The organism is Bdellovibrio sp. (assembly GCF_036384735.1).
GTDB lineage: Bacteria > Bdellovibrionota > Bdellovibrionia > Bdellovibrionales > Bdellovibrionaceae > Bdellovibrio.
On sequence record NZ_DASVLT010000024.1, the window covers coordinates 1 to 57,671 of the forward strand.

At 45.0% G+C, this 57,671-nt stretch carries 55 protein-coding genes (1 of these 55 running past the window's edge); 30 read left to right on the forward strand and 25 right to left on the reverse strand.

The annotated features are described in order from the left end of the window. The 3 genes from VF412_RS07010 to VF412_RS07020 form a co-directional block, all read left to right on the forward strand. A partial coding sequence (locus VF412_RS07010) for a response regulator (RefSeq protein WP_331338508.1) occupies positions 1-769 on the forward strand: 769 nt, incomplete at its 5' end. Between the two features lie 177 nt (positions 770-946). Continuing rightward, positions 947-4,066: a S8 family serine peptidase gene (locus VF412_RS07015; RefSeq protein ID WP_331338509.1), complete on the forward strand. Its 3,120-nt coding sequence runs from the start codon at positions 947-949 to the stop codon at positions 4,064-4,066. 15 nt (positions 4,067-4,081) lie between these two features. After that, entirely contained in the window at positions 4,082-4,615 is a 534-nt protein-coding gene (locus VF412_RS07020) for a hypothetical protein (protein WP_331338510.1), read from the forward strand. Position 4,616: 1 nt separating this feature from the next. Here the strand turns inward: VF412_RS07020 and VF412_RS07025 are convergent, their stop codons facing one another. Further along, positions 4,617-4,937 carry a GNAT family N-acetyltransferase gene (locus tag VF412_RS07025; RefSeq protein ID WP_331338511.1) on the reverse strand — a complete coding sequence of 107 codons (321 nt, stop codon included), beginning with the start codon at positions 4,935-4,937 and terminating at the stop codon, positions 4,617-4,619. 164 nt (positions 4,938-5,101) lie between these two features. On the opposite strand from VF412_RS07025, the gene VF412_RS07030 reads away from it, so the two are divergent. The 3 genes from VF412_RS07030 to VF412_RS07040 all read left to right on the forward strand — a co-directional run bounded on the left by VF412_RS07030 (position 5,102) and on the right by VF412_RS07040 (position 7,198). Continuing rightward, on the forward strand, positions 5,102-5,473 hold the full coding sequence (locus tag VF412_RS07030; RefSeq protein WP_331338512.1) for a CoA-binding protein: 372 nt from the start codon (positions 5,102-5,104) through the stop codon (positions 5,471-5,473). Between the two features lie 58 nt (positions 5,474-5,531). Next, positions 5,532-6,596 carry a branched-chain amino acid aminotransferase gene (locus tag VF412_RS07035; RefSeq protein ID WP_331338513.1) on the forward strand — a complete coding sequence of 355 codons (1,065 nt, stop codon included), beginning with the start codon at positions 5,532-5,534 and terminating at the stop codon, positions 6,594-6,596. Positions 6,597-6,715: 119 nt separating this feature from the next. After that, on the forward strand, positions 6,716-7,198 hold the full coding sequence (locus VF412_RS07040) for an OsmC family protein (protein ID WP_331338514.1): 483 nt from the start codon (positions 6,716-6,718) through the stop codon (positions 7,196-7,198). 7 nt (positions 7,199-7,205) lie between these two features. On the opposite strand, the gene VF412_RS07045 is transcribed toward VF412_RS07040, so the two are convergent. After that, positions 7,206-8,096 (reverse strand): NAD(P)-dependent oxidoreductase, encoded by an 891-nt coding sequence (locus VF412_RS07045; protein WP_331338515.1) that lies wholly within the window; start codon positions 8,094-8,096, stop codon positions 7,206-7,208. Positions 8,097-8,146: 50 nt separating this feature from the next. Between VF412_RS07045 and VF412_RS07050 the strand changes: the two genes are divergently transcribed. Further along, positions 8,147-8,698 carry a hypothetical protein gene (locus VF412_RS07050; RefSeq protein ID WP_331338516.1) on the forward strand — a complete coding sequence of 184 codons (552 nt, stop codon included), beginning with the start codon at positions 8,147-8,149 and terminating at the stop codon, positions 8,696-8,698. 28 nt (positions 8,699-8,726) lie between these two features. Continuing rightward, positions 8,727-9,551, forward strand: coding sequence for a PPK2 family polyphosphate kinase (locus VF412_RS07055; protein ID WP_331338517.1), 825 nt, complete (start codon positions 8,727-8,729; stop codon positions 9,549-9,551). A gap of 30 nt (positions 9,552-9,581) precedes the next feature. Here the strand turns inward: VF412_RS07055 and VF412_RS07060 are convergent, their stop codons facing one another. Together VF412_RS07060 and VF412_RS07065 are read right to left on the reverse strand one after the other, a co-directional pair. Then, positions 9,582-11,123 carry a C1 family peptidase gene (locus VF412_RS07060; protein ID WP_331338518.1) on the reverse strand — a complete coding sequence of 514 codons (1,542 nt, stop codon included), beginning with the start codon at positions 11,121-11,123 and terminating at the stop codon, positions 9,582-9,584. A gap of 84 nt (positions 11,124-11,207) precedes the next feature. Next, positions 11,208-12,812 carry an FAD-dependent oxidoreductase gene (locus VF412_RS07065; RefSeq protein ID WP_331338519.1) on the reverse strand — a complete coding sequence of 535 codons (1,605 nt, stop codon included), beginning with the start codon at positions 12,810-12,812 and terminating at the stop codon, positions 11,208-11,210. A gap of 215 nt (positions 12,813-13,027) precedes the next feature. On the opposite strand from VF412_RS07065, the gene VF412_RS07070 reads away from it, so the two are divergent. The 5 genes from VF412_RS07070 (at position 13,028) to VF412_RS07090 (ending at position 17,064) form a co-directional block, all read left to right on the forward strand. Continuing rightward, positions 13,028-14,143, forward strand: coding sequence for a GGDEF domain-containing protein (locus tag VF412_RS07070; RefSeq protein WP_331338520.1), 1,116 nt, complete (start codon positions 13,028-13,030; stop codon positions 14,141-14,143). 168 nt (positions 14,144-14,311) lie between these two features. Next, on the forward strand, positions 14,312-15,229 hold the full coding sequence (locus VF412_RS07075; RefSeq protein WP_331338521.1) for a S8 family peptidase: 918 nt from the start codon (positions 14,312-14,314) through the stop codon (positions 15,227-15,229). A 7-nt stretch (positions 15,230-15,236) separates the two neighbouring features. Continuing rightward, positions 15,237-15,926 (forward strand): methyltransferase, encoded by a 690-nt coding sequence (locus VF412_RS07080; RefSeq protein ID WP_331338522.1) that lies wholly within the window; start codon positions 15,237-15,239, stop codon positions 15,924-15,926. A 70-nt stretch (positions 15,927-15,996) separates the two neighbouring features. Beyond that, complete coding sequence (locus VF412_RS07085) at positions 15,997-16,398, forward strand: VOC family protein (protein WP_331338523.1); 402 nt, start codon at positions 15,997-15,999, stop codon at positions 16,396-16,398. A gap of 6 nt (positions 16,399-16,404) precedes the next feature. Then, complete coding sequence (locus tag VF412_RS07090) at positions 16,405-17,064, forward strand: HD domain-containing protein (protein ID WP_331338524.1); 660 nt, start codon at positions 16,405-16,407, stop codon at positions 17,062-17,064. On the opposite strand, the gene VF412_RS07095 is transcribed toward VF412_RS07090, so the two are convergent. From VF412_RS07095 to VF412_RS07105, 3 genes are all read right to left on the reverse strand, one after another. Beyond that, complete coding sequence (locus tag VF412_RS07095; RefSeq protein ID WP_331338525.1) at positions 17,061-17,555, reverse strand: MarR family winged helix-turn-helix transcriptional regulator; 495 nt, start codon at positions 17,553-17,555, stop codon at positions 17,061-17,063. The genes VF412_RS07090 and VF412_RS07095 overlap by 4 nt on opposite strands. Positions 17,556-17,680: 125 nt before the next feature. Beyond that, complete coding sequence (locus tag VF412_RS07100) at positions 17,681-18,364, reverse strand: RNA pseudouridine synthase (protein ID WP_331338526.1); 684 nt, start codon at positions 18,362-18,364, stop codon at positions 17,681-17,683. Next, complete coding sequence (locus tag VF412_RS07105; RefSeq protein WP_331338527.1) at positions 18,361-18,951, reverse strand: RlmE family RNA methyltransferase; 591 nt, start codon at positions 18,949-18,951, stop codon at positions 18,361-18,363. Before VF412_RS07105 ends, VF412_RS07100 begins: the two co-directional genes overlap by 4 nt. Positions 18,952-19,053: 102 nt before the next feature. Between VF412_RS07105 and VF412_RS07110 the strand changes: the two genes are divergently transcribed. After that, entirely contained in the window at positions 19,054-19,236 is a 183-nt protein-coding gene (locus VF412_RS07110; RefSeq protein WP_331338528.1) for a hypothetical protein, read from the forward strand. A gap of 27 nt (positions 19,237-19,263) precedes the next feature. Here VF412_RS07110 and VF412_RS07115 read toward each other — a convergent pair whose 3' ends face one another. Genes VF412_RS07115 through VF412_RS07130 form a run of 4 tightly spaced genes read right to left on the reverse strand, consistent with a single transcriptional unit; the run spans position 19,264 to position 23,056 of the window. Continuing rightward, complete coding sequence (locus VF412_RS07115; protein ID WP_331338529.1) at positions 19,264-20,523, reverse strand: MFS transporter; 1,260 nt, start codon at positions 20,521-20,523, stop codon at positions 19,264-19,266. Then, positions 20,495-21,340: an ABC transporter permease gene (locus VF412_RS07120; protein ID WP_331338530.1), complete on the reverse strand. Its 846-nt coding sequence runs from the start codon at positions 21,338-21,340 to the stop codon at positions 20,495-20,497. The genes VF412_RS07115 and VF412_RS07120 overlap by 29 nt, the downstream gene beginning before the upstream one ends. Further along, positions 21,330-22,157: an ABC transporter permease gene (locus tag VF412_RS07125; RefSeq protein ID WP_331338531.1), complete on the reverse strand. Its 828-nt coding sequence runs from the start codon at positions 22,155-22,157 to the stop codon at positions 21,330-21,332. The genes VF412_RS07120 and VF412_RS07125 overlap by 11 nt, the downstream gene beginning before the upstream one ends. Beyond that, on the reverse strand, positions 22,154-23,056 hold the full coding sequence (locus VF412_RS07130) for an ABC transporter ATP-binding protein (protein ID WP_331338532.1): 903 nt from the start codon (positions 23,054-23,056) through the stop codon (positions 22,154-22,156). The genes VF412_RS07125 and VF412_RS07130 overlap by 4 nt, the downstream gene beginning before the upstream one ends. Before the next feature lie 28 nt (positions 23,057-23,084). On the opposite strand from VF412_RS07130, the gene VF412_RS07135 reads away from it, so the two are divergent. Next, positions 23,085-24,119, forward strand: coding sequence for a spermidine/putrescine ABC transporter substrate-binding protein (locus VF412_RS07135; protein ID WP_331338533.1), 1,035 nt, complete (start codon positions 23,085-23,087; stop codon positions 24,117-24,119). On the opposite strand, the gene VF412_RS07140 is transcribed toward VF412_RS07135, so the two are convergent. The 3 genes from VF412_RS07140 to VF412_RS07150 form a co-directional block, all read right to left on the reverse strand. Further along, the gene (locus VF412_RS07140; RefSeq protein WP_331338534.1) at positions 24,116-24,382 is read right to left on the reverse strand and encodes a hypothetical protein; all 267 of its coding nucleotides are present in this window, start codon (positions 24,380-24,382) and stop codon (positions 24,116-24,118) included. The two genes, VF412_RS07135 and VF412_RS07140, sit on opposite strands and share 4 nt — an antisense overlap. 98 nt (positions 24,383-24,480) lie before the next feature. Then, positions 24,481-25,275 carry an alpha/beta hydrolase gene (locus VF412_RS07145; RefSeq protein ID WP_331338535.1) on the reverse strand — a complete coding sequence of 265 codons (795 nt, stop codon included), beginning with the start codon at positions 25,273-25,275 and terminating at the stop codon, positions 24,481-24,483. Continuing rightward, entirely contained in the window at positions 25,275-26,906 is a 1,632-nt protein-coding gene (locus VF412_RS07150) for an ABC-F family ATP-binding cassette domain-containing protein (protein ID WP_331338536.1), read from the reverse strand. The genes VF412_RS07145 and VF412_RS07150 overlap by 1 nt, the downstream gene beginning before the upstream one ends. 333 nt (positions 26,907-27,239) lie before the next feature. On the opposite strand from VF412_RS07150, the gene VF412_RS07155 reads away from it, so the two are divergent. Next, on the forward strand, positions 27,240-29,132 hold the full coding sequence (locus VF412_RS07155) for a DEAD/DEAH box helicase (protein ID WP_331338537.1): 1,893 nt from the start codon (positions 27,240-27,242) through the stop codon (positions 29,130-29,132). 141 nt (positions 29,133-29,273) lie between these two features. Beyond that, positions 29,274-30,029, forward strand: coding sequence for a hypothetical protein (locus VF412_RS07160; protein WP_331338538.1), 756 nt, complete (start codon positions 29,274-29,276; stop codon positions 30,027-30,029). A gap of 4 nt (positions 30,030-30,033) precedes the next feature. Here the strand turns inward: VF412_RS07160 and VF412_RS07165 are convergent, their stop codons facing one another. Continuing rightward, the gene (locus VF412_RS07165) at positions 30,034-30,405 is read right to left on the reverse strand and encodes an STAS domain-containing protein (RefSeq protein WP_331338539.1); all 372 of its coding nucleotides are present in this window, start codon (positions 30,403-30,405) and stop codon (positions 30,034-30,036) included. Positions 30,406-30,632: 227 nt separating this feature from the next. On the opposite strand from VF412_RS07165, the gene VF412_RS07170 reads away from it, so the two are divergent. Further along, complete coding sequence (locus VF412_RS07170) at positions 30,633-32,015, forward strand: TolC family protein (protein ID WP_331338540.1); 1,383 nt, start codon at positions 30,633-30,635, stop codon at positions 32,013-32,015. Between the two features lie 57 nt (positions 32,016-32,072). Here the strand turns inward: VF412_RS07170 and VF412_RS07175 are convergent, their stop codons facing one another. Both VF412_RS07175 and VF412_RS07180 read right to left on the reverse strand, forming a co-directional pair. Next, positions 32,073-33,074, reverse strand: coding sequence for a zinc-binding alcohol dehydrogenase family protein (locus VF412_RS07175; RefSeq protein WP_331338541.1), 1,002 nt, complete (start codon positions 33,072-33,074; stop codon positions 32,073-32,075). Positions 33,075-33,202: 128 nt separating this feature from the next. Beyond that, entirely contained in the window at positions 33,203-34,036 is an 834-nt protein-coding gene (locus tag VF412_RS07180) for a flagellin (protein WP_331338542.1), read from the reverse strand. A gap of 331 nt (positions 34,037-34,367) precedes the next feature. Here VF412_RS07180 and VF412_RS07185 point away from each other — a divergent pair, with 331 nt between their 5' ends. Then, entirely contained in the window at positions 34,368-34,778 is a 411-nt protein-coding gene (locus tag VF412_RS07185; protein ID WP_331338543.1) for a choice-of-anchor D domain-containing protein, read from the forward strand. Here VF412_RS07185 and VF412_RS07190 read toward each other — a convergent pair. Beyond that, complete coding sequence (locus VF412_RS07190; protein WP_331338544.1) at positions 34,775-35,824, reverse strand: hypothetical protein; 1,050 nt, start codon at positions 35,822-35,824, stop codon at positions 34,775-34,777. The genes VF412_RS07185 and VF412_RS07190 overlap by 4 nt on opposite strands. A 33-nt stretch (positions 35,825-35,857) precedes the next feature. Here VF412_RS07190 and VF412_RS07195 point away from each other — a divergent pair, with 33 nt between their 5' ends. The 4 genes from VF412_RS07195 to VF412_RS07210 all read left to right on the forward strand — a co-directional run bounded on the left by VF412_RS07195 (position 35,858) and on the right by VF412_RS07210 (position 39,744). Further along, positions 35,858-36,313 carry an OsmC family protein gene (locus VF412_RS07195; RefSeq protein ID WP_331338545.1) on the forward strand — a complete coding sequence of 152 codons (456 nt, stop codon included), beginning with the start codon at positions 35,858-35,860 and terminating at the stop codon, positions 36,311-36,313. Between the two features lie 135 nt (positions 36,314-36,448). Further along, positions 36,449-37,039: a YceI family protein gene (locus VF412_RS07200; RefSeq protein WP_331338546.1), complete on the forward strand. Its 591-nt coding sequence runs from the start codon at positions 36,449-36,451 to the stop codon at positions 37,037-37,039. A gap of 232 nt (positions 37,040-37,271) precedes the next feature. Beyond that, on the forward strand, positions 37,272-38,867 hold the full coding sequence (locus VF412_RS07205; protein WP_331338547.1) for an ABC-F family ATP-binding cassette domain-containing protein: 1,596 nt from the start codon (positions 37,272-37,274) through the stop codon (positions 38,865-38,867). Between the two features lie 28 nt (positions 38,868-38,895). Next, positions 38,896-39,744, forward strand: coding sequence for an AraC family transcriptional regulator (locus VF412_RS07210; protein WP_331338548.1), 849 nt, complete (start codon positions 38,896-38,898; stop codon positions 39,742-39,744). On the opposite strand, the gene VF412_RS07215 is transcribed toward VF412_RS07210, so the two are convergent. Continuing rightward, complete coding sequence (locus tag VF412_RS07215; protein WP_331338549.1) at positions 39,741-39,926, reverse strand: hypothetical protein; 186 nt, start codon at positions 39,924-39,926, stop codon at positions 39,741-39,743. The genes VF412_RS07210 and VF412_RS07215 overlap by 4 nt on opposite strands. Before the next feature lie 192 nt (positions 39,927-40,118). Here VF412_RS07215 and dbpA point away from each other — a divergent pair, with 192 nt between their 5' ends. Then, complete coding sequence (gene dbpA / locus VF412_RS07220; RefSeq protein ID WP_331338550.1) at positions 40,119-41,516, forward strand: ATP-dependent RNA helicase DbpA; 1,398 nt, start codon at positions 40,119-40,121, stop codon at positions 41,514-41,516. A 35-nt stretch (positions 41,517-41,551) separates the two neighbouring features. Here dbpA and VF412_RS07225 read toward each other — a convergent pair whose 3' ends face one another. After that, positions 41,552-45,541, reverse strand: a complete 3,990-nt coding sequence (locus VF412_RS07225) for a DEAD/DEAH box helicase (RefSeq protein ID WP_331338551.1) — start codon at positions 45,539-45,541, stop codon at positions 41,552-41,554. Positions 45,542-45,887: 346 nt separating this feature from the next. Here VF412_RS07225 and VF412_RS07230 point away from each other — a divergent pair, with 346 nt between their 5' ends. Next, the gene (locus tag VF412_RS07230; protein WP_331338552.1) at positions 45,888-46,979 is read left to right on the forward strand and encodes a hypothetical protein; all 1,092 of its coding nucleotides are present in this window, start codon (positions 45,888-45,890) and stop codon (positions 46,977-46,979) included. A gap of 54 nt (positions 46,980-47,033) precedes the next feature. Here the strand turns inward: VF412_RS07230 and VF412_RS07235 are convergent, their stop codons facing one another. Further along, on the reverse strand, positions 47,034-47,744 hold the full coding sequence (locus VF412_RS07235) for a hypothetical protein (protein WP_331338553.1): 711 nt from the start codon (positions 47,742-47,744) through the stop codon (positions 47,034-47,036). A 119-nt stretch (positions 47,745-47,863) separates the two neighbouring features. After that, entirely contained in the window at positions 47,864-48,781 is a 918-nt protein-coding gene (locus VF412_RS07240) for a DUF72 domain-containing protein (RefSeq protein ID WP_331338554.1), read from the reverse strand. A gap of 144 nt (positions 48,782-48,925) precedes the next feature. Here VF412_RS07240 and VF412_RS07245 point away from each other — a divergent pair, with 144 nt between their 5' ends. From VF412_RS07245 to VF412_RS07265, 5 genes are all read left to right on the forward strand, one after another. After that, positions 48,926-50,383, forward strand: coding sequence for a DNA-3-methyladenine glycosylase 2 family protein (locus VF412_RS07245; protein WP_331338555.1), 1,458 nt, complete (start codon positions 48,926-48,928; stop codon positions 50,381-50,383). Next, positions 50,380-50,877: a methylated-DNA--[protein]-cysteine S-methyltransferase gene (locus VF412_RS07250; protein WP_331338556.1), complete on the forward strand. Its 498-nt coding sequence runs from the start codon at positions 50,380-50,382 to the stop codon at positions 50,875-50,877. The genes VF412_RS07245 and VF412_RS07250 overlap by 4 nt, the downstream gene beginning before the upstream one ends. Before the next feature lie 99 nt (positions 50,878-50,976). Continuing rightward, entirely contained in the window at positions 50,977-51,828 is an 852-nt protein-coding gene (locus VF412_RS07255; RefSeq protein WP_331338557.1) for a hypothetical protein, read from the forward strand. A gap of 90 nt (positions 51,829-51,918) precedes the next feature. After that, complete coding sequence (gene tpx, locus VF412_RS07260) at positions 51,919-52,416, forward strand: thiol peroxidase (RefSeq protein WP_331338558.1); 498 nt, start codon at positions 51,919-51,921, stop codon at positions 52,414-52,416. A 197-nt stretch (positions 52,417-52,613) separates the two neighbouring features. Then, on the forward strand, positions 52,614-52,994 hold the full coding sequence (locus VF412_RS07265; RefSeq protein ID WP_331338559.1) for a response regulator: 381 nt from the start codon (positions 52,614-52,616) through the stop codon (positions 52,992-52,994). Here VF412_RS07265 and VF412_RS07270 read toward each other — a convergent pair. The 3 genes from VF412_RS07270 to VF412_RS07280 form a co-directional block, all read right to left on the reverse strand. Beyond that, positions 52,991-54,361, reverse strand: a complete 1,371-nt coding sequence (locus tag VF412_RS07270; protein ID WP_331338560.1) for a sensor histidine kinase — start codon at positions 54,359-54,361, stop codon at positions 52,991-52,993. The genes VF412_RS07265 and VF412_RS07270 overlap by 4 nt on opposite strands. A gap of 170 nt (positions 54,362-54,531) precedes the next feature. Next, a complete protein-coding gene (gene cfa / locus VF412_RS07275; protein WP_331338561.1) occupies positions 54,532-55,665 on the reverse strand; it encodes a cyclopropane fatty acyl phospholipid synthase in 1,134 nt (377 codons plus the stop codon). A 126-nt stretch (positions 55,666-55,791) separates the two neighbouring features. Continuing rightward, a protein-coding gene (locus VF412_RS07280; RefSeq protein WP_331338562.1) for a hypothetical protein crosses the window boundary here: on the reverse strand, positions 55,792-57,671 show its 3' portion. It continues 127 nt past the right edge of the window; only the last 1,880 of its 2,007 coding nucleotides appear in the window; its start codon lies beyond the right edge, outside the window — the gene reads right to left on this strand; it ends in the stop codon at positions 55,792-55,794.

Genomic DNA, 57,671 nt, shown 5'->3' on the forward strand with positions numbered 1-57,671 from the left:
CGCGGAAGACAACCGCGTGAACCAAAAAGTTGTTGTAGAAATGGTAAAGCTTCTTGGCTGTCGCACCAAAGTTGTCGAAAACGGTGAACAGGCTTTGGAAGCTCTACGACGCGAGGATTTCAATTTGGTTTTAATGGATGGACAGATGCCTCTTATGGATGGCTACGAAGCCACCCGCCAAATTCGTGCCGGGAAGGCCGGAGTTCACAATCGCCTCATCCCGATTCTTGCGACGACCGCCAACGCGATCAAAGGCGATATCGAACGCTGCCTTGATGCCGGAATGAATGATTATATTAGCAAACCCATTTCCTATTCGGATCTGGCACTTAAAATTGAAAAATGGCTGAACCAGGGAAAAAATGTTGTGGACGAAGAAGCTCTACAGCGAACGATTCAATTGGGCAAAAAAATTGGAAGACCTTTGCTTAAAGAGCTGGTGGATCTTTTTGCTCAAGATTCTCTTCCCGCCATTTCCAAGATGCGTACTTATTTAAGCGATAGAAACTTCGAAGGCCTTTCATCTGTCGCTCACTCACTGAAGTCATCAGCGGCAAATCTGGGAGCCCTGCGATTGAATGAACTTGCGGACCGAATCGAGCGAACTAAAAATGAAGCCTCGCAGGAACAAATGTTATTACTGATTAACTCCTTAGAAAAAGAGCTGCGCCTTGTGCTTGAGGAGCTTGCCCAACGAAGTGAATCTTCGGCATGCGAAAAATCTACAGAAAGACCCTCCGAGAAACCCATGGACTCGAGCAGCCTTTAATTTTCAGCTGAGCTGTCAAATCCCTGTGCAACAGATACGAATTTACATCGATCCTTTCTGACCCTATGAAATCAGGCATGTTTCTTGGAATATGCCCGCTGTGGCTGAAGTTTGGCCTGAGTTTGGTGGCAATTCGACACTAAATTCTTTGCGGAAAGGGTCCTTATGCACAACAAGATGAAGTTTTTAGTTTTGCTTTCCATGGCAATCGCAGCCTGCAGCCCTTCGGCAAAGTCCCCAATGAGTGGCAGTGCCAATTCTGAATTCCTCGATGGTTTATTTACGACTCGCCCAACTGTGGATGATCCTGTTATTGCGATCTTAAAACTTCAAACACCTGCTTTACTTGAAACATCGGCTCGTAAAGACGGCAAACTGACTGTCGATCAAGACCAATTGAAAGCCATCGAAGCAGAACAAGCCGCCACGATTGATGCACTTCAAAAAATCTCTCCGGATATTCGTGTTTTGATTCGCTATAAAATGGTTCTGAACGGTATGGCCGTTTGGACGCCAGCGAATCTAACGGATAAAATTAAATCCATTCCAAATGTGACGATGTCAGAAAAGACATCGTCATTCGCCCGTCCAAAGCCAATGGATGATGACAATGATGGGACCACAACCGTAGGCGCTGAAACGTCGGTGAAGTTCATTGGTGCCGATGCCGCTTATCAACAGAACATCCATGGTGAGGGCGTTCGCGTAGGAATCATCGATACGGGCATCGATTACACCCACAAAATGCTGGGGGGCGAAGGCACTGTTGAAGCTTACAAAAATAACGATCCTTCCAAAGCCAACGCGGCCTTTCCAAATAAAAAAGTCGTCGGTGGCATCGACTTAGTCGGCACGGACTACAACTCGGCTTCTCCTGATTTTAAAAAACGCATTCCGCTTCCAGATTCCAATCCTTTGGACGAAGCTGGTCACGGGACTCACGTGGCGGGAACTGTTGCGGGTGTCGGTGATGGAGTGAACACTTACAGTGGCGTTGCTCCTGCCGCAGATCTTTATGCAATCAAAGTTTTCGGCGCACAAGGTTCGACAAGTGATGAGGTTGTTATCGCCGCCCTCGAATATGCAGTAAATCCGTCGGGTGATATGCAGTTCAATGACCAATTGGACGTCGTGAATCTTTCTTTGGGTTCGGCTTATGGCGGTCCTCATATCATGTACAACACCGCAATCAAAAACTTGGTTCATGGCGGTACTGTTGTCGTGGCTTCTGCCGGTAACGAGGGAGATCAGAAATTTATCGTAGGCGCACCGAGTGTATCTGATGATGCGATCTCTGTGGCTTCAAGTGTCGATGATCAAAATCAAAATATTGAATTCCCTTCCGCTTTGTTCACATTTGGCTCTGAGTCTTTGACGGCGCAAGCTATTGAAGGCTCTATCACTAAAAAACTTTCGACATTTGATTCCATGAAAGGCGAGTTGATTGCCCTTGGAAATGCAGCGACTGATTTCGATCAAGCTACCAAAGACCAAACGAAAGGAAAAATTGCGTTCATCGATCGCGGAGTTGTTTCGTTTGCCGATAAAATCAAACGTGCGCAAGATGCCGGGGCTATAGCAATCATCGTTGCTGACAATCAAGATGAAGATCCAATTGTGATGGGCGGTGATGGCAAATTCGACATTCCAAGTGTGATGATTTCAAAAAAAGATGCGGATGTTTTGAAATCAAAACTTCAAGCCGGTCCTGTCACAGTGGATTTAAAGCCAGCAACGAAAGTCGAAAAGCCTTGGTTGGCAGACACGATTTCACCATTCTCTTCCCGTGGCCCTCGCTCAGAAGATGGTTTGATCAAACCAGAAATTGCAGCTCCAGGTTCTAATATTATCTCTGCCGGTCGCGGTCAGGGTGATAAAGGTGTGCTGATGTCTGGAACATCAATGGCCGGTCCTCACATCACGGGCGTTATGGCCTTGCTGAAACAGAAATTTAACAAGCTTGATCCTTACGAACTTAAATCTGTTCTTTTGGCTCATGGAAAAGTGATCTCTGACGCCAATAAGAAACAATACACCGTGAGCCGCCAAGGTGCGGGTCGCGTGCAAATCGCGGACTCGTTGGAATCAAAACTTGTGACAATCCCATCGACATTGTCATTCGGTTTGACTGACATCGAGACGGCGAAAACTTTGACTCAACAGATTACGTTGAAAAATATCAGCGACAAAGCTTTGACTGTTTCTGGCCAATGGAATGGCTCTGCCGCTTTGCAGGTGTCAGCTCCATCTGTGACGTTGGCTGCGGGTGAATCCAAAACAGTTCCTGTGACTGCAAAAATCAATGCGACGTTGATGGCGAGTGCTAACGACGAGCTTGATGGCTTCTTCAAATTCTCTAGCGACAAAGAGATGGTAGCTCAACTTCCCGGCCTTGTAGTCGCGCGCCAAATTTCACAAATTTCCGTGACTTCAAATGTGGTTCATTCCACTTCAGAGGCTGATGCCGCTGGTAGTGCCGGCGAAGTGACACTGCAAAATAAGGGCGTTAATCCTGGTTCGGCCTACTTGTTCAATCTTCTTGGTAAAGATGGTCGTAAGAAAGATAGCAAGCCAGATTTGATTCACAACTTGAACTGTGACCTTCAGTCTGCGGGCTACCGTATTGTGCAAAAAGATGGTCAACGCATCTTACAAGTGGCTTTGAAACTTTATGAAGGCATGACGACTTGGAATACTTGTGAAGTGAACGTGCAAATCGACGCTGATGGCGACGGCATCACTGACCAGGAAATCGCAGGCCTTCCACAGTCAAGTTTGCCTGGTCTGACCGGAGATAATTTCATCAGCTTATTATTAGACGGAACGAAAGCCCGTCAAATGCGCAAGAAATACGAAACGGATTTTGCGACAAATCCAGACAAGGCGAAGGAAGATTATTCTCAAGCGGTGATGGACATTCGTAAGATGGGCGTTTTCGATGGCTCGACTTTGGCGATCATCGAAGCTGACGTGTCACAATTAGAAGTTTCAGACACTCAAGAGTTGAATATCAAAGTTTCGACAACTCTCCAGGATTCTGGTGCTGTTGAATACGATGATTATCTTGGCAAAGACGATACAAAATGGGAAAAGATCTCTTTAAGCGACATGGGACAAAGCTATTCACAATTGCCTGAACAGATTGACCTAAAAGGTCATGACACTGTGACAGTACCTTTTGTGAAAGGTTATGACTCTCGTGATTTGATCTTGTATGCTCCACAGAATAAATCTGTGCGTGATGTTCTTCTTGAAGACACTCAATCACAAATCGTTCCTGCCGCTTACCAACCGTAAGCGCTGGAATATAAAATGAATGAGACCATTAAAAAAATTGTCGTTGTAGGAAATGCGGGTGGAGGCAAAAGTACTTTAACCCGCAAGCTTGCAAGGATTCATGGCCTCCCCGTCACACATGTGGATTCCATTCAGTTCCTGCCGGGAATGAAAATCCGCCCCTATAAAGAATCCATTTCTATTCTGACTGAAATTGAAAACCACGATGCATGGATCATTGATGGATATGGTCCTTTGGATATTATCGAAAAGCGCTTTTTAAAAGCTGATCGTATTGTCTTTATTGATTTTCCAATTTGGCGTCATCTTTGGTGGTGTACCAAAAGACAATTTCTTAATCTATTTTCGAAACGCAGCGAGCTTCCCGAGGGTTGCAATGAGGCGACTTGGGAACACACCAAAAAACTTTATAAGACAATTTGGGGCATTCATAAACGAATGCGCCCCGAACTATTAAGAATTTTCGCACGGGACACATTGAAAAATAAAATGGTGTACATCCATTCACTGAAAGAATGGAATGAAATTGCCCAAAAGGGTCTTTCTTAATTCACATGTGAGGATGTTGCTGCTGACAGGCCTCTTCCATAGGTTTCGCCAAAATAGATTGCTCATCCGGATGCTTTACAAACCAGCGCTTCACAAACGGGCATGTGGCAATAACCTGAGCCATTTCTAATTTCGCGGTCTTCAAAGCTTCTCGGACCAGGGCATCGCCAATATTTTGACCTCGAGATGCGACTGGCACTTCCGTTGCCACAAGCTCGTAAATATTATTGTTGCCTTTGCGGTAAGCAATAAATGCTTCTCCGCCTTCAACGTTCGTGGTGAATCTTCTTCTTTGTGCATCATTGCGAATGTCGAGGTCCATATTTTTCCTCCGCCTTTATGAGAATTTCTTTTAGATTAATGCGGTTCCAGGCTGCTCACTACATCGAGTTTTTAATCTGTGTAGGATCTCAAAGAAATTCTTTAGGTCCATGGGTCTTGTGTAAGTTGAAGTGTGTCGTTAAGCTTCTATTCAAGGAGCTCACAATGAAAGAAAAAGTCGTAATTCTTGGCGCCAGCAATAAACCAGAACGATATGCTTACAAAGCGTTCAAAATGTTGCAAGAGTACGGGCACACACCTATTCCAGTGAATCCTGCCTTCGATGAAATCGAAGGTGTGAAAGTTAGCAAAACTCTTGAAGAAGTGAGCGATGTCGATACTGTCACTTTGTATATGAATCCCCAGCGTTTGGTTGAACAGGTTGAAAGACTGATTCACCTTAAGCCACGCAGAGTTATTTTCAATCCTGGTACAGAGTCAAAAGAGATTGAGCAAAAACTTGAAAATGCGGGCATTAAAACACTCGAAGCCTGCACACTGGTCTTGCTTCGTACAAATCAATTCGAAGATAAGTAATCATTCTAGGGGGCAAATAAGGAATGACATTGCCCCCAGAATCGGATACTAAGCCCTCATGACTGACATTCAAACGACCCTGACAAAGACGCCAAAGGCCCTTCCCCCTTCCGATAAGCTTGGATTTGGTAATTACTTTACCGATCATATGTTTGTAGCTAAGTTCGCTGAAGGTAAGGGTTGGTATGATGCTCAGATCTTGCCCTACTCGCCAATTCCTATGGACCCAGGGGCTTCTGTTTTCCATTACGGCCAAGCTCTTTTTGAGGGCATGAAGGCGTTTCGCCAGGCTGACGGAAAAGTCGTTTTCTTCCGCCCAGAATTTAATCACAACCGCATGGTTGAGGGCGCTGCACGTATGTGCCTGGAAGCTCCACCCTTGGATCTTTTCATGGAGGGCATGCAACAGCTTGTGAAAGTTGACGAGCGCTGGATTCCTAGTGAGCCCAACACGGCTCTTTACATCCGCCCTACTTTAATTGGTACTGAGGGTTTCTTGGGTGTTCGCCCCTCTAAAGAGACAATGTTCTTTATTATTCTTTCTCCAGTAGGTTCTTATTACGGTGAAGGCTCTAAACCTGTGAAGATTTGGACGGAGGAGACTTATCTTCGTGCTGCTCCGGGTGGCTTGGGCGCAGTAAAGGCGGGTGCGAACTACGCGTCTAGCTTGAAGGCGGCTCTTGAAGCGAAGAAAAAAGGTTACGCACAAGTTCTTTGGTTGGATGTTGAACATCAGGGCATCGAAGAAGTTGGCACTATGAACGTATTCTTCGTTTTCAAAAACGAAATCGTAACACCAGCATTGAACGGCAGCATCTTGAACGGTGGAACTCGCGACGCTGTTGTACAACTTTTGAAGGATAAAAAACTTCCAATCGTTGAAAGGCGCATCACAATCACTGAAGTGATTGAAGGTCTACAAAAAGGCGAATTGCTTGAAGCGTTTGGTACAGGAACTGCGGCAGTTATTTCTCCGATTGGCGAATTGCACTATCGCGGTAAAGACTGGTTGATCAACAATGGTCAAACAGGTGATTTGAGCAAAACTATTTATGCCGAGGTCACTGCGATCCAAAGCGGTAAGTTGCCAGACACGCATAACTGGATCACTCCTCTTGCATAATTGTCAGGTGATTTAAGCCCTCGGTCTGAGGGCTTCTGCAATTAGGCACAGCATTTTATTTTTCATGTCCAAGCCTTCTTAAATGTCTCACGATGTAGGGGATATTCTAGGAGGCTCCTATGGAACGCAAGGCAACAGCCTATTGGCGAGGATCTCTGCAACGCGGTCGCGGTGACGTGACAACAGCCAGCGGAGTTTTAAAAAACATTCCCTACTCTTATTCAACCCGCTTTGAAAATGCGCCGGGCACAAACCCAGAGGAATTAATTGCGGCGGCTCATGCCAGTTGTTTTTCAATGGCCCTTTCTGCGGCATTGGGAAGCGCAGGCTTTGAACCTAAAGCGTTGGATGTCTCTGCCACAGTTGAACTTATTAAAGAACCAGCGGGCTTCACAATTCGTTCTTCCAAATTAAAACTGCGTGCCCAAGTTCCTGGTATCGAAATTGATAAATTCAATGCCATCGCCGAAGATGCGAAAAAGAATTGCCCTGTCTCAAAACTTTTAAATGCAGAGATCACTCTTGATTCTCGCCTGGAAGGGGCTGCAAATCCGACAACTTCAACAAAACCCTCCAACGGAGCTCAAAGCTCCGCCGTTTAGTTTTGTTTTAGTGATGAAGAGTGACCCCGGCGTTATCAGCTGCCAATTTTCCCAAAGCGCCGAGGTCCATCTCGCCTAAGCCTCTGGCCATCGCCGTTAGAACTTGATCATGCACCAAGCTTGCTGTTGGAAGAGGAATGCCTGCCTCTTCAGCGGTCTTTTGTGCAAGCCTTAAATCTTTCAATGCTAAAGGCAATGCGAAGCCCACCGCCTTATCATAGTTTTTCTCGACGATCATTTTGCCGTAGTTCTTATAAAACGGTGCTGACAGCAAGGACTCGGTCATCGCATCCAGGAAAACCTTTTGATCCAAGCCTGACTTTTCGGCCAATGCTAACGATTCAGACAAAGCCTGAATGCTAGAGATCAACATGAAATTACCTAAAACTTTTGAAAGATGCGCATGGGCCGGGCTTTCACTGATATGGAAAACTTTTTCCGCAAGAACATCAAAAACTTCCTTACAGCCTTCGATGGCTTGATCCTCACCGCCTGCCATGATGAAGAGCTTTCCTTGTTCTGCAGTTTCAGGACGACCAAATACAGGAGCACCCACAAGGAAACAGTTCACAAGATTATGATCGGCTTCAAGATGTTCAGCCAAGGAAGGACTGATGGTACTCATCGAGATATGAATTGTCCCTGGCTCCATGAAACGGAGAATGCCTTTGTCTCCGTAGACAACATTTTCGACGGCTTTATCATCAGACAACATCGAGATAATAATGTGACAATCACCAAGCTCTGCCGGGGTATTAGCAAATACGGCACCGCGCTTCACTAAGTCATCCGCTTTTTCAGGCGTTCTGTTATAAATATGAAGATCAAAGCCCGCATCAAGAAGTCGTGCGGCCATCTTCGAACCCATGTGACCGAGCCCCATAAAACCGATTTTCATTGCAGCCTCCTTCTGTTTCACTCTAGCATAATAGCATCATAGGAGTTTTGATGAATAGAACCGCCGCAAACAACATTGTTAACTTGTTTACCTCAATCCTATTTTTGACCCTGCCCGCCTGTGCTACTTTTTCCTCTCACGGAATCACTGAGGTTCCGAAGATTAACGTTGCTAATGTGAAATCATTACCGTTAAGAAATATCCCCGCGAACACTCTCAGTCTTACGATTATGGACAATCGTGACAATAGTTTAAGAGAAAACACTGCGGAATTACAAAAGGAGCTGCAGCGAGCATTGACCGCGATCTTGAGATCTCAAGGCATCACCGTGGTGAAGGAAAATCCGACGAATTTATTATTTTCGGTGCAAGATCAGCAAGTTGGTGAAGACAAAGAAGGCTGCGTGAAAATGAACGCCATGCTCGCAATTCCAAAAGTTGCGAATCTTTACTCGGACGCGGTCTCTTGTGTAGAGACAAAAAGTCCAGTGAGCACAGTGACTATGGGAAGTAACATATCTCAAGCTTATGAGATGGGCCTCACAACAGTTTTTAAAAGTTTGAGTACAAACTTGCAAAAACTGACTCCTGTGAAAAAATAGAACATACAACGAAGGAGAGATGTCAGTCATGCCTAAGGAAAAGAATTTTTATTTAGGAAAAAAACATCTTTCCGCCTTTTCTACGAAGGGCGAAAATTTCTGCAAGTTGAATAAAGATCATCTTGATTTCGAGATCAATCTTTTGGGAGAGCGCTTAAGCACTTTGCAAGAGATGATCTTCGCCGAAAGAAAACATAAAGTTCTGATCATCCTGCAAGGCATGGATACCTCCGGAAAAGACAGCACGGTGAAGCACGTTTTCTCGGCGACCAATCCTCAGGGCATTCGCGTTGTTTCTTTTAAGGCGCCCACCGAAGAGGAAAAGTCGAAAGACTATTTATGGAGAATTCACAAAGAAACTCCGTCTCACGGAGAGTTTGTAATTTTCAATCGCAGCCACTACGAGGATTACATCGTTCCCACCGTTCACAAAACTTTTCCGCACAAGCAAGTTCAATCCCGTCTTGACGACATACTGGCTTTCGAAAGCATGTTGATCCGTGAAGGTGTGACGATCTTTAAGTTCTTCCTTCACATCAGTCGTAAGGAACAGGCAAAACGATTGCTCGAACGCCTTGATAATCAAAAAAAACATTGGAAATTTTCACTTAGTGACCTGACAGAACGAGAATACTGGGATGAATACCATGAGGCCTATACAAAGGCTTTTCGTTATACGCATCAAAGCGAGGCTCCGTGGGACATCATTCCTGGTGATGATAAGCGCATTCGCGACTATTTGATTGTGAAGATTTTAGTGGATCGACTTGAAAAATTAAAACCCGATTTTCCTGATATAGATCCAAAGATTATTAAAAAAGCGAAGGCCGAGGCCGATCGCTTATTGAAATAAAAAAAGGAGGGTTTCCCCTCCTTTTCTTTTTTAATTTTTCACGTTCACCTTTTGATGAGCGCTTTCTACAGCGACATCAAGTCCATTTGACTTCAAATGACCCACGAACCAGATTTCATAAGTTCCGTTTGGAACAAGATTTGTTCTCCAACCCATTGTAAGCTGACCGGGAACAATCGATGCCGTTCTTACATCGTCTTTGCCATCTGGACCGCGATGGTGGAACTCGATCGAGCTCATGGGAACCGAGCTTGACGTTGTTGTCACATCAACTTCGATACGCTCTTTCAAATCTTGAGCGAGGTCTGTGTTGCCAGAGCCTTTATATGTGATAGCCATTTTGGGTGCTTGATTCACGACATAGAAGAAATGTCGTTCAGAGGTCCCGATCTTTTCGCCGCGATTGTTCATCGCCATCACTTGGACTTCGTAACGCCCATCTGCAAGACCGCTGACATCAAGATCTTGCGCGCAGCCTGTCGCTGGACAGTTCAAACTTGTTACCGCTTGGTTTTGTGAGTTGTAAACAGCCAGTGTCATAGAGTCTGTTGACCCGTATGATGAGACGGCTTTCACAGGAACTGAATTTGTGAAGTAGGAATAGTCCGTTGGTGACTCTACCGAAACACCGCCGGCTATAGAAGGCATTGTATAACCCCAAGTTTCATCGCCGACACCAGATTCATCGTCATAAGAAACGTACCCGAAACCGTTTTCACCCCACTCTTCACCCCAGCTATTACGAATGATGAACGCATTCTTGCTATCATCATAGCCAATGATAGAGACCGCGTGGCCCCCCATGTAGTCGCCCGTTGTGTGCTTATAAACCCCACCAGCATAAGCCATGAAGTCTGCATAGACTGTCAATGTTGTGACAAGAGGACCGTTTTGCAAAGCTTGCTTCACAGCATTTACGTCGGTTGAACCACGAGTGGGTGTGGAATAACTTGCGATTTTAACACTGCGCTGACTTGCGTCTGGGCAGCTGGCACTGCAAGCAACATCCTGCCCCGTAGCACCAGATTGATAAGGCATGCAGGCCTCGTCAGGTGCACCAGAACGTTGCAAATAGCGAGCAGCATTTTCAGGCATCCAACCCCAGTTGCAGGCTCCGCCGCCGCAAGAGAAAATATGTTGCGGAGAAAACTTCGCATTGAAGCTCGGAAGAAGTGATGAAATTTTATATTGAGTTTCAAGAACTCCGATAGAGGCAAACGCGACACAGCTTCCGCAGTTCGCCTGATCCAGAATTGGTGACACCCAGTTTTGTCCATCTTTATTTCTCCAGTCCAATTGCGACGGAAGATTTGCGCGAATAGATGACTTAGGCGCGATGAACTGAACGTCGCCCGCTTGCTCACGACGAAGACCCATGCGATGTTTTGCTTCGGTTTTCGAAAGAGCCGTCAAAGAGTTTTCTTTGGCGTACCAGTCACTCCCGTTTTGCTGAAGTTTGTGATTGAGTTGCTGTACATTCAAAAACTCTGCATGTCCTGTTTGTACTCCGGCTCCGCCAGAGTAAGCGGTCTGGACAAAACAAAGCACCGCTAAAAGAACAAGTGATCTCATTCTAAATCCCCTCCATGTTCATTTATTATGAGTTCAATCCTTGTTGATAGACAAATGTTAACTTCGCCTCTGCACACTTTTTTGCTAGGGACTTGGTTCCCAAAAATTCGGTGGAGGTGAAGGCTTACTATGCAATCTTCGCTCGAAGTCAGCAATCACATTGCGGGCCTTTTCGTTATCGAAGTGATTTAGGGCCTCTTCCACCATGAGACTTTCTTGATCGCGGCCCACAGTTAGTAAAGCCGCCACACGGTTGTCATCATAATAGACCACGGCAAAATCTTGCTTTTCCATATCCCCCAAGACATCCATGCGATCAAAAATTTCTGAATTGCCGATATAGCCAATATTGAGATCGAAGTGCTGTGTCCAGAAAAACGGAATCTCTTGAAATTTAACGTTTCGACCTAAGATATTAAACGCAGCAATTTGACCTTGCCGCTCTGCCACCTCCCAGTGTTCAACCCGAATATGATTTTTAGAATGGGGATCAGGCCAGCGAGCAATATCACCCGCCGCAAAAACTCCCGGAGCCGAGGTTTCCAGAAATTCATTCACGAGAACACCTTTATCAACCTTTATTCCAGCCTGTTCAGCCAGTAAAGTATTAGGACGGATTCCCGCACCGACAACAACAAAGTCACAAGGAATGCTGGTTTTATCTTCCAAAACAACGTGCTTCAAACGGATCTCTTTCACTTGATGGCCCAAATGAAAATGCACACCATGCTGTTCGTGATATTTTTTTAAAAAACTCGCGACATGCACGCCAACTACTTTCATCAACGGCAATTCTTCGGGAGCAACCACATGAACTTCCAAATTTCTTTCGCGCAATGAGGCGGCCACCTCAAGACCGATAAAGCCGGCACCAATAATCACAACTTTCTGTGCCGTGCGCACTCTTTCCAAAATGCGATGGCAATCCTTGAGGGATCGAAGCAAGCACACATGGGATTGGTCAATCCCCATAATTGGCGGTTTTACCGGAGTCCCTCCGGTCGCTAAAAGACAGAAATCGAATTGAAAAGATCGTCCATCAGCTAAGAAAATCGTCTTCATTTGAGGATCCAGTTTCATCACCTTGCTGGCTAGGAAGATTTCGATGGCATGACGATCATAAAAATCCTTATTCCATAAAGGCAGCCATTCATCCGGAGCTTTTCCTGCCAGATAATCTTTTGAAAGATTGGTACGATCATAGGGATACGCTTCATCTTCGCTGATAATTTGAATTCTGCCGGCAAATCCCTGTCGACGAAGCATCACGGCTGAAGCTGTTCCAGCCGCACCACCACCTATTATAATCACACTCTGAGACGCCGTTGCCTGTTTGACGTCGATCGTGCGTTTCTTTTTGCCAGTGATAAATACTTTTCCATCGCGAACTTCGGTATGCCAACAAGATATGGGATTTAAGGGAGGAGCCTTCAAGGCCTCGCCCGTTTTCAGGTTGAAAACTCCATGATGCCATGGACAGTGAACAGTCTCGCCTTCGATCAAGCCTTCATTCAATGGTCCGCCATAGTGCGAACAGTGAGCCCCCACGGCGTAGAATTCACCTTCGAGATTAACTAGCATCACAGCCTTGTCGCCAACATGGCCCAGAAGGTTCTCGCCAGATTTGATAAGATCGATAGAAACACCTTGAGAAAAATCGGGACCGGTCACTTGCGCACTGATGCCCATAAAGCCCCCCTACAAAGAACATTCTAGTTTTATTCATTTAAGGACTGCAGAAGTGACCAAGAGCTATGCAAAAAAACATCACTTCCCTGGACCTTTTGCGAAAAAGCCACGTCTCATTTTGAGATTGGCAATTAGACACCAACTTAACCTCAATGTTCACCCCTCATATTCCGAAAAGTTTTCTGCATCTAGTGCGAATAATCCGGAGGCTGAAGTTGAAACAGTGGGTAAAAAAACTCGTCGACCAATTGGATATGGATTGGAATTCGTCATCTTCTCCACACGAGAAGAAAAGCGAAACACCGCCTCTTTCAGAAGAGCGCGCGACGTTGGTTTATTTTCTCGACGTTTACAATAAGAATCTGTTCGAGATTCAAAACCATTCTGTGCGCAAAGTTCGCGCGAAAATGGACACATTCGCAAAAGAGATCGTGCACGCTAAAAATGCTGATTCTTTGAATGATACTCTTTTCCGCTTACGTCAGTTTATTTCTAGCTATCGTATCGATGAGTATTCGTTCGTTCAAAACACGATTGATGATTTCAAGCGTATTATTTGGGACTTTGCTGACAATCTCAGCGAAGAAGCCCATTCGGAACAGGCCTCCCAAGGGGAAATTGATGCAAGTCTTGCGCAATTGCGAGAGGCTGTCGAATCAAACTCTGTCGAGGAGTTACGTGCGAAGTCTCGTGAGTTTATCGATCTTTATGTTAAGAACCAATCCGTATCCCATGAGCGTCGCTCGAAACGTATGGAGTCGGTCAAGAAAAACCTCAACAGCGTGAAGCGCCAGTTGATGGAAGCAAACCAAACGATGCGTCGCGACCACCTCACAGGTGCTCACAACCGTCGCAGCTACGATGAGCAAATCAAGCGTTATCTACAATTGAATGAGCTCGATAAAGACCCTATCACGCTGGTGATGCTCGATATCGACTTCTTTAAAAAGATCAACGATAACTACGGTCACGACATCGGTGATTTTATCCTGCAAGAATGCGTGCGCATGCTGCAAGAAAGCTTTGCTCGTGAAGAGGACTTCATTGCCCGTCTCGGCGGTGAAGAATTCGCTATTATCTTGCCGGGCTGCGATGCTAACTCAGCAGTTAAAATTGTAGAAGGCGCCATGGCTCGTATCCGTAAAGAGGTCTTCATTCACGGAGATCACCAAATTCGTTTCACAGTCTCCATGGGTATCGCGCCGCTGATTCCTGGGGAAAGCGCAGACAACTGGTATAAGCGTGCTGACGCGGCTCTTTACGAATCTAAGACAACCGGCCGTAACAAATATACGGTGGCTGGGGCAAACTCTACGAAGAATGTGGCCTGATCATTTTTTAGACAGCTGTCAAATCAACAGTAGTGACTAGAAAAGCCTGAACACTCGTTCGGGCTTTTTTAATGTCTAACTTTCATTGAACAGTCTTAGAGATTTTTCAGTCGAGAGTGCCGTAAATCTTTTCTCAAGTTGGTCCTGCCTTTGCTTTGTAGCTTAGGCATGAATCAATACTTCAAAACTACAAAATATCTTGCGGCTTTTCTTCTCCTCTCTTCATCGTTCACCGCGCCTGCGCAGAATGATAAGGATAAAGATATCGTGATTGCGATCATCGATACGGGAGCCGACACTCACCATCCATTGATTCAGGATAATGTTTGGACAAATCCTAAAGAAGTTGTGAATGGCATTGATGATGATGGCAATGGATTTGTCGACGACATCCATGGATGGAATTTCGTCGGTCATAATAAAGATCTCTCAGATAATAACGGACATGGGACTCACATTGCGGGAATTATTCAACAACGCACGCAAAGTGCTCACGTGAAATATATGATTCTGAAATACTACGACACCGGCAAAGATGAAGATAATGTCTCTGCCACAATTGCGGCCATTCGTTATGCCACCAAAATGAAAGTTGATATTATTAATTACTCCGGAGGTGGTTACGATCGCAATCCTCAGGAAGAGGCCGCCATTCGCGAGGCTCAAGCCCAAGGCATTCTTTTTGTCGCAGCTGCCGGTAATGGTGGACTTAACACCGATCGCTTCGGGTATTATCCAGCAAGTTATCAGTTAAGTAATATCATCTCTGTGGCGGCTATCGACTCGCAAAAGCGCTTGATTGCAAGCAGCAACTTCGGCACTCACACCGTGGACCTTGCAGCTCCAGGAAAACGAATCTTATCCTCTTTGCCAGGGGGGCAATACGGATACATGACAGGGACCTCGCAAGCAACTGCTTGGGTGAGCGGGTTGGCAGCAAGTCTGATGTTGCAAAAGAAAACGTATGTTCCTGAAGAGGTCAAACGTCTGCTGGAAAAGGAAGGAGTGCACGATCTTGCCTTGACAGATAAGACAAAATCTCAGGTGCGTATTTCCGCTTTACAAGGCCTGGGGGACGGCCTATAAAAAAAACTTGAGCACTCTCAAGTTTGACCCGAAGGGGCCTTTTCCTTTACTAACCTACAGTGACGATCATAGCTATCTTCAAGCACAACTGCACGCAGTTGCCGTAGATGATTGGTTGGGATTCCGTACAGAGGAAATTGAAAAAGCGCTTCTTCATTCTGAAGACTATAATGTGCAGGCAGATCCTGGAATTCCGGTGCAATTTTGGCGTGGACTTCCCGTTCAAGCTTTACAAACTCCTTACACAGAAATTCGCTGGATCTTAAGTCTTCTAGAGCCGAAAAAAGGGGAAACTGTTGTAGACCTAGGATGTGGTTACGGGCGCATGGCCTTCGTCATAGGGGCCCACTATCCTGAAGTAAACTTCATCGGCTACGAATTGGTCGCCGAGCGAGTCAATGAAGGCAATCGTATTTTAGAAAAATTCGATTACACTCACGCCCATATTCTAACTCAAGACCTCACAAATCCAGCGTTTATTCCCGCCATGGCTGAACACTATTTTATTTTTGATTTCGGCAGTGCTGCCGCTGTCGACAAGACATTGGAAGATTTGCGCCAAATTGCTCAAAGCAAATCGATCCATGTCGTGGCACGCGGTCGCTATATTCGTCATCGCATTTACCAAGCTCATCCTTGGTTGTCGTCCATCAACGAGCCTCAGGTCTTTGATACTTTCACGATCTTTAAATCTTAAGCCGGGTGTATTGCGACATAGGACTTCTCTGTGACTTGCGAGGTCTGTAAAGGCTTTCGATAATAAAAATATGCAAATAAACGGCTTGGGAGGTGTCTTTATCAAGGCACAAAATCCCGAAAAACTTTATCAGTGGTACGAGAACAATTTGGGTCTGCATCGCGACGCCCAAGGGAATTTTGTTATTCCCGTGGAACGCATGCTTCCTGATTATACTCTCATTAGTTTCACACCTGTGGACACAAGTTATTTCTCTCCAGCCAGACAACCTTGCATGCTGAATTTCCAAGTCGATGAACTTGCCCCCGTCATTTCGTCATTGGCGGGAAATGGCGTACGTATTGACGATCATTTAGAAGAAAGTGAGTTTGGCAAATTCGCCTGGGTCTATGATTCAGAAGGAAATAAGATCGAGCTTTGGGAGCCCCGCCCTATTTTCTACAACCCCATTGATCTAGGTGAAGCCGAATAATATGCTATGAGCCTCATGACAGAAGCCAAGCATTTCGATCAACACAAATGGTACGAACTTTTTAGCAAAAAAGCTCGTGTCATCTATCCTAGTTCCGATCCAGCTCACGATTATCTACACATCATGCGTGTTGTAAATACGGCAAAAACTTTATGTGCAGCCGAACATGCAGACTGGGCCGTCGTGATGCCAGCAGCTTTCTTTCATGATTTCATCAACGTTCCCAAAGGCGATCCACGCAGACCTTACGCTTCACGCCTTTCCGCAGAAGCTGCCATTGAATATCTGCGCTCAATCCACTACCCAGAACAATACTTCGATGGCATTCGTCACGCCATTGAAGCACACTCATACAGCGCCAACATCAAACCGGAAACTTTAGAAGCAAAGATCGTTCAAGATGCAGATCGATTGGATAGCTTAGGAGCCATTGGCATTGCCCGCTGTTTTGCCACGTCAAGCTTAATGAGCCGACCTTTTTATTCAGAAGAAGATCCTTGGGCCGAGAATCGAGAATTAGACGACAAGAGTTACGGCATCGATCACTTCTATATTAAACTTTTTAAGCTCATGGATCATTTGAATACTGAAAGCGCAAAAAAAGAAGGCGAGCATCGCATCGCCTTCATCAAAACCTATTTAGATCAGATTAAAAGAGAAATTTAGCCTTTGTCTTCGTCGAACATTGGAGCGGAAATTCCTTCGACAATTCCTGCTCCTTGTACGAATTCCTTCATCAGTTGAGCCAGCATCGCGGTTTTTTCTGGATGCATATTTTGAAGAGTCTCAATCATGTCTTCTTGCAAAGCCCTTGGAATATTTGCCAAGCGCTGTTCGCCTTCTGGTGTTAGCGCCACGACAACTTTGCGTGAGTCTTCTTTTGAAGTTGAGCGTATAACAATTTTTTGCTCTTCAAGTTTCTTCACGACAACAGAGACGGAGCTTTGATGAGTGACTGTGCGATTCGCCAGTTCATTGATTGAAAGACCCGGTTCATCTTTCAACTTCTTCATGACAAAAACCTGGGCAGCACTTAATCCCAGATCTTTTTCAAATTGGCTGGATGCTACACGCAACGCTTTAAATATGTGACGGATATAATCCATCACTTCCCCAACTTCAGGTCTGTGGTCTACGACAGAGGTTTTGTTATTCATCACTACTTATTAAGTACCAATCGCTAAACACAATCAACAGCATTTTACATGCGCTCGCATACATGCAGAGAAACCTTCCGCAAAAATTGCTCCGCGAGAAATCATAATGTGAGCATGAGTTTTCTTTAAAGGGCTGGAACAACAATCTTCTCAGGCAACCCTAGAGCAGCAGCTCCAGGCGCATTTGAAAAATCAATTTCGAACGAACGAAGTGCGATCGCGTTCTCATTTATCCATTCGCTTTTTGAGCCGTAAAGTTTATCTCCGACAATGGGAAATCCATGTCGACTCAAATCGAAACGCAATTGATGAGATCGTCCCGTCACGGGATGCAAATCCCATTGTTGATAACCGCGCTCGTCAATGCTCAAGTAATTCGCCAGAGTCAAACTTGGCTTACCCTGGGGACTTTCAAATGCCCGTCGCTTCCCACGCAGAATGCGACTTCTCCATTCGAAAGAGGATCTGGAAATAAGTTCGATTTTCTCACGTTCATTTGGAACATTTGTAGGGATATGCGAGAAGTCCTGACCTGTCGTAAGGGCACGATATGTCTTTTGCACATGCTTCGTTTCAAACCAAGCATTGGCCTTTCGATGTGCCTCTGCATTTTTCGCATACATCACCAGCCCCGACACTTCAAAGTCCAAGCGATGCACAGGATAGATTTGAATCTTCAATTGTTGTTGCAAAGCCGTTCCAAGACAACGACGAGGATCATCTTCCTCAAATCGACTCGGGGTGGAGAGAACTCCGCTCGGTTTGTCACAGATAACAAAATGCAGATTCTCGAAAACAATCTCGATCATTTCTTGCTGATTCCCACCAAGAAAATCTCTTTAGAAATTTTACGGGTTGAGTCGGGCTTGACCGCTTCGCACTTTTGAAAGCTTTTTTTGATTTCATCGCGAAGCTTACCAAAGTCATCACTGTGAAACAGCTTACAAACAAAATGACCCTCTTTTTTCAGAAAGCGACGAGCCACATCTAAGGCCAACTCGCACAGCTCAAGAGAACGAGCCTGGTCAGTCATACGAATGCCCGTCGTCTTTGGCGCCATGTCCGACAAAACCAAGTCAAAGGGAGGATTAAAGCCGTGCTCTTTAAAAATTTCTTCTAAATTCAAATCACGAAGATCGGCTTGAATGAAAACGGCATTGTTCAACTTCACAGTCACTGGGCTTAAATCAACACCCAAAACACGGCCCGCAGAGCCCACACGTTGTGAAGAATATTGCGACCATGATCCGGGAGAAGCTCCCAGATCCAAAACCGTTTGGCCTGGTCTAAAGATTTTGTATTTCTTGTCGATTTCCTCAAGCTTGAAAACAGAGCGGGCCGCAAAGCCCTCTTCCTTAGCTTTATGAAAGTATCTATCGCGGGGATTGTAAGTCATATCCGGGGTTTATGTCGTGTTCCGCTGGCAAAGTCCAATACAAAGTTTTAATTCACTTTTGAGCCTATTTATACTAGAAAAGATTCATTCTCGGAGGCCAATTTGGATATCGTTCTAGCTATGAGCATCTTTTTTGTGATCGTCACTATGATTTTCGTAGCCATCGCGGTGCTATTGCCCGAGTGGATGGGCATCACTGGCAAAAAAGCAAAAAAGATCATTGAAATGCAGCAGGAAGAAAAGCACCCGGCTGATCACGATGAAAAGTCGCAAGATCAACACTAACTGCCTGAGGACGTCTTGATTTGACGCCTACACAGTCTTCGTTTTTGGCTCTTTCACAAGGGCTAACAACCAACCACCTGAAATAAATAAAACTAGTAAGCCAATCATTCCTAAGCGTGAACTGCCCGTCACCATCACGCCAATTGCAACCAATAACGGCCCCAGAATCGAAGCAAAACGTCCTACCAGATTGAACAAACCGAAGTACTCACCGCTTTGCTCTTTCGGAGCCATACGCGCAAAAAGTGAACGACTTAATGCCTGCACGCCACCTTGAACAAGCCCGATGACCACGGCAAGCAAATAGAAATGCCAAGCCTGACTCATCATCGTTGCAAGAATCACAGTGATACCATAAATGCCAATGCAGAAAAGAATTGGCCCCTTCGCTCCCCAGCGTTTCGTGATCGTTCCAAAATAATAAGCCGCTGGGAAACCGATGAACTGTGTGATCAACAAGGCAGCAATCAGATCTTTCGCCTCAAAGCCGATAGAGATTCCAAAATCCACGGCCATTGTCATCACCGTGTAAACACCATCGATATAAAGCCAATAAGCCACGATAAAGAGCAAAAGATTTTTCTCTTCATAAAGCTTGATACCCGTATTCACTAACGTACGAATGCTTTGCATTGTCAGCTTCCAGATGTTGTCTTTAGAGACAGCCCCTATCGGCTCGGGGACATTCTTCGCCAGCGGGTACGAGAATACAAACCACCACAAAGCCACGCTTAGGAAAGAAACCTGCACGCCCTGCACACCATCTTTCAAACCAAAGAAGGCCGGGAACATATACATCAAAACATTTAAAAGAAATAAAATTCCGCCACCAAGATATCCCAACGCATATCCTAGTGAAGAGACATAGTCCATGTCGTGTTCGTCAGCCACAAATGGCAACAAAGCCTCATAGAATACGCAGCTGGCATTGAATGCCATCATCGCAATGCCATAAGCAAGAATGGCATTCCACCAATCACCTGAAGGGATGAAGGCCATCCAACCGCAGGCCAAAACACCGATGACCATAAAAATCAGACACAATAATTTTTTAAATCCTTTAAGGTCCGCGATCACACCCAAAGTAGGGCTTAGCATCGCGATGATCAGACTTGAGACAGAGATCGTCGTCCCTAAACGTGCCGTCGTAATAACCGGATCAGTTCCATGACTCCAAAAGTTTTTAAAGAAAACAGGAAAAAAACCCGCCATTACCGTGGTGGAGTATGTGCTATTCGCCCAATCGTACATGGCCCAGCTATAGATTTTCTTTTTCTTGGCGTCCATCCAAGTCCCTACCTTCCGTGCTTCCTTCAAAGAGAACACGGAACGCAGAAGAACGGAAGAGGAAAATAAGCACTGACAAAGTCATTAAAAACATCAGACTGGAAAGCGCATTCAACTTGGGACTGACACCCATCTTCATCGCCGTGTAGAGCTTTACCGGCAAGGTATCTTGCCCAACCCCATTTACAAAATATGTAATGAGGAAGTCATCAAAGGACAGAAGGAAACTTAAAATAAATCCACCCAAAATCGCAGGTGCTAGAAGCGGAACGATGATCGTGCGTAAAACTGTCCACTCTCCAGCCCCGAGATCCCGGGCTGCATCCTCTAGGGCCGGATCTAAAGTCACCAGTCTGGAATTCACCGTCATAATCACATAGGACAACGAGAAACTCACATGAGCGATTACCACTGTTTGCAGCCCTAAATCCAATTGCAAAATAAAGAACCAGGCAAGCAGCGACAGAGCAAAAACAATTTCAGGAAAAATCAAAGACACCATGGATAATGAATCCATCACTGTCTTTAACTTCGAAGACCCGCGATGAAGAGCAATAGCCGCCGCCGTTCCAAAAACTGTCGCAAGCACGCTCGAAGAGATTCCCACGAGCAAACTATTTCCTAAGGCCGACATCAAGTTACTATCTGAAAGAACTTCGATAAACCAATTTAACGTCGCTTGCACATGTCCACCGTGAACACTAAAAACGGAACTCAAAAGCATGACCGCAATTGGTAAATATAGTAGAATCAGTACGGCCCATAAAACAATCTTAGCAGCTTTTGGAGCTTTAGGGCGAACACATTCATGAGCCATGTTTCGCTGCCCTTCTAGAATAGATCCACGCTACGGTTAAAAGCAAAACGATCAGCAAGACCGAAAGAGCCGATCCGAAGGGCCAATGACGGGATTTTAAAAACTCCTCTGTGATCAAGTTTCCATAGAGCATATTTTTGGCGCCCCCCAAAAGATCAGGAATCACGTACTCACCAAGCGACGGGATAAAAACCAGCAATGCTCCACTGCCCAAAGCCTTTTTTAGATTCGGCAAAATGACCGAGAAAAGAATTTTCCATGGTCCCGCTCCGAGATCTTGGGCCGCTTCGACCCATGTAAAATCAAATTTTTCGAAGGCCCCGTATAAGGGCAGAACCATGAAAGGCAAGTAAGTCGTCACCATGCCATAAAAAACTAAAACTTTATTCTGACTTAAAACGAATGGATCAAATGGAATTCCTAAAAATTGCAGAGTTCCTTGCAAAGGACCGCCATATCCGACAAACAAGCGAAGGGCATAAATGCGAATGATTAAATTCGTCAAAAAAGGCAAAGCCACAGCACATACATACAGATGGCGATGCTGCGGGGAAGAGGTGCTCATGGCCCAGGCCATCAATGTGCCCAGAACGCCACAGCTGATCGTGGTGAGTAATGCCAACTTCAGACTTTCAAAAAAAATTCCAAGATAGGTGGTGGAAAAAGCCCGCACATAGTTTTCAAAGGTCACAGACCACTCAAGGCCTCCATAGGTTCCTTGAGTCGCAAAACTAACAGCAATTACAATTATTAACGGTGCTAATACAAAAAATCCAAACCATACCAAGGCTGGAATAGCTAAGACCTTTGACTTCATTGCCCTTGAGTCCCAAACACTTGCGTATCAAGACGGTTGAATACCATCGCTTTCCGAACGTAAGCATCCAAGCTCATGCCTAGGCGAATCTGATCAGACGGAATATTGCATTTGGCTTTGACCAAAGTGCCATCACCTAAACGAATCGTCGCAAGATCCTGGCTGATTTCAACGAGCTCCCCTTGCAAAAGACTTGTGGTTCCTAAAAATTGAGCGGCGAAAATAGATTCAGGATTTTCATAGATCTCTCGCGGCGAACTGACTTGCACCAACTCGCCCTTATTCATGATGCCGATACGATCCGACATCACTAGAGCCTCTTCCTGATCATGGGTCACATAAATAAAGGTCAGCTTTAGTTTCCGCTGAAGAGCGCGCAGCTCTCTTTGCATATGCTCGCGAAGCTTTTGATCCAAGGCCGACAACGGTTCGTCCAATAAAAGAACTTTCGGGCGATTGACCAAGGCTCGAGCAATGGCAATACGTTGCGCCTGTCCCCCTGACAACGTTTCAGGACGGCGATCTCGGAACTCTGACATCTCGACTAAAGCTAATACTTCAGCGACACGACCCTCGATTTCATCTTTGGACAACTTCTTAAGTTTGAGCCCGTAAGCGATATTTTCCTCTACGGTCAGGTGAGGAAAAAGCGCGTACTTTTGAAAAACCATGTTGAACGGACGCTGGGACGCAGAAAGCTGATCGACACGCTCACTGTTCAGAATGATTTTTCCTTCAGTGGCGTTCTCAAGACCGGCGATGATTCTTAGCAAAGTGGTTTTGCCGCAACCGCTGGGGCCGAGCAGGGAAAAGAACTCCCCTTCGGCAATAGAAAGGTTCACGGAACGAAGCGCCGTTTGACTCGCAAAACTTTTGCCGATATTCAGAAGTTCAAGCATGGCTTTACCATAAAGAGGATTTCAAAAAATGTCGAGAATATTGATCGCCCTTTTCGCTAGCTGCGCGCTTTTGAGCGCCTGTACTAAAAAGACTCAAACCGACAACGAAGTAAATTTGTCGATTTGGGGGAATTATATTTCCCCAGAAACCCAAGCGAAGTTCGAAAAAGAAACCGGCATCAAAATTCATATCTCGAATTATTCCTCCAGCGAAGAGCTTTTAGCCAAGGTCCAAATGGGCTCATCAGGAATCGACGTGGCTGTTCCAACAGACTACATGGTTCAGATCATGGCTAAGATGAATTTGCTCGAGCCCTTGCAGAATGCAAAGATTCCGAACAAAGCATTCATCAATCCTCAATTCATGGGTTTAGATTTCGATCCTAAGAATGAATACTCTGTGCCTTATGCGTGGACGACAATGGGTATCGCGGTGAACCGAAGCCTTTATAAGGGCGCAATGAAAAGTTGGAAGGATTTGCTGAGCAATCCAGAATTAAAAGGCAAGATTGCGCTTTTAGATGATGTGCGCGAAACAATGAGCGCGGCGTTGAAGATGAACGGCTACAGCGTGAACTCGACAAAGCCCGAAGAGCTACTTAAGGCTAAAAACGCTTTGCTTGAAGCAAAAAAGAACGTGAAGATGTTCGCTTCTGATACGATCGACATCTTGAAAAACAAAGAAGTCGTCGCTGCACAAACATATTCATCGGATGCACTTCAAGCCATCGCCCAGGCTCCGGATATTGAATATATTATTCCGTCCGAGGGCTCGACAATGGCCATTGATAATTTAGCCATCGTCAAGGGCGCCAAGCACATTGAAGCTGCTCACAAGCTTATTAACTTCCTCTTAAGTGAAGGCGCTGACATGAACCGCGTGCAAAACATTCGTGCGACTCCGGTGCTCAAAGACACCCGCTCCAAACTGGCGAAAGATCTTCAAGAGAATAAAGCTCTATTCCCTGATGCCAGTGCCATCAAAAACTTAGAGTACATCCACAATCTCGGCGAAGGTAATAAGCTCTTCGAAGATATTTGGACGGAAGTTAAAACTCATTAAGTTTCGTTCGCCTGAGCAGCCCTCACCGCTTGAGGCTGCTCATTTTGCGGATAGCCTCGATCCCCTCGCAAACTGAATTGATGATAAAGGCTGATCGCGCCGACAATGGTCAAAACGACCCCCGACACCAAATAAAACATCACCACTCTTTTGCTTTGGTTAAAGACTAAGTTGAAGGCCGCTATAATGATTAACAAGGGCCCAACAACCACTAAGGAAGAAATAATCTGTCGGAGAGCAAACTCTCCCATTTCTGAATTCATAACCCCGCCTACGTTCAAGAATTTGGTTATATTCGTAAAACTTATCGGCAGGACTTTCGCCTACTTGATAGGTTTTTCGAGGAATCTCTGAAATAAAGTTATCTTTCAAAAAGCGATAAGTAGCTGTCCACTTTTGAGACAACAGTAAGGTGATTCGCTTCAGTGATCAGCATGGGGACCCCCAATTGATCAAAGACGGCCTTCTGTTTCTCAGCATCCACCACCTCGTCAAAACGACCTGTGACCGCCGCCAACGATGGATGCATCTTCTGAATCAAATCCACAAGGTTTAATGGAGCATGAACAGCGCGCAGGAACGCCCTGCTATAATGAAGTTTTTCTTGTCCCGTTCGGAAACGCTCTGGAAAATTCACATTAAATCCCGTTTCGTCCTCGGTAATCCATCCGCCATAATGGGGCCGAGATGTTTCCAAAGGATCTGGAAGATGCGGCGCAATCCCCACAAATTTCACAAACTGGTTGCGCAAATCAGAAACGGCAATTCGCAAAGCAAACCCGCCACCCATTGAATGCCCGGCAAGAGTCACGCACTGAACGGCCTTTTGCATTTTGATATGAATCAACAATTCTTCAAGATCAATTTCAAGTTGATTCATTGGAATTTCATCGCTGGCATTTAGACTGACACCATGGCAGCGGAAATCCGGAGTCACGACATTAGCGATACCTTTTTCAGCTAAGGCCGAGGCCAGTACGCACATATAACGAGAATCACTGCCAGATCCATGATACAGAACAATCAGATCCTCGGACCAAGCAGAATAGAAGCGATAAGACAACTTCGCTCCTTGGCGTGTGATGAAAGTCTCCAGAGGGGCTAGCTTACCCAAAGGAATCTTGAACTCACGTAAGTCCATTGAGGCTTGGCTCATTAGGTTTTCGCCTCTTGTTGCTTTTTATGAACGTAGTAATCGTAGTCACCTTCATAGATGCGAAGTTGGTTTTTATCCACTTCGAACACACGAGTCGTTACTTCACGCAAGAAGTGACGATCATGCGATACAATCAAAACTGTTCCAGGGAAATTCTTGATAGCATCCAGCAAAATCTCGCGAGATTTAATATCCAAGTGATTCGTCGGCTCATCCAGAATCAAAAGATTCACGGGCTGAGCTAGAATCGTCGCAAGAACCACACGTGACTTTTCACCGCCCGATAAAATAGAAATCTTTTTATCAGCCTCTTCACCGGAAAATTTAAACGCCCCCAAAAGACTGCGAACAGTTCCCAGCCCCGCCGTCGGCATGCGCGAATGAACTTCATCAATGATCGTCATCTTAGGATCTAAGACATCCAAAGAGTTCTGACTGAAATACCCCACGTTGATAGAAGCTCCCAAAGAGCATTTTCCTTCGGAAGCGTCCGCCTCGCCAGCGATGATCTTAAGCAATGTAGATTTACCAGCTCCGTTCACGCCCACAACTGCAACGCGGTCTAAACGTTTCACCAAGGCATTGGCACCAGAGAAAACTAGTTTTTCTTTTCCATCATCACGCTTCCAAATTTTAGAAAGGCCTTCAAATTTCACAACCTCTTCCCCACCACGTGGTGGCACCGGCCATTCAAATTTGATTTCTGTTTCCTCTTCAGGAATTTCGATACGATCAATTTTTTCTAGTTTCTTCACGCGAGACTGAACTTGCGCCGCATGGGAAGCACGCGCTGCAAAGCGAGCGATGAATTCTTCTTCCTTGGCAAGCATATCTTCTTGACGTTTTGCTGCTGCGATCAATTGTTCCTTGCGGATATCACGCTCTTTTTCATAGAAATCGTAATTGCCACCATAAACTGTGATTGTCTTATTAGCGATCTCAACAATTTTGCCTACTAGACGATTCATGAAATCGCGATCATGGCTTGTCATCAGGATGGCGCCCTTAAAATTCACAAGCCACTCTTCAAGCCAGATGATCGATTCAACGTCCAAGTGATTCGTCGGCTCGTCCATCAGCAAAACTTCCGGATTCAAAACCAGAATTTTCGCCAAAGCGATACGCATTTTCCAACCACCCGAGAAACTTTCCGTGGGACGATGATAATCATCTGGACCGATACCAAGACCCGTCAGAATTTCAGCTGCGCGAGACTCCAAGTCATAGCCACCCAAGCGTTCAAAGTCCGCCTGAAGTTCACCGTAGACTTCCAAGATTTTTGTCATCTCGTCGGCGTCCAAATCTGGATCGCAAAGTTTGACTTCATATTCTTGCATGCGTTTTTGCATGTCACCGATATTGCCGATGGCTGATTTCACTTCTTCCAAAGCAGAGCGGCCGCGCATGTCTTCGATGTTTTGCGAGAAATAACCTATGACTGTGCGATCTGATTTAGAGACCGTCCCTTCATCAATTCCCTCTTCGCCTGTGATGATGCGAAAGATCGTCGTCTTTCCTGCACCGTTCGGTCCGACAAGACCGATCTTCTCGCCAGCGTTGATCTGGAAAGAGCCATTGCGATAAAGAATCTTATTACCCTGTTGCTTTGTGATATTCGATAAGTGAATCATAGGTCCCTTATATAGCTCGAATCGCCGCCGGATGCGCGGAAAATTTTTAAATATTGTGCCCTATTATTCAGCACTTCACGAGCCTCGCCCCTTCTCAATACCCGCCAGTGCCATCTGAGTAAAAAATCTATCGAAAAGCCCTGTTCACATTCCTGGAACTAAACAATTCCACACATTCTGTGACGAAAAAGCCCCATTCTTAGCCTGCCAGAGTCTTGGCCATACGAGACTTGCCTCCGGTAAATAGTTCATTATTATGGCGACTCCAAAATATTACGGGCTTTTAACTGCCCGATCGTTTATCTTCCGGTCACTATTTTCTGAAAGGCATTCATGACTCCCCCTTTAACTACTGTTGATAGTTTCGAAAGCTTTGGTCTTAGCGCTCCCCTTATGGACGCGATGAAAGACATGGGCTTCTCGACACCAACGCCCATCCAACAACAAGCGCTTCCGATCCTATTAGCTGGAGCTAACGATTTTATCGGTCTGGCATCTACCGGTACTGGTAAAACAGCAGCCTTTGGTATTCCTCTTGTAGAGAATATCGATACGACTAGCAAAGACACACAAGCCCTTGTATTAAGCCCAACACGTGAACTCGCTTTGCAAGTAGCAGAGCAATTAACTCTTCTTGGCAAAAAGAAGGGTCTTCGTGTTGTTACAATTTATGGTGGCTCTAGCTACCGCACACAAATCGACGGTATCCGCCGTGGCGCTCACATCGTAGTCGCGACTCCGGGCCGCTTGGTTGATTTCCTTGAGCAAAAAATGATCAAGCTTCAAAGCGTTCAAACAGTTGTTTTGGACGAAGCGGATGAGATGCTTTCTATGGGCTTTAAAGAGCCTCTAGATTTCATTCTTTCTGCGACTCACCCAGAAGACGCTCAATCAGAGCGTGCGGCTTGCCGTACTTGGTTGTTCTCTGCAACTATGAGCAGCGAAGTTCGTCGTTTGTCTGAAAAGTATTTGGAAAATCCAGAGACTGTTCAGGCTAACAAAGTAGGCTCAACTGCATCTACTATCGAGCAAGTTTACTACACGGTTAAAAACTCCTACAAAATGGAAGTTATCAGCCGTCTATTGCAAACAGCTCCAGAATTCTACGGTATCATCTTCTGCCAAACTAAAATGGAAGTGGCAGAGCTTGCAGAGCTTTTGACTCAACGTGGATTCCCAGCGGATTCTTTGCACGGTGATAAGTCTCAACAAGAACGTGAAGCGACTTTGAAAAAGTTCAAACAACGCCAAATCAAAGTTGTTGTAGCAACGGACGTTGCTGCTCGTGGTTTGGACATCAAAGATCTTACTCACGTGATCAATCACTCTTTGCCATGGGACGTAGAATCTTACGTTCACCGTATCGGTCGTACAGGTCGTAACGGTCAAAGCGGTACTGCAATCACTTTGGTCAATCCAGAGCAATTGAACCTTCTTCGTCGTGTTATGCAGACGACAAAAGCGACTCTTACTAAAGGCGTTGTGCCTTCAGCTGATGAAGTTGCTGGTCTTAAAATCAAAGACGTTTTCGATAAAGTTAGCGCTATGAAAGAAGACGACGTTACAGTGCAACTTGCTAACGATTTGTTGCGCGTATTGGTGACTTCTGGTGATGCTGATTTGTCGGCGTTCTCTAAAGAAGATCTTTTGGCTCGCTTCATCGCGGCTTACTTCCCGAATGTATTCGTGAAGAAAGATCTAATGCTTGATTACATGGGCGATCGTATCCCTCGTGAACTTCTTCCTCGCGATCCAAACGACAACCGCTTCACTCGCAACCGTGAAGGTGGCGGTGATCGTGGTGGTTACCGTGGCAATCGCGGTGGCGGCTACCGTGGTGGAAATCGTGGCTACAGCAGCGATCGCGGCGGTGATCGTGGTGGCTATAGCAGCAACAACGACCGTGGTGGTTACAGAGCGGATCGTAGCACAAACGCAGAAGGTAGCAATGGCGGCGGCGAACGTCGTTCATTCCGCAGTCGCGATAACAATTTCGGCGGTGGCGAGCGTTCTGAGCGTCGTGAATTCAATCGCGATGGCGGTGAACAACGCTCAGACCGCGAACAACGTGGCAGCTTCAACGAAGGTACTGCTCCTCGTGGCTTCCGTAAACGCGAAGACTCTTCTTCAGATCGTGGCGAGCGCAATGACCGTGGTGAACACCGTGGCATCAAACGTGTTCGCAACAGCTCTTCTAGCTCTGGTGGCCGTCGCTTCCGCGACTAGAAGAATCTGGAACAAAATTCGTTTATTTCCTTGCAGGGGTGACATTATGTCGCCCCTGTTTCGTTTTTAGACACCCAAATTATCCAGAGATAAAAATGAGTGCATTTTGAGACAGGCATCATTCCTGCTTTTAAAATCACTATGATCTCGAATATAAAAGTTCTCGCATTCTCGTTTTGCCTTTTACCGCTATTGGCGTCGGCCAGTATTCGCGACTTCAATAGACTTCAAGATGCGAGTGCAACCTCAGGTCACTTCGAAGCTGGCGCCCCTTGCAGAGAGTGCTCTGACATGCGAGCGATGGCTGCTACGGCTGGATCTTTGCGCGATATCCGCAATACTCTTACTGCCAATGCGACGGCTGAGCAGATTTCTGCCATCAGCGACCAGATGAACTGGGGCGACGCCTGTGACAACTTCGTTTCCGATGATGAATTTGGTAAGTGGGCCAATCTTGTGATGAAGGAAATGAAGAGTGGTGAAAATGACTCTTTGATCAAAGGATCTGATGACTTGATGAAGCTCTGCCCTGGCTATCAATCCTTGAATTTAGAGGGCCGTCAAAATGTGTGGGTTCTCATCGTGAATGCCATGGCTTTCTATGAAAGCTCGTGCAACCAACGTAGTAAGGCACAAGGACCGAATGGTTCCTTGATTGGTCTATTGCAACTTCACCGGGGTAAAGAAGACAAGTATGCTCCGAACTGTAAAAAAGGTGACGGAAGTACACCTGCGGGAACCTTTCGTTGTGCTCTATCGATGTTGAATTCTCAGCTTGAAAGAGGCGAGCCTTTGTTCAGTCGTAAATCTTACTGGGATGTTCTTCGTCCTCAGGCTCGCTCGAAAAAATCGATTAAAATTCAAAATGCGATCAAATCATTTCCGTTGTGCCACTAACTATTTAAGCGGCCTGGCGTCCAAATGACAGAAGGGCCGTCTTCAAATCTTCCGTGCATTCCATGCCGCGAACAATTCCCATACGGATGAGTTTATCTCGCAAGGCTTCTTTTAAAGCACAGAGCCGCAGATCCATTCCCGAAGAGCGAAATTCCCTCTGCATTTGCGCAAGGACAGTGATGGCATCCGGTGAAACAGAGCTCACCCCTTGAAAATACAAGACGATGCATTTCACGTCGTCCTTTTTTGCAAGAACTTCAAGGCGGCAAGCTTCTAGTCCCGGGACCACCCCTGGGCTTAACTCTCCGGTGAAAGATACCACCAGCATCTTATTCTTATGACTCAGCGTATAGTTAAACGACTTCTGCGCATCCAACGTACAACTCCTAGAAATCGAATATTTGCGATGGCTTTATGGTAACAAAAGCCACGCCCGAATTAAACTTTTGGCATCAAATTGTTTCTCTATGAATCAGTTCGAGGACTTAACTTGTTAAGGATTTTTATCACCTATTTCGGAAGCCGAATTTCTTGTTGAAAACAAGGGTTTGACAAGCATGGCCAGCCGGAATAATTCTCGTTTTCTCAGAGGGGGAAACGACCATGACTTGGACCGCACTCAAAAAAACAATCTCACTAGGTATCGCGAGCTTTTTTATCGCAATGAGTGCCTTTGCCGGGACTTCAAAAGTTCAAGCGCCACCAACAAGCGTGACGATCAATGCTGATACACTTAAAAAAATGTTGCTTGAGCAAAATATTGGTTTGCTGATCCAAATGAACAAAGTTTATCAAGCAAAACAGCAAATCAATATTAAACGCGCAGACCTTCTTCCATCTATCAATTTGGGCGGAATCATCTCTAGTGGACCAAGCTTCGCGTTGACGACGATTTCAAGTTTGCTTCCATTCTTAATGCCTTCAAACTGGTTTGATTTAAAACAAAGCCAATACCTTTTGAATGCACAGGCGACTTCTTATTACATCGCTCAATTGAACACCTACTCGTCAGCGTATGCACTATACATGACTGTTGTGGGTGATTTGGAATTGCGTGATGTATTGTACTCTCAATACTTGAATTACAAACAAATCGAAGAATTGATCCAGTTGGCTGTTGATGCAGGCATGATGCAACAATCTGACTTGTTGCAGGCGCAAGCTCAATCTCAACTGGCATTCATCCAGGTTTCGCAAGTTGATGAACTCTTGAAACAAGAGAAAGCTTCGATTCGCGAGATGTTGGCACTTCCATTGTCGACTGAAATCGCCTTCGAGAAAAACCACGTGGCTCCTTCTGCAAACGAGACTTTGCCTTTGCAAACTCTTGTAGATCGTTCCTTGAAAAACTCTCCAGAGATTTCTCAAATGACTTCTATGATCTCTGCCGCGAACACGGCTAAATGGAGTGCAGCTTTCAGCTGGTTGACAGGCGCGTCTTTGGGAAGATCTCGTAGCGGTGGCGAATCTGCTTTCGGCGGGCTGACGGCATCAGGCACTGTCGGCTTAGGCTTTGGCTACTTCCCGACTTTGAAACTGAGTGATTACAATATCGACGAATTGAAGCTTGAGAAAACTCAGATCACTTACGACAACGCCCAATTGATCGAATCTACCGTCGGTTCTTTGACAGAGGCACAAAAGCAGGTTGAGATGGCGACTTTGGCGCAAAATAACCTTCAACAGGTCTACAACGGCGAACTTGATAAGTTCCGTGCTGGTATGACGGATCTGTTGCATGTTCTTTCAGCTGCGAACTCTTTGACGACGGCATTGACGAACAAAGTGAAAGCACAAGCGGATCTTGACACTCTTCGTGTGAGCTTAAATCGTGTTATGCTTGACGAAAAATTCTCTCAAGTAGGTGCGTGCGAAATCAAACGCAAAAGCTCTGGCGGTATCGGCGGTCGTCTAGGTCGTATCTTCCACCCAACAAAGGACCAAGTGACTTTGGATGAAATTTGCGGTCCTCAAACTTTGAACTAAGGTTTGAATAGATTTAAAAAGAGCAAAAAGGGAGTCTTTTGACTCCCTTTTTTATTTCTAATATTTGATCACAATTTTTCCAATGGTCTTCCCTGACTCTAACATCTCGTGGGCTTTCTTAAAATTTGCGGCCGTCAAGCCTTCGAAGACATGATTGATCGTGGTCTTCAGCTGTCTTGCATCGACTAAATCTGCGACTTTCGTTAAAAGCTCGTGCTGCTTGATCATGTCGTGGGTTTCAAACATGGAACGTGTGAACATGAACTCCCAGTGAATAGCGACGCTTTTGCGTTTAAACCCGCTGATATCGAAAGGACCTGGATCGTCAATCAGACACAGATCCCCTTGAGGAGCGATGATCTTCTCGATGAATTCTTTGTGTGCTCCCGTCTGGGTCAAACTCAAAACATAACGAACATTATCGAGACCATGGGCGCGAAGTTGCTCATGCATATCCTTGCTGTGATCAATAACGATATCGGCGCCAAGTTTCTTACACCATTCTTGCGAAGCCCCGCGGGAGGCCGTCGCGATGATCTTTAAATGAGTCAATCTTTTGGCAAGTTGAATAGCGATAGAACCAACACCACCTGCTCCGCCGATAATAAGTAATGGATCTTTTTCGTTCACTAAAACCTTGAGGCGATCAAACAATGCTTCCCATGCTGTAATGCTTGTCAGTGGTAAAGCCGCAGCCTCTTCAAAGGAAAGGGAGGTTGGTTTTTTTGCAGCGATTCGCTCGTCCACTAGATGGTATTCACTGTTCGTTCCTGGACGAGTCAAGCTTCCCGCATAGAAAACTTCATCACCGACTTTGAAGAGATCCACTTTGCTGCCGATCTTTTCAACGACACCGGAAGCATCCCAACCAAGAATTTTTGTTTCGCCAGGATTTGGTTTGGTATTTTTTCGAACCTTTGTGTCGACAGGGTTGACTGATACAGCCTTCACTTTGACTAAAATATCATTCGGTCCCGGCGCTGGAATCGACATTTCTGACTCAATCAAAGAATTTTCGTTCGAAATTTCATGAGACTCTAAATATCCAACAACCTTCATAGCTCATCCCTTCTAACAGAAAGCCTACCTGAAGATTGTCTAAAAAGTCTTGGAATTTTTGAAGGTGTTATTGTGCAAAATTAAGAAGTCCACTCCCAGTCGGATCGACATGAGAGTGGAATGCGGCACTAGCCAATAAGCTTGAGTGCCAATTGATTCGATTGATTTGCCTGTGCAAGCGTTGACGTTGCTGCTTGCATCAAGATGTTGTTGCGGGCCATCTCGGAAGATGCCGATGCAACGTCTGTATCACGGATACGACTGTTGGCCGCAGAAAGATTTTCCTGCATGACGCCTAAGTTGTCTGCCGTGGATGTCAGACGGTTTTGCAAAGCTCCCATATAGGCTCTGGTTCCGTTGACACTGGTTTGTGCGTCATCGAGTTTTTGCAAGGACTGTTGCGCAGCCTCTTTCGATGAAAAGTCCAAACCGCTAAGTCCCAACGACGCAAGTGTCGCTGAGCTCTGACCGGCTTCAAACGAAATACGATCTGCATCTGGATTGTTCCCAATACCAACTTGAAAATCAAATTTCGGTGCGGACCCATCAAGAAGTTTCGTCGTGCCCCATGTTGTTGTGTTTGCAATACGATCGATTTCATCGCGCAATTGAACAACCTCTTTGTTAAGCATTCCGCGCTCTTTATCACCAATGGTGTCTGAAGAGGCTTGAACACCCAACTCACGCAAACGTACAACGATATTGCCAATTTCATTCAATCCGCCTTCGGCTGTTTGAATCATTGAAATACCATCGTTAGCATTTCTTTGCGCTTGAGCCGCGGAACGAATTTGTGCTTTTAATCTTTCAGAGATCGCCAACCCTGCAGCATCGTCGGCCGCCTTATTAATGCGACTTCCTGAAGCGAGCTTTGCCATCGAATCGTTCACGATTCGCTGTGTTCCGATCAGATTTCTCTGAGCGTTGAGCGCTGCCAGATTTGTGTTAATTCTCATTCCCATGACAATCTCCGTTAATGTTTCATATTCATAGCGCAAGCCTCCTTGTGTGTTGTCGTTGGCGTCCGAGCCAACATCTCAAACCTTGAGATGCAGACTTTTCGGGAACGCCCGAAGGTTTTTCACGGGACCATAGGATTATTTTTGACCGGTCTTTAATTTTCTAGACACACATCAGACCAAATTTCACAGAGGACTTTCTCACCTTGAGACATGTCCTCTGCAAAACGTCGAGAGCAATCTGTGCATTTTTTCGGGCCGAGTATCCTGCGTAAATTTCTAGCATCAGAATGAGATCAGATTTTCTATGCACAAACCAATAATGGAGGCACGCATGAAAGCACTGGCAGTTCTCTTGATGGTAAGTTCGATTTCCCTTTTCTCTCACACATCGATGGCGAAAGGGACTTATCTGATTCCAATGGATACAACAACAACTGACATCGACTTCGGCGAAGTTTACGTGGGTGACTACACCTATGAAGAAGTTTATGTGCACGCCAGCGACAAAGCATTGGCTCTATCCAATATCGCAATCACTGGAGATATGTTTTCGATGGCCCACAACTGTCCAGCAAGCTTAGATCCGGGCAAAGATTGCCATATCTTTGTGATCTTTGAACCAACTGCTGAAGGAGACTACACAGGAAGCTTAACTGTGAACACCGATGCCGGTGATTATATCTTTAATCTTACTGGTTCTGGATTTACTGACAGCAGCGGTGGGGGCAACGGAGATAACTAGTATTCAAATTTCAAATTCCACGCAGCAAACCATGAGCTAGGAAGGAAGGCGGTCCCCGTTTCTTTCTTTCCTAGCCCCTGGCCTTCATAGAAAGAGCGATCAAAGGATTGTCCCACGTCCAATTCAGTAAAAATCATTTTTGCCAGCAAAAATCTGGTACCGACAAAAACTTTCTTTTCATCGAAGTACAATTTATTATCGGTATCCTGCACGTCATGACGTAACCAAGTCTGTTGATTCCAATCAAAGCCCACAAAATAAGAAGAAATTGGCGGACCATAAGACACTTCTGCTTTTACAATTGTCACCAAGTCAAACAGAGTGAATGCCCAGGGCGCCTCAAACGGAGTGTAACGAAGGAAGATAAACGGCACCCCTACGGCACCAAGTACTGTCGAGCGTTTAAAGTAATAGGCCACAGCCGGGATCGGAATGTTTCTAAAGACCGGACTGTTATTTGTATAGAATAAAGCCCAAATCCAACGATCATTATTTTCAGAAGGAAAAGAATAAAAAAGACTCGCCCCTAACGTGATCGATTCATTTGATGAAAACATACGATCACTGGCAGAACCATAACTCACGCTTCCACCAATTGTTCTTTCCCCATCCATTTTGTGAGTGTATTGCAGGCCAAGCTCTGCTGTGGCCAGGGACTCAGGAACTTCAATCAAAGTGCTTCCTGGAATTTCAATCCCTTTGGGCACCGTCAGATTGCTGCCTCGCAAAGACATATTCAAAATATCGTTTGCTCCATAGTACAAAGGAATTTGCAAAGAGAAGCGGTTGTTGTTCACGGGCTCAACGGGCTCAGTAAATCCAGAATAATCGATTTTGATTTTATTAGATGGGAACCCGTTCATGTTGTCGAATGGAAGATCCATCGCATGGGCCTGCGTCGAAAGGATAAGGACTGCCAATATCAGGCTGACTTTGTTCATGGTCACTCCACTGAAAAACAACAATGTGCTCATCCTACAAAGGACAAAACCAGGAAGCAAGAATTGGTTCTCTGCAAGGAATGCCGTTCCTAGTTCACGTTGCATAGCTTTTCTTTCATGCTGAAATCTGGGGGTGTCATGGAAAGAAGCGCCGATGTTCAGTGGAGCGGGAATCTGAAAGAAGGTCAGGGATTTATTTCCACTCAAAGCCATGTTCTTGAAAAAGTTGGTTATGGATTCTCGACTCGATTTGAAGGAAAACCCGGAACCAATCCCGAAGAATTGATCGCTGCAGCCCATGCGAGTTGCTATGCGATGGCACTTACTGTGGCCCTTCAAGAGATAGGTTTTATTCCAAAGTCTATTCACACTGAAGCTCGCGTCACATTACTCAAAGAAGGCCCTGTTTATCGCATCTCCGCTTCTCATTTGTGTGTCGAAGCCGTTGTGCCTGGTCTGGATACAGCTCAATTTACTCCCATCGCAGAACATGCAAAAAGAGAATGTCCTATTTCAAAACTGATGGATGCTCAGGTCAGTTTGGAGGCCAAAATTTTAACTAATGAACGTCAGTACCCTCTCGCGTCCCCTTAGTTGCTGGACCTTCGGCTTTATTGAAAGCATAGTGAAAAACTAAAGTCCAAAGCTGCGATGCATGATTGATCTCTTTGAATCTCCTTAATAGTCTTTTACTATTTAACAACATGATTCATGAATGAAGGAGATATCATGATTAAGACAGTATTCGCAGCATTGGTTCTGGTAGTAGCTTCAGCTGCTCACGCAGATGTTTATAAATTGGATACAAAGGCTAGTACAGTTGGTTGGACGGCTTCTCATAAAGTAGGCGCAACTCACACTGGTAAAATTGCTGTGAAAGATGGCGAAGTTCAAACGGACGCTAAAGGTGCTATCACTGGCGGCACTGTTAACATCGACATGACGACAATTTCTGATGAAGATTTAAAAAGTAATCCGGAATATCAAAAGAAACTTGTAGGCCATCTTTCTTCTGATGACTTCTTCAAAGTTTCTAAATTCCCGACTTCAACTTTCAAAGTGACAAGCGTAACACCAAAATCTGCACACGAAGTTGTGATCAAAGGTGATTTGACAATCATCGGCACAACAAAACCGGTTGAATTCCCTGCTAAAGTAACAACTGACAAAGGTGTTATGACTAGCGAAGCGACTTTGAAGCTAGATCGCACTCAATGGGGTCTTAAATACGGTTCAGGCAACTTCTTCAAAGAGTTAACTCAAGATAAAATCATCAACGACGATTTCACTTTGAGCTTGAAACTTGTAGCTAAAAAATAATTTTAGCTTTTTTAAAGTTTTCTATAAAGAGGCACTGACGATCAGTGCCTTTTTATTTTCTCTCCATCAAAATAATTCTAAATTCTAGAAACCAGCTCATTCGACTGCCAACCTGGCTTTGTACTCGACTTTCCGGGGTATTTTTACTCTGGCGAGCCTCGAGTGTAGACATTTCTCTTTTAAAAGGGGCTTCCCTATTGCCCCCTTCGCGCTGACAGTGTATTAAAGTCCCATGATCAGCACTTCCAATGTCAGTCTTAGATTCGGTGGCAAGAAACTATTTGAAGATGTGAATGTGAAATTCACTCCGGGCAACTGTTATGGCCTGATCGGCGCCAATGGTGCAGGCAAATCCACTTTCCTAAAAATCCTCTCTAAAGAGTTAGAACCCAATACAGGTGAAGTTATCATTCCTGGCAACTTGCGTTTGTCCGTTTTGAAACAGGATCACTACGCCTATGATTCTATGACGGTATTAAAAACTGTTTTGATGGGCAATGACCGGTTGTTTAGAGTCATGCAGGAAAAAGACGATCTTTATGCAAAACCTGATTTCTCGGAAGCAGATGGCGAACGGGCCTCTTTGCTTGAGACCGAGTTTGCTGAGCTGAACGGTTGGGAAGCTGAATCAGAGGCTGGCGTCATGCTGGCAGGCCTGGGCATCGCCGACGATCTTCATGGCAAACTGATGAGCGAGCTTGAATCCGGCGATAAAGTGAAAGTCTTACTTGCCCAAGCCTTATTCGGCCAGCCCGATATTTTGCTTCTGGATGAGCCGACGAATCACTTGGATATTTATGCGATTCAATGGCTGGAAGAATTCCTTTTCAATTTTGAAAACACCGTCATTGTCGTATCCCATGATCGTCACTTCTTGAATAAGGTCTGCACTCACATGGCTGATATTGATTTCAGCAAAGTGACTATCTACACAGGCAACTACGAGTTCTGGCGTCAAGCGACCGAGTTGAATCAACGCCTTCGCGCGGACCAACAAAGAAAGAATGCGGAAAAAGCGGAAGATCTTAAGAATTTCATCGCGCGATTCAGTGCGAATGCTTCAAAATCCCGGCAGGCCTCTTCTCGTCAAAAGCAATTGGACAAGCTGGACTTGGCAGACTTGCCAGTGTCTTCACGTCGTCAACCGTTTGTGGGCTTTGATCCAAAGCGCGAGGCCGGTAACGATCTTTTGACAGTCACAGGGTTGAATAAATCTGTGAACGGTGAACAGATCCTAAAGAACATCAATTTCACGATCAAAAAAGGTGATAAGGTCGCCCTTGTAGGTCGTAATGACGTTGCAAAGACATTGTTGTTGGACATCCTTGCTGGCGAGGTTGAACCGGATTCTGGAAGTTATACTTGGGGTGTAACAACCACTCGAAGCTATTTCCCAACCGATAACTCAAAATACTTCAACGTAGATGCGGCGACTCTTGTAGATTGGTTGCGTGCATACTCTGAAGATAAAGATGAGTCTTTCCTTCGCGGTTTCTTAGGCAAAATGCTTTTCAGTGGCGAAGATGCTTTGAAAAAACCAAGCGTTCTTTCTGGGGGCGAAAAGGTTCGCTGTATGTTTGCGAAAATGATGCTCTCGGGGGCGAATGTTCTTTTGCTAGATGGACCGACGGCGCACTTGGATTTAGAAAGTATCTCTGCCGTGAATGAAGGCGTAAAGCGCTTTAAAGGAACGGTATTATTCACGTCCCATGACCACGAGTTTGTGCAAACCGTGGCCAATCGTATTATCGAACTTGATACGACAGTGGTCGAAGATATGAATTGCACCTATGACGAATATTTAGAAGCAAAAAAGCCCACGACATAGTGGGCTTTTTTATATATTCTTTCAGAGTATGAAACGTCACTCCATCTCTTCACTTGGCGTGAAGCACGCAATACCTTCTGATATTCGGGTCGAACTTTTACAGGATCGCCTGACTCCTCGCGTGCCCTTTCCTCACAAGCATGACTTCTATCAAATCGTTATTATTTTCTCCGGCACCGGTTGGCATGAGATTGACTTCACCTCTTATAAAGTTTCAAAACAACAGCTGTTCGTGATTAAACCAGGCCAGGTTCATTCTTGGAAGCTTGCAACAAAGACTAAGGGCTTTGTGATTGAATATACCGATGCTTCCTTCTCGAAAGCCTACACTGAACAAGATCAACTGAGCCGTCGCAGTCGCGCGCTTCCAGACCAGGTGAAGTTCAGGCCTGAGGACTCGCTCAGCCTTGAGTTTTTAAAACTTATGGAGGCAGAGTTCCGTCATCAGAAAGCCTTCGCATCAAACGTCTTGCAAAATTATCTGAGCATCTTTCTATGGCATCTTTTAAGAGTCACCGGCACTCAAACTGTTGCCGAAGCCTCGAAACAAGACATCGTATCAAATTTTTTAGATTTGGTAGAATTGCACTTCAGAAAACAGCATTCTTTAGAGTTCTATGCTGGCACACTGAATGTTTCGCCAAAGACGTTGTCTGCGAAAATTCTTAAGGCCCTAGGAAAACCTGCAAAGGAAGTCATTTCGGAACGATGCTTACTTGAGGCAAAGCGTTTGCTGGCGTACTCATCACTGACGATATCAGAAATTGGTTACGAGCTCGGGTTTGACGATCCAAACTACTTCAGTCGTTTCTTGAAACAACATATGAAAACCAGCGCTCAACAGTTCCGGGCCCAAGCTCAAAAGAAACCGAACTAAAACTTATCCATCGGATGTACGGGGGCTACTTCGCCCTCACGATGACTGCTTTCCGCCCCCAGAGCGACCTTACCTGTAATTCCCACCCACTCAGGAAAGAATACAGCCAGCGCGCCGTATACAAGGATACTAAATAGAGAGATCACGATAATTCCGCCGACAATCCAGGCTTCTGGGCTCATAGGTTGCTCCTTGGCTTTAAGTGTAAATAAATCCGCTTTCTCTGGCCATGGAGGAATCTCTCTGCGACTAGCACAAATTTCCCTTTTTTCGAGCTGAAAAAACTGCCCAAAGAGGCAAAACTAATAATTTTTTCCTAAGAGAAGCCTTACTTTTCTGCTAGAACTTCCTCGAATTCGAAACTTGAGGTCCCCGTGGAAACTACCGATTTTTCTTCATTAGATTTAGCTCCTGAACTTTTGCAAGTAGTTCAAGAATTAGGCTATGAAGAGATGACACCGATCCAAGCAGCCAGCATTCCACTTATCTTGGATGGTAAAGACATTATCGGCCAATCTAAAACTGGTAGCGGAAAAACGGCGGCTTTCGCCCTACCAATCCTCAATACTTTGGATCTTGAAAATCGCAATATTCAAGCTCTGATCCTGTGCCCTACCCGTGAACTTGCCACTCAAGTTGTCGGCGAGTTTAGAAAACTGGGGCGTCGGTACGAGGGCCTACAAATTCTTTCTTTAACTGGCGGACAAACAGGTCGCGAACAAGCTCAAGCTATGGAACGCGGAGTTCACATTGCCGTGGGCACTCCTGGTCGAGTGCTTGATCACTTGAACCGCGAGCGCATGGATCTGAACGACATTGCGACATTAGTTTTAGATGAAGCTGATAAAATGTTCGATATGGGATTTGCCGCAGAGATCAAAGCGATCTTGAAGCAGCTTCCAACGAAAAGACAGACGTTGTTCTTCTCTGCAACGTTCCCTGAAGAAATTCAAGATCTCAGCCGTCGTTATCAAAAAAATCCTCTAAAGATTATCGTCGAAGATGCGGCTGAAACTGGAACTAGCATCGAACAAATCGTTTATGATTCTTCAGAGAGTCAAAAATCCGATACTTTGATGCGCGTGTTACAACAACACCCCGCTAAATCAACAATCATCTTCTGCAACACAAAAGCTGCCGTGAATGAATTGGCCGAGCGTATTGCCGAATACAAAGTCAGTGTTGCAGCATTACACGGAGATCTTGAACAACGTGAACGCGACAGAGTCATGGCCACATTCCGTAACGGCAGCACCGCGATCTTAGTTGCAACAGATGTTGCAGCTCGCGGACTTGATATCGATCATCTTGAACAAGTTATTAATTTTGATTTACCTGCTCAGGCAGAAACCTATGTTCATCGCATTGGCCGTACAGGCCGCGCGGGACGTGAGGGGCGTGCGATTACTATCGCCAGCCCTGTCGATACGATGAAATTGCTCGAGTTCGAAAAACTGTCGGGAGGCGCATTCCTTCGCCCCACTTTGGGATTTAAAAACCAACATGGACTTAATCCTTTTGCCCATCAATCGGCCATGAAAACATTGTCGATTTCAGGAGGACGTAAAGATAAGCTTCGCCCCGGCGATATCCTTGGTGCTTTAACCAATAAAGAAGGTAGCACATTGACAGGGGCTGACATTGGCAAGATCGAAATCCACGATCATATTTCCTATGTGGCAATTTCATCTTCTATGGTTGATACGGCCCTCGAGAAGCTTCGCACGGGAAAAATCAAAGGACAAAAGTTCCAAGCCAGACTGGTAAAATAAGAAAGCCGATATTTCGATCGGCTTTTTCAATACACTTACTTTAATCCTAATAAAATATCGAAATCTTCCTTCGACAAAGCATTGGACCCTGCTCCGACCTCGACATCCTTTTCGGTTGTCGAGAATAGCGTCTGAAACTTTTTGTCTTTACGATCTTTTAAGACCTCAATCTTTTCTTCCAAAGACTCATGCATGATATAGCGGAAGACTTGCACCGCTTTATTTTGACCCAAACGATGGGCCCGGTCCGTGGCTTGATTTTCCACCGATGGATTCCACCATGGTTCCAAATGGAAAACATAGCTGGCCTTCGTTAGGTTCAAACCTACACCGCCGGTTTTTAATGTCATCACAAGAATAGCGCCACCTTCGATTTGATTGAAATCCGCTAGAACTTTCTGCCTTTGTTTGGTTGGAATTCCACCATGCAAAACAAAAACCGGAATGTTGGCCTTTTTTAAAATATCTGCCGTGTGTTCCAGGGTTTGCAAGAACTGCGTAAAGACCAATGCACTTTCCCCAGATTCGACGATTTCTTGTAAGGAATCTAATAGGGTTTCTAATTTCGGTGGCACCTTTTCATAGCGAACATTTGGCAACGCTGCTGGATCAGAACAAGCCTGGCGCAGTCGCAAAAGAGCCGTCAACATTTGCAGTTGTACACTGGCTTCGCCTTGGACCTGCATAGTTTCCTGCACTTTTTGGTTATAAGATAAAGCAATGTCGCGATAGATCTCTTTTTGACGATCTTCGAAAGCGATACTGACCTTTGTCTCTTGCTTTTCAGGCAACTGATCTAAAATTTCTTTTTTTGTTCGGCGCAAAAGCAATGGTTTGATTTTTAGCTTCAAATCATCCATTTCTTCACGAGTCACCATTTCTGTATTCACAAATTGACGACGAAAATCTTCAATGCGCCCCAAACTGCCAGGCACAAGCAAATCCACCAATGAATAGAACTCACCATAGTGATTTTCCATCGGTGTACCAGTCAGACAGATCTTGAATTGTGCTGTCAACGATCTGGCAGAGCTTGTACGTTTGGTGGTGATGTTTTTTAAATTTTGAGCCTCATCAAAGATCAGAACTGTCCACTTGTATTGCTGAAGAAAATCTTCATGCTCCATCAAAAGACCGTAGGTTGTTATAACGACCAATGGCTCCTGAGCTTCGAGTTTTTTGCCAACGCGATCACGATCTTTATTCGAAAATACCATCAGCGGCAATTTCGGAGTGAATTTTTCCACTTCGCTTTGCCAATTGAAAATTAATGACGAAGGCACAACGACTAGGACTTGACCTAACTCGTCTTTTTCACGCAAGTCTTCAAGGAAGCAAAGCGTTTGCAGCGTTTTACCCAATCCCATGTCGTCAGCAAGAAGGGCTCCAAGACGAAGATTGTAAAGATCTTGCAGCCATTGCACACCTGTTTCCTGATAAGGCTTCAATTCAGCCGTCACGGTCTTTGGCAATGTCAGCTTGCGATCTGCGGACCCCATGTTGTCATAGAATTGGCAGATTTTTTTCCAATTTTCATCGCCGCGGATACCGACACCGGAAGCTCTTAAAGCTAAGAGCTCCAAAACCTGATGACGAGGCAATTGATAAACCTTTTCGCCGCCTTTACGTTTGATAGAGTCAACTTTTCCTTTTTGCAGCTTCAACCAGAAATTTTCCAGTCGACGAAGTGATGGCATTTGTTTGCGTGGAACCATATACAGCTTTCCTGCATATTCGATCACTCCTCCCCCGCCGAAGCTGCCCATTTGATCCGGGTCGATCTCTTCCCCGCGCAAGAAAAAGCGCGGATTGAGCTCAAACCAATTGAAATATTTTTGAGCGGCATCACTTTCAAGAACGAAGTCGACTTTGAATTCATCTTCTTCCAGCTCTTGCAAAGCCTGGCCTTTAAAGAAGATCTGAAATCCGAATGGAACTAGGGACTGAAGACTGTCCAAAGTTTCCATCAAGACTGAAGCATCTTTACGCACCTTCGGGAAATGGAAAAGACCTTGTAACAGCTCCCCATCTTGTTCCGGATCTCCAGTATAAACTCTTGATAAGAACGGAGTGCGGGACTTCTTAAATGATTCTCCGCCCGATGACATGGCCATCTTTTTCAGAATCTCATAGATCAGTCGGAATTCGCGTTCGACCACTCCCTCAAGAATAACTTCACCGTATTCGGAATAATACGACTCTGTTCCCTTCATAGCCTCAAAAGTCTTCATCACAAAATCTTGGAAGTGCACAAGAACAGATTTCGAGCACAGTTCTGCCAAAGTCAGATCCCGTGCTAAAACAACGCCAGCGCCACTGACCAGAATGGATTGGATGTTTTCAGAGACTGCAGGGAAAATTTCCTCAGGCAATACAATGCGACCGTCCGTTAATTCTCCATTGAAGTGCAAAGACAAAGCCTCCAGCATCAGATATTGTAAGACGCCCAAATGCTTTAGAAGCTTTAGGTCCCAATCTCTTTTTCCGCGAGCGCGTGTTGCCACATCCTTCGCATCGCTATTAAGCAAATACGGAAGACCTTGGGATAAAGTCTGCATGTAAAGGATCGACTTAGGTGTCCAACCCTTACGAGATAAATCTTTCTGATCTTTCACACGGGCATGATGCTGAATAAAGAACTCACCACTTTCTGCCAAATGAATTTCAGTGACACTTTTATCCGCATCCAGAGTTTTTGACCCGCCTTCAATTTTCGCAGGGATAGAGCGATTGCGCAGATATTTTAAAACAGTTTTCGCTTCAAGTTCACCTATGACTGAAATAGCAGGCATCTTTCCCGGTTCGAAAGAAAAAACGGCATCATCCGGCAGGATTTTGCTTAAAGTCTCTAGCTGACTTAATTCGCGAAGCCACGGATGAACAAGGATGATTCCATCCTCTGGTTCCACCGCGAAAGACTCATAGAAGTGCCATGGCTTTTTTCGGAAACTCATCAATGTGAAATCCGCTTCAAGATCTTTTTTCTCTCGGAACTCGACTCGCCAGTCCATTTCGTTGACCGGATCGAATTCAATCGAAGTCACCTTCATGGCCATTGAAGGCTGAGCTTTGGTTTGCAAATACAGTTCAATCTTTTTGCGAGCAACGTTCGTTGAAATACTGCCAAGCAAGGCTTGAGCGATTTCTTCAAGCTCACGTAGAGACTGACTGACAAAAAGATTTTCTTTCTGCTGAGTCAACGGCCACTGAGCAAAGACCGAATTTGGCATTTTAGGTTGCGGCAAAAGTTCGCGAGGAACTTGCTTTTGCAATGGGTGACGAAGAATTTCTTTCGCGCTTATTTGCATACCGTTACTGAAGTTATAGCGAATCATTCCCGCGATACGGTTTTGCTCATTCACTTCATTAAAATAAAACTCAGAGTAAGCAGTGAGTTTACGACGGAATACTTCCGGCATATTCCACAGCATCGGTGATAGAAGTTCTTGATCCTTTGTGACCTCTTGGAATTTATATTTTCCAAATTGCAGCGTCAGCAAAGCACTTAAAGCTGATCCGTTAAGAATCGACGGATCTTCTAAAAATAAACTCAAGGAATCCAGAACAGCTCCTGCCATGGCGGAGCCTTTCTCATCCTCTGGGCCTGAACGCAGAAGAAACTCACCATTTTGAATGTCTTGGGAAAGCTTTGCGATTTTGGCTTCACTCGCTTCCTTTCCTTGAGACAGCGCTTGCCACAAAGTGACGTAAGCGGCCCACTGATGAGAACACGTATGACGAGAGCTATTTGAAGTTCCGCAAACGTCACAGTCAAAATTCAAACTTCCGTCGTTTTCTGTCTGAGAAACTAAAACCGTGCAACCTTTGCTGTAATCAGGGTCATGAAGGAACATCTTCAACTGCATGAATCCTAGCGGAGTCGCCAAGATTTCATGTCTTTGAAATGCACCGTCCTCAATCAAATGAGTGCCTTCATTGAAAGGAATAGTTTCTCCCAAAGGCACACGTTCGCTGGGGTGGCGAAGTTGCGCGATATTCTGCAATGTCATGGGAGCTAAAAACACGATTTGATCCTTGGTAATTCGGATTTGGGCATCAGTTAGTATCGGCTAATTCCAGTTTTTTGTCCATGTTTTATACTCTGACGGCGTTTGCTCCGTCGCGGAATGACTTTAAAACTCACAAACTCGCTCCACTTTCATCCAAAAAGATTTCTTGAAGAAAAATGCCTTGGAGCCTTTATTTTCAGGGTTTTCAGCTAGGGTTTTGACGCATTTAACAATTGTTAAATATATCGCTTTTAAAAACGAATCCATTGCTCAGCGAGCCTTTCGTCAAAAGTTTTATCGAAAAATTGATAAAAAGACGGATTTGAGGCCCGTGCTACTGTTTCTTGCATACGGAGGCTCTATGGGGCGCGGAAATAAATCACTCTTACTCGCTGGTGCAATGACTTGGTCATTTATGACAGGATGCAGTCATGGTACTTCGAGCTATAGCACGTTGCCAACTGGTCAGACATTCTCTCAAAGTACCTATCAGGTGAATAACAAGATCGACATCTTGTGGGTTGTTGATAACTCTTCATCAATGACTCCCCTTCAACAAAACCTGGTGGCTAACTTCAATACCTTTATTAACAACTTCCAAAGTAAAGGTTATGACTTTCACATCGCCGTGACTTCAACAGACGCTTATCTTTCAGGAGCGGCCTTTAGAAATGATCCGTCTCTGGCAAAATTCAAAGACGGCGCACCTGGTGCTGAAACGGGCGTATTTATGCTCGACAATAACACCCCAAATCTAGTTACCACTTTCGTGGCTAACGGCTCACTAGGACAAACTGGAAGTGGTGACGAACGTGCTTTCTCGAGCATGAAAGCCTCTTTGGATAGTTCATTGAATTCTGGATTCTTAAGATCCGATTCCTTCTTGGCGGTCATCATTCTATCAGATGAAGATGACTTCAGTGACCCAACACGTCCTGAAGACAGCTGGGGCTACAGCGGTGGAATTCCCGATCATGATTACTCTGATCCAAATCTAGAAACTGTGGCAAGCTACGTTTCATATATGGATACTCTGACTTCATCGACGTCAACAAATCGACGCTATAACGTGAATGCCATCACAGTTTTGGATAGCGCATGTCTTGCCAGTCACAGTGCCCAAGCTCCGTCATCGATCATTGGTCAAAGATACATCTCTTTTGCCAATAGCACGAACGGTATCCTGGGAAGTATTTGCGACTCGAACTATGCGAACTCAATTCAGTTGATTCAGCAACGTGTGATCGAACTGAGTACTCAGTTCGTGCTTAGTCGCACTCCGGTAGAAAGCAGTATCAAAGTTGTTGTGAATAACGTATCAGTTCCAAATGATGCGACGAACGGGTGGACTTATTCGTCAACAACGAACTCAATCACGTTCCATGGTACAGCGGTTCCATCTCAAGGTGCTTCGATCTCTGTCAGCTTTGACCCTGCAAGCATCACTCTATAATTTGCTCCTGAGCCAGCGAGTGGAATGGTTCTACTCGCTGGTTTCCCCAACTTTCTATTTTTTATACCAACAAGCAGGACGCTCTAACAATTGGGCCCCGGCCACAACAGTGTCGAGACGACATTGCAGAGTCGGATAGTTGACATTTTGATCCGGTCCCAATGGTTTTTCGGGCGTGCCCAGGTCTGGATGAATCATTTGTGGTACATCGATAAAAAAATAAATTGCGGCAAATAAGCTTTGCCCTGCCGCCATAATTCGCGAGCACATCGCAACTTCAGTAGCCTCTTTTTGACTTTGTTCACATAAAGCTGTGATTCGCGGATCTATGTAAGATCTTTCTGTAGAAGCCATCTCAGGCAATGAGAAAATTCTTCTTAAACATGAGGTCGCTGCAAAATAGTCAGCTTGCCCTTCGGTCGAGGCCCATGTGCTGGTGGTTTTCCTGGGTTCGCCACCTAGAAGGTGTCCCATTTCATGGCAAAGAATAAAGGCCGTTGCATCCGAATTCATGGCTTTTAATTTCATAATATCTGCGCCAATACTGATCGAGAAAATATTTTGATCCACGCTGCCACCACCAAAATATCCAGGCTCGTCATGATCCAACGTCATTTGCAATTGCAAGTTCTTCTCTTGAACATCCGCAGAATAGGTCTTTTGCATAAGCCCCACAAGATCCTCAAGAGTCTGAGCTTGTGCATGCATAGGAGTTAGCATCATGAGGACTACAGACAGAAAATAAGGCACCTTGCTTTTGATCATGTCTTTGTTTTTAGCAATGCCGGTGCCTGTCTCATTTCGAGATTATGGTCCTTATCTAGCTTACGGCTCTGCTCAATCCTGCCTCTTTGTAGAACGAAAGAACACGGGCGCTTTTTGCCCTACAACCCCAGCTCTGGAACAGGAGTTGGTCCCTCAGTATTCACTCGCTTTTGCCCAAGAAGCCCCATCAAAGTCCTTGCATCATAGGGAGCACGCACCTTCATATCGTTATCAAAATAAACATAGATATTGCGACTCTTGGCTGCGGGAGGTTTGTCTTCGGAGATGGTCAATGCATCGGACGCTTGCCTTCCCGCCTCCCAAAGTTCAATGCGATCAGCCCACCAACGCAAGGTGGATTTATCATAACCGCTAGCATACAGCTCTTCATCACCATGCAAGCGCAAATACATAAAGTCGGCGGTGATATCCTCCATGTATGGCCACTTTCCCGCAGTGTCAGCAAGAACCAACGCGACATTGTACTTACGAAGCAGTTTAATAAAATCAGGATTTTCAAAAGAGTGATTGCGCACCTCCATCGCATGATGAAGCGGTCGATTCGATCTTGCAAATTCTTTCGGATACTCGGCATCGTAGCGTTCCGACTCCTTTGCCAACGCCACGGCTTTTTTAAAATGTGTCGGTAGCATTTTAAAAAACTCTTCGACGCGTTCTTCGTCGAAACGAAAGCTTGGAGGAAACTGCCAAAGAAATGCACCTAGTTTTTTATCTAAATGCAAAACCCCTGAGGCAAAAAAATTGGACAAAGGTTCCCGCACATCTTTTAGCCTCCGAATGTGGGTGATGTAACGCGGACACTTCACCGAAAAAACGAAATCATCAGGAGTTGCCGCGGCCCAAGTTTTATAACTTTTTGGCGATTGGGTCGCATAAAAAGACCCATTGATCTCAATGGAAGAGACCTGTCGGCTTGCGTAATACAGCTCGTTTTTTTGAGTAAGCTCTGTCGGATAGAAATCACCGCGCCAAGGCTCGTATCGCCAACCCGAGATGCCAATTCTTACGTCTGCCATAAAAACCTCCGCTTCTAGAAACTTAATTCTAGGAGCAGCCTGAGAAAGCTTCAAATTACATCCTGTAATGCTGCTAAAGCACGATAAAATGACCTTGTCCGAAAATGGCGAGCTACGAATGAATTTATCTGTTAAATTGACTCCATGAAGAAAGATGATGTTTTCTATCAAGCCATGCTTGCCCGCGATTATCGTTTTGACGGGAAGTTTTTTGTCGGAGTCAAAACCACCGGAATCTATTGCCGTCCGATCTGTCCAGCAAAACCCAAGCGCGAAAATGTCGAGTTCTTTTCTTCTGCACATAAAGCAGAACATGCGGGTTATCGTCCCTGCTTGCGTTGTCGTCCCGAAGCAGCTCCATTATCTCCGGCGTGGTATGGAACCTCATCGGTAGTGCAGCGAGCTTTAAAGATCATCGCAAATAAAGGTCCGATTCTTCTTTCAGAAGACAAATTTGCAGAACAATTTGGCGTGAGCGCCCGTCACCTTCGTCGCCTTTTTGAAGAAGAAATCGGCCAAACTCCAAAGCAGCTTTCTGACATCACTCGTTTGAACTTTGCACGAAAGCTTTTAGTAGAAACGAAACTTCCTATTGTCACCGTAGCTATGACCGCCGGCTTTGCGTCTTTACGCCGTTTCAATGATGCCTTCAAAAAACGTTTCCATAAATCTCCATCACAAGTTCGCCGCAAAGAAAACTCCTCGGCCAATGAAAATGGTGTGACGCTATCTCTTTCCTATCGCCCCCCTTATGATTGGGAGACCTTGCTCGGCTATTATCGTCGTCATTGCATCTGGGGGCTTGAAAAAGTGACAGAAACAACTTACGAGCGTATTTTTCGTTTCGATGTCACCGTGGGAGTTTTGCAGGTCTCTGTCGAACCAGAAAAGTCATCTTTGTTAGTTCAGATACACTGCTCTGATGTGAAATGTCTTTTGCCTGTGATTCAAAAAGTCCGTCAGATGTTTGACTTGGATTCAGATCCTCTATTAATTGCGAATTCATTTTCCACAGACAGACATTTAGATCAGCTCTGGAAAAAGTATCCGGGCCTGCGCATTCCCAAGGCCTGGGACTCTTTCGAGGCGACTATTACCACAGTCCTAGGGCAACTGGTGTCTGTAGAGCAAGCCACTCGTTTGGTCGGTCAGCTGGTAAAAGGCTACGGAGAAAAAGTAGTCCATCCCTTGACCCAAGAAGAGGCTTATCTATTTCCCACGGCCGAGGTCTTATCTAAAGCATCTTTGAAAGAGGTCAGTACCACTGAAAAGCGAAAGAAAACCATCCGTGAAATTGCTAAGCTGGTTCACTTGGAAAAACTGATTCTATCTTCCGAACAAGACCCCGAAGAGTTTCGCAAAAATCTTTTGGCAGTTCCTGGAATTGGTCCGTGGTCCACAGAGTACACTGCGCTGCGTGCTTTAGGTGACACAGATTCATTTCCACACACGGACCTGGTTTTAAAAAAAGCTTTAGACACTTATCCAAAAATAAATCTTGATGATGTTCGTCCTTGGCGCTCTTATGTAGCCTTCTATCTTTGGAAGGATTTTATGGCCAACCAAGCCAGCTCTAAACCTCAAAAGAAGGTGAAAAAATGAACTACTTCTATAAAGAAATGAAATCTCCAGTGGGTCGATTGAAATTGATTTCTGATGATCACGCTCTAGTTGCCGTTCTTTGGGAAAATGATCCTCCAATGCGTGTTCCTTTGGATGAAGCTGCACACGATAAAAATCATCCGGTTTTGGTACAAGCTGAAGACGAACTGAATGAATACTTTGCAGGGACACGCACACGTTTTTCAGTGCCTTTGAATCCTCATGGAACTGACTTTCAAAAATCAGTATGGATGCAGCTTCGCAAAATTCCTTATGGCGAAACTCGCTCTTACAAAGACTTGGCCGTTGCCATTGGCAATCCTTCTGCATGCAGAGCCGTAGGAGCTGCCAATGGAAAGAATCCGTTATCTATTATTGTTCCCTGCCATCGAGTGATTGGAAGCAATGGCACTCTGACTGGATTTGCGGGGGGATTGGAATTCAAGAACTATCTTCTAAATCTGGAAAGTCCCCAGGGGTCCTTTGTAAAGTAGTTCGACAGTTTTTCAAACTTCGGAAAGGTAAATCCAAGAATCTCCATTTTCCCTCTATCTTCATTCTTAGATTTCGCTAGACCATGGTAGGATTTAAGAATGATTGGTGAAGTTAAACATCTTTTCCCACGTCTTATGGAGCAGAAGATCAATGCCTTATTGGATACGGCAGAGCCGACCGAAATGAAGGCCTTCCAGCTTTATAAAACTTGCCAAAGCGAAAATCTTTGGCAAGACACATTTGAGAAGTTTCAAACTCATCTCGAACGATTTTTTTCGGTGCCAAAGACCGAGCGTCGTAAAAGCGATCTTGATGCTGTTTTAGATCGCCCGTTAAGCAGCCATCTTTTTGAAAGCTTTCATTTAACTTTTAGAAATTCTGTGGTGGACCCTTCTGCGGTTTTAAATATCGCAAGCTGGGCCCATCACTTTATGCGTGTCAGTTATAAATCGGCCAGTGTGGTGATTTCGACAGATGTTTTGCAAAAGACATTGAATTACATCACTCATCCCCCTCTTTTTGAAAAAGAAGAAAATATCACCTTTGAAGATTTCTGTGATGCCTGGAAGAAAACCGTCTTTAAACTTTTCGGCAAAACTCATGACAACGAATTCAATCATATCCTTAAAGAACTTCAGTGGTTGAACGCCGAGCTAAGAAGTGATTCTTCTGAACTTCGCGAACGTCATTTCCCAACAATTTATCTAACTCAAACAGAGATCGATTGGACTTTGGCTGTTCAAAAGGCAGTTCTTGAAGACCTGCCGATTCCCAAATTCCCCTTGTCCCGCGGGCCTCAGAAACCGCGTCTGATGGAGTTAGAACGCACAATCCGTCTTTATAACATCGTGCAAACAAGCCGCTTGCCCGAGTTTTTAAAACACAAAGATAATATTCGCGCGACCCTCTTGGACCGCTGCGAAACTCTGATGCGCGAAAAGGCCAGCTAGCGCCGCACCAAACGCAAAAAAATGTTGTGGGAACATGACCATGGGATCACACTAAGTGGGTTCATTAAAACCCATTCAACGAGGTCCTCAATGGCTACAATCACTCTTAAAGGAAACGCTGTTCATACTTCTGGCACATTGCCAGCTGTTGGCTCTACAGCTCCAAACTTTAAACTTGTTCGCAACGATCTTTCAGAAGTGTCTTTAGAAAATTTCGCAGGAAAATTCAAAGTTTTGAATATCTTTCCAAGCGTTGATACAGGCACCTGCGCGGCTTCAGTTCGCAATTTTAATAAAGAAGCGGCGAATTTGAAAAACGCCGTCGTTTTGAATATCTCCGCAGATCTTCCATTTGCTCAAGCTCGCTTTTGCGGTGCCGAAGGCATTAAAAACTGCGAAACACTTTCTTCATTCCGCGCTAACTTCGGCAAAGAATGGGGCTTGGCGATTCAAGATTCTCCTTTGGCAGGTCTTCTTTCTCGCGCTGTCGTCGTTCTTTCTCCGGACAACAAGGTTCTTTACACAGAACAAGTTGGCGAAATCGTCGACGAACCAAACTACGCTGCGGCTTTGAAAAGTATTATGTAGTTTCTAAGGAGGGGTCACGAGCCCCTCTTTCTTTTTGCAAGAACTGTTGTTACGAATTTCATTTCATCAAGTCCACAATTCTAAATAAAAATTAAATTACAGAGCGTTCAATTTCGATTCCTGCCCTTGCTTGCCACTTCTCGCTGGTATTTTCCGCCGAAAGTATGTTAGGCCTATTAATATCTCGGGGTGTTAAAATGGCTTTTAAAATTCTAGTCGTCGATGACGAGAAAGACTTACGGGATCTTATTAGTTATTTTTTGACGCGTGAAAATTACGAGGTCCTCACAGCTGAAAATGGCAAAGAGGCCTTTGATAAAATTCAAACATGGAACCCTCAGCTTGTTATCAGTGATATACGCATGCCAGTTTGGGATGGCTTTGAGTTAATCAAGCGTGTCGAAAAACTTCCAAACTCGGAAGTTCCCATTTTATTTATTTCGGGATATGTCGGAGGCGACGAAGAGACTTTAAAGAAAAGTACTCACTGCTTAGGCTTTATCTCAAAACCTGTCAACAAAGCAGACCTCGTACGCATCGTTAAAGAGGTTGAAAAGAAAAATCCACACAACGTTTAGCGCGGCAGGCGAATCACAAACGACGTATTCTTGCTGTGTGAATCAATATACATCTGACCGTGATGAGCTTCGACCAAGCCGCGGGAAATACTCAAGCCCAGTCCTGTTCCCTTACCAATTTCTTTCGTTGTAAAGAAGGGACGGAAAATCTCACTATGCAACTCTGGCGGAATGCCTGGTCCACTATCAGTGATGCGAATTTCAATCTCGTCACCAAAATCTTGTGCATCAATGGAAATCCACTTCTGAGGAAGACCTTGAATAGCTTCAAAAGCATTGTTGAGCAAATTCAAAAGAACTTGGGAAATTTGCACTGGACGACACTCTAAATAAATATCAGGAAACGGACTTGGAACGCGAAGATCAATATTGTTAATCTTAAATTTCTCGTAGCACAACGAAAGAGTGTTATCGACAATAGTACCTAGTAAAACCGTTTCAACAGGATCCTTTCCACCCTCACGGGCAAAAGTGCGAAGACCTCGAACGATCTTTTCAATTCGTTGAGTTGTTGCTGTCACCTTTTCAATGGCTTGTTTCATAGCTGGAACATCTACTTTCTCAGAACCTAAAATATCCATTTGCTGTTCCGCTAAAAGCAAAATCACATTGAGAGGAGTATTGATTTCATGAGCGATACCACCGGCCATCTCACCCAAAGAAGCCAATTTTGCTGCATATTCTGCACGAGCTTTTTGATACAGCAATTCTTCCTGAGTTTGTTCAAGTTTTTGCACGGTCTGAGTCAGAGTTTCCTTTTCTGTGATCAAGGCCTCTTCCGATTCGTAACGCAAAACCATATTTTGATAAAACTGCTTCGAGTTGCCGTACACGTATAAAACGAACGTGAAAATGTAGAAGCTCCATAAAGTATAGGGCAACTCTCCTTTATGGCTAGAAAATCCCATTACGATACCTGGTATGACACCGACCATAATCAGGAAATATTTATGAATACGTGGAGCTAAAGCAATCGACGATGTCGATCCCGCCATTACTGCACTAATGATGAACGACGTCAAAAAGATCTTTGCGTCTGAGTTTTCCGGATCACCAAAACTCATACAGCAGATCACCCCTAAAAAGGTTGTGCTGATCATAATCGCGGTTTCATGAAGAGTGCCCCAACGACGCAGTCCTTCAGGCCCTCGATTGATAATTCGTTTTGCAACAACGAAGCGAACGATGGCTGCGACCAGCGCCAGAGATGCAAAAACTCGAAGCCATGGAAAGAATGAGACTGTCGTTACGATAGGTTGATAAAGTACAGCGCAAAAGACCAGCGCAAAGCCGACCGCCGCCGCCAGGCTGCGACGACACATATCTAGATTTAAACTTTGAAGAACCGACGGTCTGATCTCTTTCATATCTTCTGACGAGATATATCTTAGGCCCTCTCCTCAGTCACGTCTTACCCGTCAATTCTGCTTGATCTATCTCTGATTTAATTTTCTGCAATCAACTTCTGAATACAAAGCGTCCATTATTTTGTCCCCACAGGGCATTCTTTGTTAGTCTCGCCTCATCTTTTTTGTATTTATCTAATGCTTTGATAACCGTTCACCAGTCCCCGTTTTGTCAGAACAATCTGCCAAAGTTGAGTGCGACGTGCGCGGAAAGATCCTGCGCAACTTAAAAGATAATACTTCCACTTACGATAAAAGACCTTATCAAAGCCATTTTGCAATTGAGGCCAATTTCTGTCGAAATTCTCAAACCAGCTCAGCAATGTCTTATCATAATCGGGACCGAAGTTATGCCAGTCCTCCATCACAAAGAAGTCTTCAATAGCTGTGGCCACCTGAGAAATCGACGGAATCATCGAGTTCGGAAAAATATACTTCTCGATCCAGGGATCTGTTCCCCCACCCGCACTTTGACTATTGCCGATGGTGTGGAGCAAGAACATGCCATTGTCCTCGAGACAGTCCGCTGCCACATCAAAGAACGTGTGATAGTTCTTCTTACAAACGTGCTCGAACATACCGATGGACACTATTCGATCGTACTTACCACTCATTTCACGATAGTCCTCCAAGAGAATTTCAATATCCAGGCCCTTGCAATTTTGTTTTGCGACCTCGGCCTGCTCTTTCGAAACAGTTACGCCTACACCTTTGATTCCGTATTTTTCCGCTGCATATTTAAGAAAACCACCCCATCCGCATCCGATATCTAAAACACGCATTCCCGGCTCTAGATAAATTTTGTCGCAAATAAGTTGCAGTTTGTTTTCCTGAGCCTCGTCTAAACTTAAAGCGTCCTTCCAATAACCACAGGTATAAATCATACGTTTATCAAGCATGGCCCGATAAAGATCCTCATCAATATCATAGTGAAATTCGCCAATTTTATAGGGATCACTTTTTCCCAAGGTTAAAACCTTGGATCTTAATGCTTGCAAAGCCAAAGTTGCTGGATTCACTAATTCGTCTATGCGTGATCGAAGAAGTAAAAAGAAGAACTGACTTAAATCTTCGCAGTCCCACCATCCCTCCATATAGGATTCGCCTAATCCCAACGAGCTGTGAGCAAGAATACGATGATAAAATTTAGAATTATGTACTTTAATATCGTGAGCCGCCCGGCCATTGACGGTGATTCCGGCGCGACCGAAAAGCTGAGTTACAAATTCCTGCGCGCTGTTAAGGGACATCGTTTCTGTATTCATGAATTCATCCTTGTGTAGATGAACCCATCCTTTTCCCAGTGGCGCACTTATTCAATTTTCATTGAGGTAATTTGCAAAGCGGCAAACATTCCCGTTCCACTTTCAAAGTGAAACGGGTTGAGGAATTTATTCTTTATCAGAGATTAAACCTGCCGCACGAGCAGACCAGTAAACCATCAAATAGTCGGAAGAGAAAGAACGCGTTTGTCCATTACCTTGAAAGGTTAAGTAAAATGGCGAATCCTTCCAGAAGAAAGTTGTCGACCAAGCCAATGTCTCGAAATTTGGATAAGAGTACACGCCCTGTGCATGATCTAGGAATGTTCTGTCTGATTTTACTTTTTTGAATCCTGCCAATGCCTTCCAAGGAACACGCGGCCATGAAGACAAACTCCACTCTGGAATTTTAGAAAGATCCACACTGCCCGAACCGATATTGCGAGGAGCTGGAATCTCTCTCAATGTCCACAAAGCCTGACGAGCTTCTGCTTTAAAAGTCTTGTCCTCTCGTGCCTGTGGCGAGAATGCATAAGCCATCACCGTCAAGAAATCACGGTGAGCTTCTTTATAAACATCATGCATCTCTTTCAGTTTGCTCTGAGACTGCTTTAAAGATGTCGCAATCAAATAGTGACTTGTATCATTCGTCGTGAAAACCTTAAGAAGTTCTTCCGAAACAAAAATCTGCGCCAAATTTGAAGTCATTGTTAAATTAATGCCTGACCAGTCCGCGACTCCACCGACATAGAAACCAACATCCAACTTCGTCGCATCACCAATTTGTTCAATACCGTTGATCATACTTTGAGTGAACACATTCAACTCGGACTGATCTTTATTCCACAAAGCGACCAGGCCGTGGGCAATTCCGTTATTGAAAGCGCGCTCGCGAATGGCTTGGAAACCCGTTAATGCTTGTACGGCCCTTTGAATACGAGCAATCAAGGCCGTCTCACTTGGATGAACATATTTATGGGCTAAGGCCAATGTAATGAAAAGACCCTTAGCCATGTCATTGTTACCGCCCGCGCGCCACTTTAGATTTGCAAACTTGCCTGTCCCTTGAATCCAGCCATCACCTAAATTTTCTTCTGGAGGCGATACAGCCAAGGATCTGGCAAATTCAGTTTGGCTGTTCGTGATCTCTGTCAAAGTCAGAATACCATCAAGAACTCGGCGGAAGTTATGCAAAGCCTGTGGGTCCTTTGTCGCTTGATAGCGCATCACTTCAGAAAGACCATACAAAGATGTCCATAGAGCCGAATCATACTCTGTAGCCCGTCCTACTTTATTTCCATTTTGATCCAAAACAGAAATTTCTAGAATTCCCGCCGCGTTTAAATTTTCAGATGTTGTCTGCTTTCCAAGATATTCCGCTTTTTGGGCCAAAGTTTTGCCATAGGCATTTCTTCTCATCATCGCTTCAGCTAAAGATAACGGATTGACTGTTTTATTTGTGATACGCAAAGTGGTTTTATTTTTAGCGTAGAAATCAGCATCGGTTTTATCACTGATGAAAATTTGCTTTCCCTGTTGGAATTCAACGCGATCTTTATACACTTGCGATTCAGGAAGATTGCGATACCAATCCATCACGGCATCAAGCCCTGCCCAACGAGCGATTTTAATTAACTTGGATCCTTCATCTCCGAGGCCCACGACGCTGGTACGAAGATCCATCCAAAGAGGCTTTTCGGAAGCGTCCCCTTGACGCTGCCATGTTTCGTTGTAAGTCCCCTCATCCTGAACAGTGAATGACATTGCTTGTCCCACTTCCGCAGCGGACAATGCGATCTTCATAGAATTTTTAATTTCATCATCAGTTGGAGTATAACCATTAAAAGCCGTCAAAACGTTAGAGCGTTTCAACGAAAAATCGAACTCTTGTCCCTGAGCAACTCCGGACCAAATGGACTCCACCTCCAAATCCTGTTGTCGGAAAGTCTTGAAGTGAATAAGTCTTTGCACTTGCGAGCCATGAATCCAGACCTTTCCAGAGTACTCTC

What these genes read in the sequence shown, in the direction of transcription:
- VF412_RS07015 (WP_331338509.1), top strand. Translation starts at nt 947, where the DNA reads ATGAAGTTTTTAGTTTTGCTTTCCATGGCAATCGCAGCCTGCAGCCCT.
- VF412_RS07020 (WP_331338510.1), top strand. Translation starts at nt 4,082, where the DNA reads ATGAATGAGACCATTAAAAAAATTGTCGTTGTAGGAAATGCGGGTGGA.
- VF412_RS07025 (WP_331338511.1), bottom strand. Translation starts at nt 4,937, where the DNA reads ATGGACCTCGACATTCGCAATGATGCACAAAGAAGAAGATTCACCACG.
- VF412_RS07030 (WP_331338512.1), top strand. Translation starts at nt 5,102, where the DNA reads ATGAAAGAAAAAGTCGTAATTCTTGGCGCCAGCAATAAACCAGAACGA.
- VF412_RS07035 (WP_331338513.1), top strand. Translation starts at nt 5,532, where the DNA reads ATGACTGACATTCAAACGACCCTGACAAAGACGCCAAAGGCCCTTCCC.
- VF412_RS07040 (WP_331338514.1), top strand. Translation starts at nt 6,716, where the DNA reads ATGGAACGCAAGGCAACAGCCTATTGGCGAGGATCTCTGCAACGCGGT.
- VF412_RS07045 (WP_331338515.1), bottom strand. Translation starts at nt 8,096, where the DNA reads ATGAAAATCGGTTTTATGGGGCTCGGTCACATGGGTTCGAAGATGGCC.
- VF412_RS07050 (WP_331338516.1), top strand. Translation starts at nt 8,147, where the DNA reads ATGAATAGAACCGCCGCAAACAACATTGTTAACTTGTTTACCTCAATC.
- VF412_RS07055 (WP_331338517.1), top strand. Translation starts at nt 8,727, where the DNA reads ATGCCTAAGGAAAAGAATTTTTATTTAGGAAAAAAACATCTTTCCGCC.
- VF412_RS07060 (WP_331338518.1), bottom strand. Translation starts at nt 11,123, where the DNA reads ATGAGATCACTTGTTCTTTTAGCGGTGCTTTGTTTTGTCCAGACCGCT.
- VF412_RS07065 (WP_331338519.1), bottom strand. Translation starts at nt 12,812, where the DNA reads ATGGGCATCAGTGCGCAAGTGACCGGTCCCGATTTTTCTCAAGGTGTT.
- VF412_RS07075 (WP_331338521.1), top strand. Translation starts at nt 14,312, where the DNA reads ATGAATCAATACTTCAAAACTACAAAATATCTTGCGGCTTTTCTTCTC.
- VF412_RS07085 (WP_331338523.1), top strand. Translation starts at nt 15,997, where the DNA reads ATGCAAATAAACGGCTTGGGAGGTGTCTTTATCAAGGCACAAAATCCC.
- VF412_RS07090 (WP_331338524.1), top strand. Translation starts at nt 16,405, where the DNA reads ATGAGCCTCATGACAGAAGCCAAGCATTTCGATCAACACAAATGGTAC.
- VF412_RS07095 (WP_331338525.1), bottom strand. Translation starts at nt 17,555, where the DNA reads ATGAATAACAAAACCTCTGTCGTAGACCACAGACCTGAAGTTGGGGAA.
- VF412_RS07100 (WP_331338526.1), bottom strand. Translation starts at nt 18,364, where the DNA reads ATGATCGAGATTGTTTTCGAGAATCTGCATTTTGTTATCTGTGACAAA.
- VF412_RS07105 (WP_331338527.1), bottom strand. Translation starts at nt 18,951, where the DNA reads ATGACTTACAATCCCCGCGATAGATACTTTCATAAAGCTAAGGAAGAG.
- VF412_RS07115 (WP_331338529.1), bottom strand. Translation starts at nt 20,523, where the DNA reads ATGGACGCCAAGAAAAAGAAAATCTATAGCTGGGCCATGTACGATTGG.
- VF412_RS07120 (WP_331338530.1), bottom strand. Translation starts at nt 21,340, where the DNA reads ATGGCTCATGAATGTGTTCGCCCTAAAGCTCCAAAAGCTGCTAAGATT.
- VF412_RS07125 (WP_331338531.1), bottom strand. Translation starts at nt 22,157, where the DNA reads ATGAAGTCAAAGGTCTTAGCTATTCCAGCCTTGGTATGGTTTGGATTT.
- VF412_RS07130 (WP_331338532.1), bottom strand. Translation starts at nt 23,056, where the DNA reads ATGCTTGAACTTCTGAATATCGGCAAAAGTTTTGCGAGTCAAACGGCG.
- VF412_RS07135 (WP_331338533.1), top strand. Translation starts at nt 23,085, where the DNA reads ATGTCGAGAATATTGATCGCCCTTTTCGCTAGCTGCGCGCTTTTGAGC.
- VF412_RS07140 (WP_331338534.1), bottom strand. Translation starts at nt 24,382, where the DNA reads ATGAATTCAGAAATGGGAGAGTTTGCTCTCCGACAGATTATTTCTTCC.
- VF412_RS07145 (WP_331338535.1), bottom strand. Translation starts at nt 25,275, where the DNA reads ATGAGCCAAGCCTCAATGGACTTACGTGAGTTCAAGATTCCTTTGGGT.
- VF412_RS07150 (WP_331338536.1), bottom strand. Translation starts at nt 26,906, where the DNA reads ATGATTCACTTATCGAATATCACAAAGCAACAGGGTAATAAGATTCTT.
- VF412_RS07155 (WP_331338537.1), top strand. Translation starts at nt 27,240, where the DNA reads ATGACTCCCCCTTTAACTACTGTTGATAGTTTCGAAAGCTTTGGTCTT.
- VF412_RS07160 (WP_331338538.1), top strand. Translation starts at nt 29,274, where the DNA reads ATGATCTCGAATATAAAAGTTCTCGCATTCTCGTTTTGCCTTTTACCG.
- VF412_RS07170 (WP_331338540.1), top strand. Translation starts at nt 30,633, where the DNA reads ATGACTTGGACCGCACTCAAAAAAACAATCTCACTAGGTATCGCGAGC.
- VF412_RS07175 (WP_331338541.1), bottom strand. Translation starts at nt 33,074, where the DNA reads ATGAAGGTTGTTGGATATTTAGAGTCTCATGAAATTTCGAACGAAAAT.
- VF412_RS07180 (WP_331338542.1), bottom strand. Translation starts at nt 34,036, where the DNA reads ATGGGAATGAGAATTAACACAAATCTGGCAGCGCTCAACGCTCAGAGA.
- VF412_RS07185 (WP_331338543.1), top strand. Translation starts at nt 34,368, where the DNA reads ATGAAAGCACTGGCAGTTCTCTTGATGGTAAGTTCGATTTCCCTTTTC.
- VF412_RS07190 (WP_331338544.1), bottom strand. Translation starts at nt 35,824, where the DNA reads ATGCAACGTGAACTAGGAACGGCATTCCTTGCAGAGAACCAATTCTTG.
- VF412_RS07195 (WP_331338545.1), top strand. Translation starts at nt 35,858, where the DNA reads ATGGAAAGAAGCGCCGATGTTCAGTGGAGCGGGAATCTGAAAGAAGGT.
- VF412_RS07200 (WP_331338546.1), top strand. Translation starts at nt 36,449, where the DNA reads ATGATTAAGACAGTATTCGCAGCATTGGTTCTGGTAGTAGCTTCAGCT.
- VF412_RS07205 (WP_331338547.1), top strand. Translation starts at nt 37,272, where the DNA reads ATGATCAGCACTTCCAATGTCAGTCTTAGATTCGGTGGCAAGAAACTA.
- VF412_RS07210 (WP_331338548.1), top strand. Translation starts at nt 38,896, where the DNA reads ATGAAACGTCACTCCATCTCTTCACTTGGCGTGAAGCACGCAATACCT.
- VF412_RS07215 (WP_331338549.1), bottom strand. Translation starts at nt 39,926, where the DNA reads ATGAGCCCAGAAGCCTGGATTGTCGGCGGAATTATCGTGATCTCTCTA.
- VF412_RS07230 (WP_331338552.1), top strand. Translation starts at nt 45,888, where the DNA reads ATGGGGCGCGGAAATAAATCACTCTTACTCGCTGGTGCAATGACTTGG.
- VF412_RS07235 (WP_331338553.1), bottom strand. Translation starts at nt 47,744, where the DNA reads ATGATCAAAAGCAAGGTGCCTTATTTTCTGTCTGTAGTCCTCATGATG.
- VF412_RS07240 (WP_331338554.1), bottom strand. Translation starts at nt 48,781, where the DNA reads ATGGCAGACGTAAGAATTGGCATCTCGGGTTGGCGATACGAGCCTTGG.
- VF412_RS07245 (WP_331338555.1), top strand. Translation starts at nt 48,926, where the DNA reads ATGAAGAAAGATGATGTTTTCTATCAAGCCATGCTTGCCCGCGATTAT.
- VF412_RS07250 (WP_331338556.1), top strand. Translation starts at nt 50,380, where the DNA reads ATGAACTACTTCTATAAAGAAATGAAATCTCCAGTGGGTCGATTGAAA.
- VF412_RS07255 (WP_331338557.1), top strand. Translation starts at nt 50,977, where the DNA reads ATGATTGGTGAAGTTAAACATCTTTTCCCACGTCTTATGGAGCAGAAG.
- tpx (WP_331338558.1), top strand. Translation starts at nt 51,919, where the DNA reads ATGGCTACAATCACTCTTAAAGGAAACGCTGTTCATACTTCTGGCACA.
- VF412_RS07265 (WP_331338559.1), top strand. Translation starts at nt 52,614, where the DNA reads ATGGCTTTTAAAATTCTAGTCGTCGATGACGAGAAAGACTTACGGGAT.
- VF412_RS07270 (WP_331338560.1), bottom strand. Translation starts at nt 54,361, where the DNA reads ATGAAAGAGATCAGACCGTCGGTTCTTCAAAGTTTAAATCTAGATATG.
- cfa (WP_331338561.1), bottom strand. Translation starts at nt 55,665, where the DNA reads ATGAATACAGAAACGATGTCCCTTAACAGCGCGCAGGAATTTGTAACT.